The sequence below is a fragment of the Bradyrhizobium sp. SUTN9-2 genome (genome assembly GCF_003122645.1).
In the GTDB taxonomy this organism is placed as follows: domain Bacteria; phylum Pseudomonadota; class Alphaproteobacteria; order Rhizobiales; family Xanthobacteraceae; genus Bradyrhizobium; species Bradyrhizobium yuanmingense.
On sequence record NZ_LAXE01000001.1, the window covers coordinates 4,880,869 to 4,937,584 of the forward strand.

47 protein-coding genes and 2 pseudogenes are annotated in these 56,716 nt (G+C 65.5%); 26 read left to right on the forward strand and 23 right to left on the reverse strand.

All coding sequences use genetic code 11. The annotated features are described in order from the left end of the window. Both XF30_RS39445 and XF30_RS22605 read left to right on the forward strand, forming a co-directional pair. Positions 1-324: pseudogene (locus XF30_RS39445) on the forward strand (DEAD/DEAH box helicase); the annotation flags it as partial. Between the two features lie 164 nt (positions 325-488). Next, a complete protein-coding gene (locus tag XF30_RS22605; RefSeq protein WP_109143895.1) occupies positions 489-1,556 on the forward strand; it encodes a GGDEF domain-containing protein in 1,068 nt (355 codons plus the stop codon). 88 nt (positions 1,557-1,644) lie between these two features. On the opposite strand, the gene XF30_RS22610 is transcribed toward XF30_RS22605, so the two are convergent. The 9 genes from XF30_RS22610 to XF30_RS22650 all read right to left on the reverse strand — a co-directional run bounded on the left by XF30_RS22610 (position 1,645) and on the right by XF30_RS22650 (position 10,499). Next, positions 1,645-2,067: a TfoX/Sxy family protein gene (locus XF30_RS22610; RefSeq protein ID WP_109143896.1), complete on the reverse strand. Its 423-nt coding sequence runs from the start codon at positions 2,065-2,067 to the stop codon at positions 1,645-1,647. A 165-nt stretch (positions 2,068-2,232) separates the two neighbouring features. After that, positions 2,233-2,643, reverse strand: coding sequence for a HesB/IscA family protein (locus XF30_RS22615; protein ID WP_074447904.1), 411 nt, complete (start codon positions 2,641-2,643; stop codon positions 2,233-2,235). A gap of 49 nt (positions 2,644-2,692) precedes the next feature. Next, positions 2,693-3,064 (reverse strand): SUF system Fe-S cluster assembly protein, encoded by a 372-nt coding sequence (locus XF30_RS22620; RefSeq protein ID WP_018641712.1) that lies wholly within the window; start codon positions 3,062-3,064, stop codon positions 2,693-2,695. Beyond that, positions 3,061-4,308: a cysteine desulfurase gene (locus XF30_RS22625; RefSeq protein ID WP_036022923.1), complete on the reverse strand. Its 1,248-nt coding sequence runs from the start codon at positions 4,306-4,308 to the stop codon at positions 3,061-3,063. The genes XF30_RS22620 and XF30_RS22625 overlap by 4 nt, the downstream gene beginning before the upstream one ends. After that, positions 4,305-5,609: a Fe-S cluster assembly protein SufD gene (sufD, locus tag XF30_RS22630; protein ID WP_109143897.1), complete on the reverse strand. Its 1,305-nt coding sequence runs from the start codon at positions 5,607-5,609 to the stop codon at positions 4,305-4,307. The genes XF30_RS22625 and sufD overlap by 4 nt, the downstream gene beginning before the upstream one ends. Before the next feature lie 12 nt (positions 5,610-5,621). Beyond that, positions 5,622-6,374 carry a Fe-S cluster assembly ATPase SufC gene (sufC, locus tag XF30_RS22635; RefSeq protein ID WP_035999976.1) on the reverse strand — a complete coding sequence of 251 codons (753 nt, stop codon included), beginning with the start codon at positions 6,372-6,374 and terminating at the stop codon, positions 5,622-5,624. Positions 6,375-6,506: 132 nt separating this feature from the next. Beyond that, entirely contained in the window at positions 6,507-8,003 is a 1,497-nt protein-coding gene (gene sufB / locus XF30_RS22640; RefSeq protein WP_036022921.1) for a Fe-S cluster assembly protein SufB, read from the reverse strand. Positions 8,004-8,116: 113 nt separating this feature from the next. Further along, entirely contained in the window at positions 8,117-9,256 is a 1,140-nt protein-coding gene (locus XF30_RS22645) for a cysteine desulfurase family protein (RefSeq protein WP_109143898.1), read from the reverse strand. 52 nt (positions 9,257-9,308) lie between these two features. Continuing rightward, on the reverse strand, positions 9,309-10,499 hold the full coding sequence (locus XF30_RS22650; RefSeq protein WP_109143899.1) for an acyltransferase family protein: 1,191 nt from the start codon (positions 10,497-10,499) through the stop codon (positions 9,309-9,311). Here XF30_RS22650 and XF30_RS22655 point away from each other — a divergent pair. After that, a complete protein-coding gene (locus XF30_RS22655) occupies positions 10,476-11,528 on the forward strand; it encodes a LytTR family DNA-binding domain-containing protein (protein ID WP_244609004.1) in 1,053 nt (350 codons plus the stop codon). The two genes, XF30_RS22650 and XF30_RS22655, sit on opposite strands and share 24 nt — an antisense overlap. Positions 11,529-11,876: 348 nt before the next feature. Continuing rightward, positions 11,877-12,524: an alpha/beta hydrolase gene (locus tag XF30_RS22660; RefSeq protein WP_035999994.1), complete on the forward strand. Its 648-nt coding sequence runs from the start codon at positions 11,877-11,879 to the stop codon at positions 12,522-12,524. Positions 12,525-12,631: 107 nt separating this feature from the next. Here the strand turns inward: XF30_RS22660 and XF30_RS22665 are convergent, their stop codons facing one another. The 3 genes from XF30_RS22665 to XF30_RS22675 all read right to left on the reverse strand — a co-directional run bounded on the left by XF30_RS22665 (position 12,632) and on the right by XF30_RS22675 (position 14,877). Continuing rightward, positions 12,632-12,955: a DMT family transporter gene (locus tag XF30_RS22665; protein ID WP_036033580.1), complete on the reverse strand. Its 324-nt coding sequence runs from the start codon at positions 12,953-12,955 to the stop codon at positions 12,632-12,634. 10 nt (positions 12,956-12,965) lie between these two features. Beyond that, entirely contained in the window at positions 12,966-13,661 is a 696-nt protein-coding gene (locus XF30_RS22670; RefSeq protein WP_109145818.1) for a glutathione S-transferase family protein, read from the reverse strand. Between the two features lie 112 nt (positions 13,662-13,773). Then, positions 13,774-14,877 carry an anhydro-N-acetylmuramic acid kinase gene (locus XF30_RS22675; RefSeq protein WP_109143901.1) on the reverse strand — a complete coding sequence of 368 codons (1,104 nt, stop codon included), beginning with the start codon at positions 14,875-14,877 and terminating at the stop codon, positions 13,774-13,776. 166 nt (positions 14,878-15,043) lie between these two features. On the opposite strand from XF30_RS22675, the gene tyrS reads away from it, so the two are divergent. From tyrS to XF30_RS22695, 4 genes are all read left to right on the forward strand, one after another. Beyond that, positions 15,044-16,297: a tyrosine--tRNA ligase gene (tyrS, locus tag XF30_RS22680; RefSeq protein ID WP_109143902.1), complete on the forward strand. Its 1,254-nt coding sequence runs from the start codon at positions 15,044-15,046 to the stop codon at positions 16,295-16,297. A 56-nt stretch (positions 16,298-16,353) separates the two neighbouring features. Beyond that, positions 16,354-17,637 carry an MFS transporter gene (locus XF30_RS22685; protein ID WP_109143903.1) on the forward strand — a complete coding sequence of 428 codons (1,284 nt, stop codon included), beginning with the start codon at positions 16,354-16,356 and terminating at the stop codon, positions 17,635-17,637. A gap of 229 nt (positions 17,638-17,866) precedes the next feature. Next, on the forward strand, positions 17,867-18,277 hold the full coding sequence (locus XF30_RS22690; protein WP_036033588.1) for a DoxX family protein: 411 nt from the start codon (positions 17,867-17,869) through the stop codon (positions 18,275-18,277). 379 nt (positions 18,278-18,656) lie between these two features. Then, complete coding sequence (locus tag XF30_RS22695; protein WP_036022904.1) at positions 18,657-20,351, forward strand: methyl-accepting chemotaxis protein; 1,695 nt, start codon at positions 18,657-18,659, stop codon at positions 20,349-20,351. A gap of 152 nt (positions 20,352-20,503) precedes the next feature. Here XF30_RS22695 and XF30_RS22700 read toward each other — a convergent pair whose 3' ends face one another. After that, positions 20,504-24,310: a YhdP family protein gene (locus XF30_RS22700; RefSeq protein WP_192893222.1), complete on the reverse strand. Its 3,807-nt coding sequence runs from the start codon at positions 24,308-24,310 to the stop codon at positions 20,504-20,506. A gap of 195 nt (positions 24,311-24,505) precedes the next feature. Between XF30_RS22700 and XF30_RS22705 the strand changes: the two genes are divergently transcribed. Further along, positions 24,506-25,207 carry a peroxiredoxin gene (locus XF30_RS22705; RefSeq protein ID WP_109143905.1) on the forward strand — a complete coding sequence of 234 codons (702 nt, stop codon included), beginning with the start codon at positions 24,506-24,508 and terminating at the stop codon, positions 25,205-25,207. 111 nt (positions 25,208-25,318) lie between these two features. Continuing rightward, on the forward strand, positions 25,319-26,674 hold the full coding sequence (locus tag XF30_RS22710; RefSeq protein WP_192893223.1) for a M23 family metallopeptidase: 1,356 nt from the start codon (positions 25,319-25,321) through the stop codon (positions 26,672-26,674). Here XF30_RS22710 and XF30_RS22715 read toward each other — a convergent pair. The 5 genes from XF30_RS22715 to XF30_RS22735 all read right to left on the reverse strand — a co-directional run bounded on the left by XF30_RS22715 (position 26,661) and on the right by XF30_RS22735 (position 33,926). Further along, a complete protein-coding gene (locus XF30_RS22715) occupies positions 26,661-27,644 on the reverse strand; it encodes a DMT family transporter (protein WP_109143906.1) in 984 nt (327 codons plus the stop codon). The two genes, XF30_RS22710 and XF30_RS22715, sit on opposite strands and share 14 nt — an antisense overlap. A 134-nt stretch (positions 27,645-27,778) precedes the next feature. Further along, positions 27,779-28,660: an NAD(P)-dependent oxidoreductase gene (locus tag XF30_RS22720; protein ID WP_109143907.1), complete on the reverse strand. Its 882-nt coding sequence runs from the start codon at positions 28,658-28,660 to the stop codon at positions 27,779-27,781. A 2-nt stretch (positions 28,661-28,662) separates the two neighbouring features. Continuing rightward, positions 28,663-29,794 (reverse strand): peptide chain release factor 2 gene (gene prfB, locus XF30_RS22725; RefSeq protein ID WP_109143908.1). Its coding sequence is split into 2 segments (ribosomal slippage): positions 28,663-29,724 and positions 29,726-29,794, totalling 1,131 coding nucleotides; the frame shifts between segments, so codons are not numbered across the junction. Positions 29,795-29,901: 107 nt separating this feature from the next. Next, positions 29,902-32,403 (reverse strand): penicillin-binding protein 1A, encoded by a 2,502-nt coding sequence (locus XF30_RS22730; RefSeq protein ID WP_109143909.1) that lies wholly within the window; start codon positions 32,401-32,403, stop codon positions 29,902-29,904. Positions 32,404-32,630: 227 nt separating this feature from the next. Further along, positions 32,631-33,926 (reverse strand): N-acetylmuramoyl-L-alanine amidase, encoded by a 1,296-nt coding sequence (locus XF30_RS22735; protein WP_109143910.1) that lies wholly within the window; start codon positions 33,924-33,926, stop codon positions 32,631-32,633. 705 nt (positions 33,927-34,631) lie between these two features. On the opposite strand from XF30_RS22735, the gene XF30_RS22740 reads away from it, so the two are divergent. Together XF30_RS22740 and XF30_RS22745 are read left to right on the forward strand one after the other, a co-directional pair. Beyond that, a complete protein-coding gene (locus XF30_RS22740) occupies positions 34,632-37,739 on the forward strand; it encodes an Rne/Rng family ribonuclease (RefSeq protein WP_109143911.1) in 3,108 nt (1,035 codons plus the stop codon). A gap of 66 nt (positions 37,740-37,805) precedes the next feature. After that, a complete protein-coding gene (locus XF30_RS22745) occupies positions 37,806-39,038 on the forward strand; it encodes an NAD(P)/FAD-dependent oxidoreductase (RefSeq protein ID WP_109143912.1) in 1,233 nt (410 codons plus the stop codon). Positions 39,039-39,048: 10 nt separating this feature from the next. Here XF30_RS22745 and XF30_RS22750 read toward each other — a convergent pair whose 3' ends face one another. Together XF30_RS22750 and XF30_RS22755 are read right to left on the reverse strand one after the other, a co-directional pair. After that, the gene (locus tag XF30_RS22750) at positions 39,049-39,606 is read right to left on the reverse strand and encodes a biotin transporter BioY (protein WP_109143913.1); all 558 of its coding nucleotides are present in this window, start codon (positions 39,604-39,606) and stop codon (positions 39,049-39,051) included. 92 nt (positions 39,607-39,698) lie between these two features. After that, complete coding sequence (locus XF30_RS22755; RefSeq protein ID WP_109143914.1) at positions 39,699-40,886, reverse strand: pyridoxal phosphate-dependent aminotransferase; 1,188 nt, start codon at positions 40,884-40,886, stop codon at positions 39,699-39,701. Between the two features lie 205 nt (positions 40,887-41,091). On the opposite strand from XF30_RS22755, the gene XF30_RS22760 reads away from it, so the two are divergent. From XF30_RS22760 to aat, 10 genes are all read left to right on the forward strand, one after another. Then, entirely contained in the window at positions 41,092-42,492 is a 1,401-nt protein-coding gene (locus XF30_RS22760) for a M48 family metalloprotease (RefSeq protein WP_036022887.1), read from the forward strand. A 97-nt stretch (positions 42,493-42,589) separates the two neighbouring features. After that, positions 42,590-43,357 (forward strand): DsbA family protein, encoded by a 768-nt coding sequence (locus tag XF30_RS22765; RefSeq protein WP_036000050.1) that lies wholly within the window; start codon positions 42,590-42,592, stop codon positions 43,355-43,357. Between the two features lie 209 nt (positions 43,358-43,566). Beyond that, complete coding sequence (locus XF30_RS22770) at positions 43,567-44,442, forward strand: DUF1236 domain-containing protein (RefSeq protein WP_109143915.1); 876 nt, start codon at positions 43,567-43,569, stop codon at positions 44,440-44,442. Positions 44,443-44,668: 226 nt separating this feature from the next. Further along, positions 44,669-45,136 carry a type II 3-dehydroquinate dehydratase gene (gene aroQ, locus XF30_RS22775; protein WP_036022884.1) on the forward strand — a complete coding sequence of 156 codons (468 nt, stop codon included), beginning with the start codon at positions 44,669-44,671 and terminating at the stop codon, positions 45,134-45,136. Positions 45,137-45,171: 35 nt separating this feature from the next. Further along, the gene (gene accB / locus XF30_RS22780; protein ID WP_036022883.1) at positions 45,172-45,660 is read left to right on the forward strand and encodes an acetyl-CoA carboxylase biotin carboxyl carrier protein; all 489 of its coding nucleotides are present in this window, start codon (positions 45,172-45,174) and stop codon (positions 45,658-45,660) included. A gap of 82 nt (positions 45,661-45,742) precedes the next feature. After that, on the forward strand, positions 45,743-47,101 hold the full coding sequence (gene accC, locus XF30_RS22785; protein WP_036022882.1) for an acetyl-CoA carboxylase biotin carboxylase subunit: 1,359 nt from the start codon (positions 45,743-45,745) through the stop codon (positions 47,099-47,101). A 108-nt stretch (positions 47,102-47,209) separates the two neighbouring features. Further along, positions 47,210-48,736: a sensor histidine kinase gene (locus tag XF30_RS22790; protein WP_109143916.1), complete on the forward strand. Its 1,527-nt coding sequence runs from the start codon at positions 47,210-47,212 to the stop codon at positions 48,734-48,736. Continuing rightward, the gene (locus XF30_RS22795; RefSeq protein WP_036000093.1) at positions 48,733-49,173 is read left to right on the forward strand and encodes a response regulator; all 441 of its coding nucleotides are present in this window, start codon (positions 48,733-48,735) and stop codon (positions 49,171-49,173) included. The genes XF30_RS22790 and XF30_RS22795 overlap by 4 nt, the downstream gene beginning before the upstream one ends. Continuing rightward, positions 49,170-50,285 carry a sensor histidine kinase gene (locus XF30_RS22800; RefSeq protein ID WP_036022880.1) on the forward strand — a complete coding sequence of 372 codons (1,116 nt, stop codon included), beginning with the start codon at positions 49,170-49,172 and terminating at the stop codon, positions 50,283-50,285. Before XF30_RS22795 ends, XF30_RS22800 begins: the two co-directional genes overlap by 4 nt. Before the next feature lie 55 nt (positions 50,286-50,340). Then, complete coding sequence (aat, locus tag XF30_RS22805; RefSeq protein ID WP_057029056.1) at positions 50,341-51,021, forward strand: leucyl/phenylalanyl-tRNA--protein transferase; 681 nt, start codon at positions 50,341-50,343, stop codon at positions 51,019-51,021. A 12-nt stretch (positions 51,022-51,033) separates the two neighbouring features. Here aat and XF30_RS22810 read toward each other — a convergent pair whose 3' ends face one another. Then, positions 51,034-52,062 (reverse strand): DUF2155 domain-containing protein, encoded by a 1,029-nt coding sequence (locus tag XF30_RS22810; protein ID WP_192893224.1) that lies wholly within the window; start codon positions 52,060-52,062, stop codon positions 51,034-51,036. Positions 52,063-52,266: 204 nt separating this feature from the next. On the opposite strand from XF30_RS22810, the gene XF30_RS22815 reads away from it, so the two are divergent. Further along, on the forward strand, positions 52,267-53,313 hold the full coding sequence (locus tag XF30_RS22815) for a Na+-dependent transporter (protein WP_109143918.1): 1,047 nt from the start codon (positions 52,267-52,269) through the stop codon (positions 53,311-53,313). Between the two features lie 38 nt (positions 53,314-53,351). Further along, positions 53,352-53,606 (forward strand): PepSY domain-containing protein, encoded by a 255-nt coding sequence (locus XF30_RS22820; protein ID WP_036000102.1) that lies wholly within the window; start codon positions 53,352-53,354, stop codon positions 53,604-53,606. Between the two features lie 76 nt (positions 53,607-53,682). On the opposite strand, the gene XF30_RS22825 is transcribed toward XF30_RS22820, so the two are convergent. Further along, entirely contained in the window at positions 53,683-54,621 is a 939-nt protein-coding gene (locus XF30_RS22825) for a GlxA family transcriptional regulator (protein ID WP_109143919.1), read from the reverse strand. Positions 54,622-54,725: 104 nt separating this feature from the next. On the opposite strand from XF30_RS22825, the gene XF30_RS22830 reads away from it, so the two are divergent. Then, positions 54,726-55,412 carry a DJ-1/PfpI family protein gene (locus XF30_RS22830; protein ID WP_109143920.1) on the forward strand — a complete coding sequence of 229 codons (687 nt, stop codon included), beginning with the start codon at positions 54,726-54,728 and terminating at the stop codon, positions 55,410-55,412. A 422-nt stretch (positions 55,413-55,834) separates the two neighbouring features. Here the strand turns inward: XF30_RS22830 and XF30_RS22835 are convergent, their stop codons facing one another. Continuing rightward, positions 55,835-56,242 (reverse strand): NADH:ubiquinone oxidoreductase subunit NDUFA12, encoded by a 408-nt coding sequence (locus XF30_RS22835; RefSeq protein WP_036022873.1) that lies wholly within the window; start codon positions 56,240-56,242, stop codon positions 55,835-55,837. Positions 56,243-56,481: 239 nt separating this feature from the next. On the opposite strand from XF30_RS22835, the pseudogene XF30_RS38210 reads away from it, so the two are divergent. Then, positions 56,482-56,716: pseudogene (locus tag XF30_RS38210) on the forward strand (BA14K family protein); the annotation flags it as partial.

Below are 56,716 nucleotides of genomic sequence, written 5' to 3' on the forward strand. Positions count from 1 at the left end.
CGTTCACGCGGCGGACGCGGCAAGCCGCAGCGCGGCGAGCGGCGCGGTCATGACCGCGAACGCAGCCACGAGCCGCGCGAGGCGCGTGGCGAGGCAGGGGCGGCTCCCGAGGCGAGGCCGGCACGCGAGGCACGGCCTCCGCGCGAAGCCAGGCCATCATCCGAGCCGCGCAATGGTGCGCGCCCGCAAGCGAATTCGTCGCATGTGCCCTCGATCGGCCGTCCCGAGCCGCGCCGCCAGCGCGAGATCGACAGCGAGCCGGGCGATCACTCGCATCTGCCGGCGTTTCTTCTGCGGCCGGTGCGCTCCCCCGCCGGCGCCTGAAGGGCGCTGGCGCGCCAGATTTCGGTTGAAAATCCTCGATCTGCAATTTTCTGGATGCCTCGTAAACGTATATTTACGGGGCGTTCACGATCGTCCGTTAGCCTACGAACATAATTTAAGGATTGCTGCGGTCGATGGCGCGTCGGCCGCTGTGGGGATGTTCAGTGATCAAGGTACTCGACGAACACGAACGCACGCTGGCGTTCGCCGAGGTGGCGCTCGGTCAGATCCGATCGCTTCGACAGACGGCCATTCCCCGCAATTACGAGATCTGGTACGTCTACGCCACCGGCTACAACGCACCACTCAACAAGATCATCAATGAGACGTTGGCGCGCAGCGGCAAGCTGACCGAGGCCGATCTCGAGCAGATCTACGAGACCTATCTCTCCCACATCAAGACCACCGACCGCATCGACAAGGTCGGCGCGCGCGTCGTCGGCGAGATCGACGACGTGGTGAAGGTGTTGGGCGAGGCGCTCGGCATGACCGGGGCCTACGATACCAGTCTGTCGGATGCGACCGAGAAACTGTCGTCGGCCGAGAACCGCGACCAGGTCAAGGCGATCGTCGAGGCGCTGCTGCGCTCCACCAGCGAGATGCGCGAGACCAACAAGGCGCTGGAAGACCGGCTGACGCTGTCGAAGAACGAGATCAGCAATCTCCAGCAGAGCCTGGAGGCGATCCGCGCCGAAAGCCTGACCGATCCGCTTACGGGCCTGGGAAATCGCAAATATTTCGACCGCATGATCGGCATGGCGGTGCAGAGCGCGCTCGTCTCGGGCGAGCCGCTGTCGCTGCTGCTGTTCGACATCGATCACTTCAAGTCGTTCAACGATTCCTACGGCCATCTCACCGGCGACCAGGTGCTGCGGCTCGTCGGCCTTTCGCTGAAGCAGACCATCAAGGGCCAGGACATCACGGCGCGCTACGGCGGCGAGGAATTCGCGGTCGTTCTCCCCAACACCGCGATGCGCCAGGCACTGACGGTGGCCGATCACATTCGCCGCGCCGTGATGGCGAAGGAATTGAAGAAGAAATCGACCGGCGAGCTCCTCGGCCGCGTCACCATCTCCGTCGGCGTCTCCATGCTCAGGGAGGGCGACGACACCGACGCGCTGATCGAGCGTGCCGACGCCTGCCTCTACGCCGCCAAGCGCAACGGCCGCAACCGCGTGATCTGCGAAGCCGATCCGGAATTCGCGATCGAGAGCCACAGCCGGGTGGCGTGACGTTCATCCTCGCATCTGTAGGGTGGGTTAGCGCAACGTAACCCACCTCTTGTCTATCAAGGTGTATGAAGTGGTGGGCTACGCTGCGCTAACCCACCCTACGCATCGCCTTCCCGGCAACCTTCTTCGCCACACCCTTCTTCGGCGCAACCTTCTTCTTCGCCGCCGCCTTCTTCGCCTTCGGTCGCTTCTTCACGTTGGCGCGCTGGGCGGCAGTGAGCGCCGCCCTCGCCCATTGCGCAAGCTCCTGGGAATCGTCGAACAGGCGCGCCGGCAGCTCCCAGTAGGAATTCACAACCACGGTCTTGGCGCGGGTCGAATACTGGAACGGCTTCGAGCCTTCGGCTTCGAAGTCGGGAATGGTCGTCTCGTCGGCGCGAAAGAACAGGCCGGCGCGCAGTGACAGCGCGAAATTGACGCCGTCGGCCGAGATGCCGTAGCCGGAGAACATTTTCCGGATGGTGACCGGGCCGAAATCGGCGAACAGGTCGATCAGGAATTCGCGGTCCATGGAGGCTTCCCTGCGCAAGCAAGTGGGCCTTCATAGCATTTCCGTCATTGCGAGCGAAGCGAAGCAATCCAGACTTCCGCCGCGGAGGCAGGTTGGATTGTGTTGTCGCCAGCGCAAAATTGCTCGCAATTTTGTCGCGGGCTCCTCGCAGTGACGCTGGAGGGTCTACCCGTCGATCTTTGCCGGCCGCAACTCGACCGACTCGCCGCAACCGCAGGCGGAGACCTGGTTGGGATTGTTGAAGACGAACTGGGCCTGCATCTTATCCGCCTTGTAGTCCATCTCGGTGCCGAGCAGGAACAGCACGGCCTTGGGATCGACCAGGATCTTGACGCCCTTGTCCTCGACGACCTCGTCGGTCGGGCGGATGTCGTGGGCGTATTCGACCGTGTAGGACTGGCCGGCGCAGCCGCCGTTCTTCACGCCGACGCGCAAGCCCACGATCTCCGAGTCGGCACGCTGGGTCAGCTCGGTGATGCGCTGGGCGGCGGCATCCGTCAGCCGCATCACCTGCGGGCGCGGGCGCCGCGGCTTCGGAGTGGATGCTGGTGTCGAGCCTGACGAAATCTGGGTCATGTTGTCTATGTGGTCCGTTGCGGAGCGAATTCAATGCGGGCCGAGACCGTCACCACATGTTCAGCACGAGGCGGGCCTCGTCGCTCATGCGTTCCGGCGACCACGGCGGCTCCCAGACGACCTTGACGTCGACCACGCCGACGCCGGGCACGCTCGCGACCGCGTTCTCGACCATGGTTGGCAGCTCGCCGGCGGCCGGACAGTTCGGCGTCGTCAGCGTCATCTGCACGTCCACGGAACGGTCGTCCTTGATCTCGACCTTGTAGATCAGGCCGAGCTCGTAGATGTCGGCGGGGATTTCCGGGTCGAACACGGTCTTGAGCCCGGCGATGATCTCGCGGGTCAGCCGCTCGGTCTCCTCCGGCGGCAATGCCGAATGGGTCTCCATCGGATTGGCTTTGATTTCGGCCGTGTCACTCATGCAAACAAATCCCGCGCCTTCAGCAGCGCCTGTGCCAGATGATCGACTTCTTCCCGCGTATTATACATGCCGAACGAGGCCCGGCATGTCGCCGTCACGTTGAACCGCTCTAAAAGCGGCATGACGCAATGGGTGCCGGCGCGCACCGCGATGCCCTGGCGGTCGATCACGGTGGCGACATCGTGGGCGTGCGCGCCCTTGAGCTCGAAGGAGATCACGGGGCCCTTGCCCCGCGCCGTGCCGATCAGCCGCAGCGAGTTGATCTCGCGCAGGCGCTCCTGGGCGTAGGCGGTGAGGTCCGCCTCGTAGGCGGCGATGCGTTCCTTGCCGATCGAGTTGACGTAGTCGATGGCGGCGCCAAGGCCGACGGCCTCGACGATCGCCGGCGTGCCCGCCTCGAACTTGTGCGGGGGATCGCCGTAGGTGACGACGTCGCGCGAGACCTCGCGGATCATCTCGCCGCCGCCGTTGAAGGGGCGCATCGCGACGAGGTGGTCGTACTTGGCCCAGAGCACGCCGATGCCGGTCGGACCATAGACCTTGTGACCGGTGAAGACGTAGAAGTCGCAGCCGATATCCTGGACGTCGACCGGCAGATGCACCGCGCCCTGGCTGCCGTCGACCAGCACCGGAATGCCGCGGGCATGGGCGATCCTGACGACGTCCTTGACCGGCACGATGGTGCCGAGCGCGTTCGACATCTGCGTGATCGCGACCAGCTTGGTCTTCGACGTCAGCAGCTTCTCGAATTCGTCGATGAGGAAATTACCCTCATCGTCGACCGGTGCCCATTTGATCACGGCACCCTGGCGTTCCCTCAGGAAATGCCAGGGCACGATGTTGGAATGGTGCTCCATGATGGAGATGACGATCTCGTCGCCTTCCCCGATATTCGGGGCGCCCCACGAAGACGCGACCAGGTTGATCGCCTCGGTCGCGTTGCGGGTGAAGATGACTTCCTCGGTGCGCGCAGCGTTGATGAACTGCGCCACCTTGGTGCGGCCGCCCTCATAGGCTTCGGTCGCGGCATTGGCGAGGTAGTGCAGGCCGCGATGCACGTTGGCGTATTCGGATGTATAGGCCTGCGTCATGCGGTCGAGCACAGCACTCGGCTTCTGCGCCGAGGCGGCGTTGTCGAGATAGACGAGCGGCTTGCCGTAGACCTGCATGGCGAGCGCCGGAAAATCCTGGCGCACGCGCGTAACGTCATAGGCGCCGTTCTTGACCGCCGGATGCGTGCTCATGACCGCCGCTCCAGCCAGCGCTCGGCGATGCCGATCACGTGCTCGCGCAAAGTATCATCGGCGATCTGCTCGATCGCCTCGCCGACAAAGGCCTGGATCAGCAGCGCCTGGGCCTGCTTCTCCGGCAGGCCACGGGCCTTCAGGTAGAACAGCAGGCTATCGTCGAGCGCGCCGGCGGTGGCGCCGTGGCCGCAAGAGACGTCGTCGGCAAAGATTTCCAGCTCTGGCTTGTTGTCGGCTTCGGCCTCGTCCGAGAGCAGCAGCGCGCGCGTCATCATCTTGCCGTCGGTCTTCTGTGCGTCGGGACGGACGATGATGCGGCCCTGGAACACCGAATGGGCGCGGTCGTCGATCACCGCACGGAAGATCTCGCGGCTGACGCAGTTCGGCACGGCATGGTCGACCACCAGTGTGGTGTCGCCGTGCTCGGTCTTCTTCAGGAGGTTGACGCCGTTGACCGAGAGCTCGCTGCCCTCGCCCGCCAGCGTAATGAAGCCCTGCAAGCGGCTGACCGCAGCGCCGCTGGTCATGTTGAAGACGTTCAGCTTGGTGTTAGCGCCGACGGTAACGAACTGCGAGGTGATGTTCACCGCATCGGCCGCATCGTCCATCAGGCGGATATGCGCGACGTCGGCGTCATCGCCGACCGAGATGATAACGGCGTCGTTGACCTGGTAGGCCGCAGCGCCGGCGGCGACGAAGCTCTCGATGATGGTGGCGCGGGCGCCCTTCCCGATCGCCACCTGCGAGCGGGTGAAAGCCGAGGCCGATGCGGCGGTCGCAACATGGATGATCTGGACCGGCGCAGAGAGCTGCGTTCCATCCGCGATCGACAGCACCACGCCGTCGGTCGCCAGCGCCGCGTTGACCGCGATCACGGCATCGGTGGACGCGGTCTTGAGGAGACCGGCATCCTTATCCAGCGTCTCGCGCAGAGTCTTGAAGCCGACCTCGGACGCAAGCGCCTTCACGTCTGAAAGCTCAGCCGCGAACACGCCGTCGACCAGGACCAGCTTGCGGGCGCCCGCGATGGCATGCGCCTTGACCGCGTCCGCGGCGCGCTTCAGCGCGGTCGCATCGGGCACGGCCGCCAGCGGCAGCACCTCGCCGACCAGCGCGCGCAGATCGGTGTATTTCCATTCCTCGATCCGGCGGTGCGGCAGACCGAGACGCTCATAGGTCTCGAACGCCTCGCGGCGCGCCGCCATCACGTCAGGCGAACCCGGCAGGCGGCCTTCGGCGCTGGCGAAGAGATCGCTCACCGCGCGGCCGCTCCCGGTCTTTGCCACAGCAACGTTCATCTTAGAAATTCCTTACGCGGCATCCTCGAATTGGGCATAGCCGGAGGCTTCCAGCTCCAGCGCCAGCTCCTTGCCGCCGCTCTTCACGACACGCCCCCTGGACATCACGTGCACGACGTCGGGCACGATGTAGTTCAGCAGCCGCTGATAGTGGGTGATGACGACCATCGCGCGCCCCGGCGAGCGCAGTGCGTTGACGCCGTCGGCCGCGATCCGCAGCGCGTCGATGTCGAGGCCGGAATCCATCTCGTCGAGGATGCACAGGCTCGGCTCGAACAGCGCCATCTGCAGCACCTCGTTGCGCTTCTTCTCACCGCCGGAGAAGCCGACATTGACGCCGCGCTTGAGCATGTCCTGCGGGATGTTCAGCGACTTCGAGACTTCGCGGACCTTCTTCAGGAAGTCCGGCACCATCAGCTCGCTCTCGCCGCGCGCCTTGCGCTGCGCGTTCAGCGCCGTGCGCAGGAAATTCATGGTGGTGACGCCGGGGATCTCGACCGGATATTGGAACGCCAGGAACACGCCCTTGGCGGCGCGCTCGTCGGGATCCATCTCCAGCAGGTCCTCGCCCCTGAACAGGATCTGGCCGTCGGTGACCTCGTAGCCGGGCTTGCCGGCGATGACGTGCGAGAGCGTCGACTTGCCGGAGCCGTTCGGCCCCATGATCGCGTGCACCTCGCCCTCGTTCACGGTCAGCGTCAGCCCGTGGAGGATCTCACGCTCCTCGACACGAACCTTGAGGTCTTTCACTTCAAGCAAAGCCATAATGTTTTTCCATCTATCCCCTCCTCCCAGGGAGCGCCGCAGGCGCGTCTCGAAGGATTGAGGCCACCAATCTTTCCGGTATCCATCCTTCGAGGCGGCCGCTTGCGCGGCCTCTTCAGGACGAGGTCCGAGCTAGCCGACCGACCCTTCGAGCGAGATCGAGATCAGCTTCTGCGCTTCCACCGCGAACTCCATCGGCAGCTGCTGCAGCACGTCCTTGACGAAGCCGTTGACGACGAGGCCGACCGCTTCTTCCTGGCTGAGCCCGCGCTGGATGCAGTAGAACAGCACGTCCTCGGAGATCTTCGAGGTCGTCGCCTCGTGCTCGAAAGTCGCCGAGGAGTTCTTGGCCTCGATGTATGGCACCGTGTGCGCGCCGCATTTGTCACCGATCAGCAGCGAGTCGCAGGCGGTGAAGTTGCGCGCGCCGGTCGCTTTCCGGTGCGCGGTGACGAGACCGCGATAGGTGTTCTGCGACTTGCCGGCGGCGATGCCCTTGGAGATGATCCGGCTCGACGTGTTCTTGCCGAGATGGATCATCTTGGTGCCGCTATCGACCTGCTGATAGCCGTTCGAGATCGCGATCGAGTAGAATTCACCACGGGAATTGTCGCCGCGCAGAATGCAGCTCGGGTATTTCCAGGTGATCGCCGAACCCGTCTCGACCTGGGTCCAGGAAATCTTCGAGTTGGCGCCCCGGCAGTCGCCACGCTTGGTGACGAAATTGTAGATGCCGCCCTTGCCTTCGGAATTGCCGGGATACCAGTTCTGCACCGTCGAATATTTGATCTCGGCGTCGTCGAGGGCGACGAGCTCGACCACGGCGGCATGCAGCTGGTTCTCGTCGCGCTGCGGCGCGGTGCAGCCTTCGAGATAGGAAACGTAGGAGCCCTTGTCGGCGATGATCAGCGTACGCTCGAACTGGCCGGTGTTGCGCTCATTGATGCGGAAATAGGTCGACAGCTCCATCGGGCAGCGCACGCCCGGCGGCACGTAGACAAACGAGCCGTCGGAGAACACCGCCGAGTTCAGCGTCGCATAGAAATTGTCCGAGGTCGGAACCACCGAGCCCAGATATTTCTGCACCAGCTCGGGGTGCTCTCGTATGGCTTCCGAGATCGGCATGAAGATCACGCCGGCCTTCTTCAGCTCAGCCTTGAACGTGGTCGCAACCGAGACCGAATCGAAGACAGCATCGACCGCGATCTTGCGGCGGGCCGGATCTTCCTCGCCGGGCTTGGGCTCGACGCCTTCGAGCATGGCGACTTCCCGCAAGGGGATGCCGAGCTTCTCGTAGGTCTTCAGGATCTCCGGATCGATCTCATCCAGCGAGGAGACCGTCTTCTTCGGCTTCGGCGCCGCGTAGTAATAGAGGTCCTGGAAGTCGATCTTGGGATAGTCGACGCGGGCCCAGGTCGGCTCCTGCATGGTCAGCCAGCGCCGATAGGCTTCGAGCCGCCACTGGAGCATCCAGTCGGGCTCGTTCTTCTTCTGCGAGATGTATTTGACGATCTCTTCCGACAGCCCCTTGGGGGCCTTCTCGGATTCGATCAGGGTCTCAAACCCATAACGATACTGGTCGACGTCGATGCGCTTCACGCGCTCGACCGTCTCTTGTACGGCTGGCATTCCATCCTCCGCTCGCGGTTTCAAGGACCGCGGTGGATCAAACTCGGACGAGTATTACGATATTTCTCTGCGGAAAGCACGGGCTTAGAACCGTTCAAGCCGTGTTTCATCGCTCAACCCTTAAGTAGGGTATTACCAAGCTTTCGCCAAGCCTCTAACGCCCTATTGATGTCCGCCGGTTCCGTGGACCAGCCCAGACTGAGACGCACCGCTCCCTGGGACACCGCGGGATCATAGCCCATCGCGGACAGGACATGAGACGGCTGGACCTTTCCGGAGGAACAGGCGGAGCCGGAGGAGACCGCGATGCCTTCCAGATCGAAGCCGATCACGGCGGTTTCGGCCTTCAAGCCGAGTGCGGTGAAAAGGACGGTATTAGGCAACCGCGCCACGTCTTTCGCAAAAACGGTCGTCCCGGGAACCTCGCGAAGGCCATTTTCCAAGCGATCTCTGAGACTTGCCATATGCTTCACATCCTCCGGCAGAGCCTGAAGCGCAGCCTTCACCGCGGCCCCAAAGGCGGCGATCCCGACTACGTTCTCGGTTCCGGCCCGGCGGTTGAGCTCCTGCCCGCCGCCCCGCAGCACCGGCTCCAGCCCGCCGATTCCTTCGCTCATCACCAATGCGCCGACCCCCTTGGGCCCGCCAATCTTGTGCGCAGAAAAGGTGGCAAGGTCGGCGCCTACCGTGTTGATATCAAATGGCATTTTGCCCAGCGCCTGGATCGCATCGACATGCAGCAAGCCGACGGCCTCGTGGACGATCCTTGCAGCCTCCGTGACGGGCTGAAGGGCGCCGGTCTCGTTGTTGGCGACCATGATCGAGACCAGGGCCGGCGGGCCGCCCTTCAGCAGCGCCTTCAAATGATCGAGGTCGACCAAGCCGGAGCGCGTGACCTGGATCAGCCCGATCTTGTCCGCCGGGAACCGGCCGCCGGCCAGCACCGAGGCGTGCTCGACCGCCGAGACCAACAGCCGCTCGACAGGTGCGCCGGAGGGGCCCCGCAAACCCGGCGAGAGCGCCAGCGCATTGGCCTCGGTTCCAGCAGAGGTGAAGATGATGTTGCGCGGCTGCGCTCCGACCGCGGCCGCAAGTGTCGCGCGCGCCTCTTCGACCAATCGCCGCGCCTCCCGCCCCTCGGCATGGACGGAGGATGGATTGCCGACCAGGTCGAAGGCTGCGACCATCGCCGCTCGCGCCTCGGGGCGCAGCGGCGTCGTCGCATTCCAGTCGAGATAGACACGGTTCGGCATCTGGCCCTCTTAGCACCTTTTGTCGTTCGGCCAATCGGAGGGCGTGCGCTCGTCAGGCCAGCTGTTGCTCCGTCCTCGCAACACTTCGGGGCACCGCCCGCAACCCGAACAGCGGCCGAAGCCAGGCAACGCGCCGGACGATCTCATAGCTCGCCACACATGTGAGCGCGGTCCCGGCGATGACAATGGACGCTTCGATCCCAGCCGACAGACCGCTGCCATGCAATTGATGCGCGATCACGATGATCGCGGTCTGATGCACTATGTAGTACGGGAAGATCGCGTCGGTCAGATAGCGCCGCGCCGGGCTGTCGGCTGTGAGATAGCGCCGGGCAAAGCCCAGCACGACGGCGATCGCGAGCCATTGATAACAGCCGTAGGCCGAGGCGGCGAACCACTTCAGCATGGGCGACGGCGCAAACAGGCCGGCGCGTACCAGGATGAAGCCAGCGAAGCAGGCGGCGGCCGCCAGCAGGGCCGCCCAGCGCAGGCGTTCGAGTTCGCGCCAGATCCCCTCTTGCTTGGCCAGCAGGAAACCGATCAGGAAGGCCGTGGCGTGGTCCGCGTGGTTGTACCAATCGCCAAACAGCGCGTGTGTCGACGGGAAAGCCGGGAACAGCACCAGGCGCCAGGCCGCATACAGCAGGCAGGGCGCGATCAGGAGCCATGGGCCGGTAAGCGCACGAGCCAGCTTTCGGCCAAGCCAGTCAGCGCCGGCCGGCCATAACGCGAGCACGCCGATCAACGCCATGGTGTAGACCCACAGATAGACCACGAACCAGAGGTGGTTCCAGGTCGGCAACACGATGCACGGCTTCGGACAGAACTGCGCACCAAAGGCAAAGTAGTGCCTGGCGTAGAAATCGAAGAAGCCGGCGGGATAGCCGAGGCTTTCGACGATCTGGAGATAGGCCTGCGGCGGCACGATCACGAGCATGCCGAAAATGAGCGGGATCAGGAGCCGCGCCGATCGCGCACCGGCAAGCGAGGCGAGGCTGGACTTGCCGAGCATGAAGCGGGTGGCAACCCCAGACACCAGGAACAGAAGCGACAGCCGCCATGGGTTGAGGAAGAGCATCACCGGTTCCAGCCACGTCAGCCGGTGCGTGCTCTTGATGTGAAATCCCCAGGACACGTAGAGCATGCCGACGTGGTAGAAGATGAGCAGCGCGAAGGCTAAAATCCGCACCCAGTCCAGGTCGATACGCCTTTCAGAGCTTTGGGATTGCTGTGGTGTTGTCATGGTATTCTGCTCCTTGACGGGACGACAAACGCGGTTTCGGGGCCAGGACTGACGAAGATGGCTGACACCGAAAATGCTCCGCCTGCGGCGCGCGTCGAGCCGGTTTGGGATCAGAATCGGACACGAGGGGATGAGCCGCCGGCAGCTGGGACGAGTCGCGGCTATTTCGGGATCAGCAGCGGCGATCGGATGATGTTGGCAGCGATTGCGGCCGTCGCGCTCGTGATCGGAATCGTCAATGCGTTTTCGTTCGCCCAGGACGCGGCCTGGCGCGGCGACAGCTACGACATCGGCCGGCGGTTGTTCTGGGAGATGTCGAGCATCGCCGTCATCCTGCTGTTGCTGCCGATCCTGGTTTTGGCGGTCCGCCGCATGCGCCGGACAGCCGGCCTCGCCGCCCAGGCGGCCATCGGGGCGATCGCCCTGCTCGGCTTCTCCACCCTCCACATCACCGGCATGGTCTGGGTGCGGAAGCTCGCGCTCTGGCTCGCCGGCGGCGCCTACGATTTCCGTTTCTCGCTCGCGACGGTCCTGTATGAATTCCGCAAAGACGCCGTGGCCTTTGTTCTGATCGCCGCCACGATCTGGCTGCTCGAAAGCCGGCGTGAGCTGAAGAGCGCGGCAGTCGCATCGTCGGCGCCGCCCACCCCGAAGCAGCCATCGTCCCCCGATCTGATCTGGCTGCGCGACGGCACCAGCCGCATTCGCGTGGTGCCGCGCGATATCCTCTGGGTCGCGTCAGCCGGCAATTACATCGAATATAGCCTCGCCGACGGCACCCAGCACCTCATACGGGGCACGCTGGCAGCGGCGGAAAGCGAGCTGGCGCGCTTTTCCATCGTTCGCGTCCACCGGACCAAGCTCGCCAATCTCGACCGGGTGCGCGGCGTGGACCTCAAGCCATCAGGGGATTTCGAGCTCGCCTTCGACAACGGCCAGACGCTCGGCGGCAGCCGGCGCTACCGGCCGGCGGTCGCATCGCTGGGAAGCCGAACCGCGCCAGCGGGAATCGCCCCAGGCGCCCCCTAAACAATCGTGATTTCAATAAGTTGGATAGCACCCTTCGGCAGGACGGCCGGCTCTTGCCGTGCTTCGGTTGATTCAGGCAGGTCCAGGTCGCGGCAGGCAAGCCAGAGATGACAATGCAATGACTGGCTAAGCTCTTGAGCTGATTGAGAGATGTCGAAGAAGCTTGCTTTTTGACCCTGGCCTTGTGTTAGAAGCGCGCGTCAGTTCACCTGCGCGCCACTCGAGCATCATCCGAGGGCGCGCCTCTCCACCCTTCATCCGTGCTCTCGTCGGCGGCAGCGCTGCGAGAGCCACAATCGGACGATTGCGCAGGGATCACCTCCAAGGGACTTAGATCAGAGATCATCGATGCCTGAAGTCATTTTCACCGGCCCCGCCGGCCGCCTCGAGGGCCGCTATCACCCGGCCAAGCAGAAGAATGCGCCGATCGCGATGATCCTGCATCCGCATCCGCAGTTCCACGGCACGATGAACCATCAGATCGTGTACCAGTGCTACTACGCCTTCGCCCATCGCGGCTTCTCGGTGCTGCGCTTCAATTTCCGCGGCGTCGGCCGCAGCCAGGGCGCGTTCGACCACGGCACCGGCGAATTGTCCGACGCGGCCGCCGCGCTCGATTGGGCGCAGACCATCAATCCCGAGGCGCGCGCCTGCTGGGTTGCTGGCTTCTCCTTCGGCGCCTGGATCGGCATGCAGCTCTTGATGCGCCGCCCCGAGGTCGAGGGCTTCATCTCGATCGCGCCGCCGGCCAACCTCTACGACTTCTCGTTCCTCGCGCCCTGCCCGTCCTCAGGTCTGATCGTGCATGGCGAGAAGGATGCGGTGGTGCCGCCCAAGGACGTCAACACGCTGGTCGAGAAGCTGAAGACCCAGAAAGGCATCGTGATCGACCAGCAGATCATCCCCGGCGCCAACCACTTCTTCGACTCCAAGCTCGAGCCGCTGATGGAAACCATCACGGCCTATCTCGACATGCGCCTCGCCAACGTGCGGTGAAAACTCTGTAGCCCGGATGGAGCGACGCGAAATCCGGGAGACTCTATCCACGGAAGAAGACCCGGATTGCGCTTCGCTCCATCCGGGCTACGGGCTGAGTTCGCGGCTCAAGCCAGCTTGAGCGCGACGATCCCCATCAAGACGAGCGCGATGCCGGCAAGCTTCATCGCGCTCAAGCTCTCGCCGAACAGCACCACGCCCATCAGGAACGTGCCAGCCGCGCCAATGCCGGTCCACACCGAATAGGCGACGCCGACCTCGAGCACCTTCAAGGCGCGCCCGAGCAGGAATACGAAGGCGGCGAGCAGCACGAGCGAGGCGATGCTCCAGCCGGCGCGCGTGTAGCCTTCGGCATATTTCATGGTGATCGCCCAGCCGACGTCGAGCAGGCCCGCGATCACCAGCATGAGCCAAGCAAGGGATTGCGACATCGGACGGGGCTCACGCCGCGAGCTTGAGCAGATGCGCGTCGTGGCGAATGAGGAAGGCGCGCAACAATTGCGGATAATCCGCCCCGACCGCGCTGCGCACGCTCGGGCGCTTTGCGAGCTCGGCGCGCCAGGCGCGCACCTTCGGCACGTCGTTGAAAATGCCGTGCTCGGTCAGTTCGTCGAACAGATCGAAGTAACGGAAGACAGGTGCGAACACCGCATCGACCAGACTGAACGCCTCGCCGGCGAAGTACGGGCCCGCGCCGAGCGCGGCCTCGACCCGCGCGAATTTTGCGGCGAGTGCCTGGCGCTTGCTCTCGAAGATCGCCGGATCGGTCGTGGTTTCCAAGCCCCAGAGGTCGCCGAGGATCGCCGAGCCGAACTCCATCCAGGCGCGGTGCTCGGCCCGCTTCAGCGCGTCGACCAGATGCAGCTTCGCGCCGCCTTGGGTTTCCTCGATGTATTCGCAAATCACGTTGCTCTCGAACAGCGCGACCTCGCCCTGCTCCGTCGTCACCACCAGCACCGGCACCTTGCCGAGCGGCGAGAGCTTCAAGAACCAGTCCGGCTTGTTGGCGAGATCGATGTCGATCCGCTCGAACGGCACGCCCTTCTCCTTCAGCGCGATCACCGCGCGCTGAACATAGGGACAAAGCTTGTGGCTGATCAGTTTCAGTGAAGCGGGCGTATTAAGCGAAGATGTCATGGCAACGATCCCGGCGGTTAGATGCAATTGCATCCAATATAGATGCATCTGCATTCACTCGTCAAGATCAATGCATTCGCATCAACCGAGCGTGATCCTCAGGCAGTCATCTTCAGGGCCTGGCGATCACCCCGCCGGTCATCGGCATCGGCACGCCCGTGGTCGCGGGATAGGACAGCGGCAGGCCCTTCATGCCGCGGACCGCGAGAAAGCCGAAGGCCTGGGCCTCGATGGCGTCCGAGGCCCAGCCGAGCGTTTCGGCCGCCTCGACCGTGGCCGAGCCCACCCGCTCCCGCAGCATCCGCAGCATGGTGAGGTTGCGGGCACCGCCGCCGCAGACGATCCAGCTGCGCGGCCGCCGCGGCAACAGCGGAATGATGCGGGCGATCGCGGCCGCGGTGAAGGCAGTCAGCGTCGCCGCGCCGTCGGCAGGCAGCACGTCGCCAAGCCGCAGAGCTGCAAAATCGTTGCGGTCGAGCGATTTCGGCGGCGGACTTGCGAAGAACGGCAGCTCCAGCGCCCGCGCGATCCAGGCTTCGTCCACCTTGCCGAGCGCGGCGAACTTTCCTTCGGCATCGAACGACTGGTTCATGGTGCGGTACATGAAATCGTCCAGCAACGCGTTACCGGGGCCGGTGTCGCAGGCGATCAACGCATCGTTGCCGTCGATATAGGTGATGTTGGAGACGCCGCCGATATTGACCACGACGGTCGGCCCTTCGCGCTCCAGCGAATGGGCGAGCGCGCGGTGGTAAACCGGCACGAGCGGGGCGCCCTGCCCGCCAGCCTCGACGTCGGCGGCGCGGAAGTCGTGCATCACGGGAATATGGATGGCCCTTGCGAGCGCCGGCGCGTCGCCGATCTGCACCGTTAGCCGCCTCTCGGGCCGGTGCAGCACGGTCTGGCCGTGGAAGCCGACAATGTCGACGTCCTCCGCCCTCATCCGATTCTGGGCGAGGAAGGCCGCGACCGCTTCGGCATGGGCCTGCGTCACCGCACGCTCGGCATCGCCCAGACTGCCCGGGCGGGCGTCGCGTTGCTGCAGATGCACGGCCTCGCTCAGCGCCTGGCGCAGCAGGTTGCGCTCGGCCGGGCCGTAGGGCCGGTAACCGGACGGCCCGAACGCCTTCACCTGCTTTCCGTCGGTCTCGATCAGCGCGACATCCACCCCGTCCAGCGAGGTGCCGCTCATCAAACCGAGTGCCGTCAACATCATGGACCAGCATCCTCAAGAGACCCGCGCTGGCATGCCGATCTTGTGCCAGAGGGGCACATCTTATAATGCCAACGCGCCAAGTGGCGGGCGGCCAACCGGGTTCCCGCGGAAGACCCTTAAATTGCCCCCAAAACGGTAAACCAAGAATTGTCAGGCACGCCGACAGATGACTGCATTTAAATCGGATTTCCTCAACACCCTGCAGGAACGTGGATTCATCCACCAGTGCTCCGATTTCGAGGGGCTGGACGCGCTCGCCGCCAAGGGCGAGGCGACGGCCTATGTCGGCTACGATTGCACCGCCCGCTCCCTGCACATCGGCAACTACCTGACCATGATGATGCTGCATTGGCTGCAGCAGTCCGGCAATAAGCCGATCACGCTGATGGGCGGCGGCACCACCATGGTGGGCGATCCCTCCGGCAAGGACGAGACGCGCGCGATGCGCACCATCGCCGAGATCGAGGCCAACAAGGAATCGATCCGCGGCGTGTTCGCCAAGGTGCTGCGCTACGGCGAGGGCAAGAGCGACGCGGTCATGCTCGACAATGCGGAATGGCTGACCAAGCTGAACTGGATCGAGATGCTGCGCGACGTCGGCCGGCACTTTTCGGTCAATCGCATGCTGACCATGGATTCCGTGCGGCTGCGCCTCGAGCGCGAGCAGGAGATGAGCTTCATCGAATTCAATTACATGGTTTGCCAGGCCTACGACTTCGTCGAGCTGGCCAAGCGCACCGGCTGCCGCCTCCAGATGGGCGGCTCGGACCAGTGGGGCAACATCATCATGGGCGTCGATCTCGGCCGCCGCATGGGCACCCACCAGCTGTTCGCGCTGACGACGCCGCTGCTGACGACCGCCTCGGGCGCCAAGATGGGCAAGACCGCGCAAGGCGCGGTGTGGCTCAACGCCGACCAGTTCAGCCCTTACGACTTCTGGCAATACTGGCGCAACACCGAGGACGCCGACGTCGGCAAGTTCCTGAAACTGTTCACGACACTGCCGATGGCCGAGATCAGAAGGCTCGAGGCGCTCGGCGGCTCGGAGATCAACGAGGCCAAGAAGGTGCTCGCAACCGAAGCGACCGCGCTGCTGCACGGCCGCGACGCCGCGAACGAAGCCGCCGAGACCGCGCGCCGCACCTTCGAGGAAGGCGCGCTTGCCGAGAGCCTGCCGACCGTGGAAATTCCGCGCGGCGAACTCGACGCCGGCCTCGGCGTGCTCAACGCCTTCGTCAAGGCGGGCCTCGTCGGCTCCAACGGGGAAGCGAGGCGCCAGATCAAAGGAGGCGGCCTGCGCGTCAACGACGCGCCCGTCACCGACGAGAAGATGGCGCTGTCGGCAGGCCACCTGACGCCGGAAGGCGTGATCAAGCTGTCCTTTGGCAAGAAGAAGCACGTGCTCATCAGGCCTGCATAGGCGTATGAGCTTTTCACTGCTTGTCAGGGCGCACGGATGCGCGCTCCCTGACGGCAATGAAACAGGACAGGCCCAAGGAAACGAAAGCGGAAACGACAGCAGAAACGGGCAAGGAAAGGGTCGGAGGCGCCCGGCGGGACGCGGTGCGCACCGCACTCGTCGTGCTCGGCCTCTGCTTCACGCTGGCTGTTCTTGGCCGGGGCTTGAGCGAGAGCTTCACGGTCTTCCTCAAGCCGATCTCCGAAAGCCTCGGCTGGGATCGCGCCCAGGCCGTCTCGATCTACTCCCTCACCTGGCTCGTCAGCGGGCTGACCGCACCCTTGGTCGGGCGCCTGTTCGATCATTCCGGGCCACGGCTCGTCTATGCGCTCGGCTTGCTCCTGCTCGGTTCGGCCTTTCTGATCGCGAGCCAGGCGCAAGCGCTCTGGCAATTCCAGCTTTCGATCGGCATCTGCGTCGGCATCGGCGTTGCCTTCATCGGCAATGTGCCCAATTCGATCCTGCTCGGCCGCTGGTTCGGACCAAAGCTGCCGACCGCCATGGCGGTGGTCTATTCGGCGATGGGCGGCGGCGTGCTGGCCTTGCTGCCGGCCTCGCAGCTCCTGATCGATCATCTCGGCTGGCGCGAGACCTACCAGCTGTTCGGCTTTGCAGCGCTCGGGCTGCTGGCGCCGCTGCTGCTGCTGCCCTGGCGCATGTTCGCGGCCGGCTCGCCGCACGTCGCCAAGAAGAGCGATCCTGACTTCGTCGACAGCGGCTGGACGCTTGCGAGCGCGATGCGCCACCACGCATTCTGGGCGCTGTTCTCGACCTTCTTCTTCACCGCGGTCGGCATGTATGCGATCGCGGCGCAGATCGTGGCCTATCTGATCGACGCCGGCTTTCCGCCGCTCCAGGCTGCGACCGCCTGGGGCTTCTCCGGAATCGTGCTGGTGTTCGGCATGCTCGGCGTCTCCGCGCTCGACGGCCTGATCGGACGGCGGCCGTCGGTGCTGCTCAGCTACGCGATCTCGATTCTCGGCATCGTTCTGCTCTGGCTGCTGCAGTACTATCCGAACGTCATTCTGCTCACCGGTTTCGTCGTCTGCTTCGGCAGCATGATGGGCTCCCGCGGGCCGCTGATCAGCGCCACCGCCATGAAGATCTTTCGCGGCAAACGCGTCGGCACCATCTTCGGCACGATCTCGATCGGCAGCGGCCTCGGCTCGGCCTTCGGTTCATGGAGCGGCGGCCTGATCCACGATGCCACGCACGGCTACGATCTCCTGCTCGTCTTCGCACTTGCGAGCGTGATCCTCGGAATGATTCCGTTCCTGGTCGTCCCTGCTTTGCGGGAGTAGGTCTCCCCGACGTAACCTGCACACCCTGGTTTCACCGGAATCCTACGGACGAGCGCGAGGCGAACGTGCAAAAAAGAGGGTCGCGTGCAGCTGGTGGCGGCGCCTTGCGGTGTTTTGTCCGACATGACGAAAATGTCAGCGCTGAATTGATGCTGGTGGCTTGCGAGGCGGAAGCGAATGCGGTCCAAGTCGCAGCATTGGGTCCAGCATTGGATGGAGGGCAAAACCAATGGACTTTCCCTATCTTACTCGCTTTCAACCGGTTCTCCTGAGCCTGTTTCGCTTCATCACCGGCCTGCTGCTGTTCCAGTACGGCGTCGCCAAGCTGTTCAAGTTTCCGGCTCTTCCGATGTTCGCCAAAGTCGAGCTGCTGTCGCTTTACGGCGTGGCTGGGACGCTCGAGTTGGTGCTTGGCGGACTGTTGATGATCGGCTTGTTCTCGCGACTGTCGGCCTTCATCTTGTCCGGTGAAATGGCCTTCGCCTACTTCATCGGCCACATGTTCAGGGGCGACACGCCGGTGTTCCTGCCACTGCTCAACCGCGGGACCGAAGCGATCCTGTTCTGCTTCGCCTGCCTCTACCTCGCTGCAGCCGGTGGCGGCCCGGTCAGTGCCGACGCAGCGATGGGCAAGAAATAACCGGCGGCGCATCCGCGCCTCGCTGACACACTTTTCCGCCAAGCACGACGGCACCGGCAGATCTCCGGTGCCGTCTCAGCGCGTCCCCAGCACGTTCCAGATCAGGACGAGCGCCGCAACGAGCAGCAGAGACATGATGGCGCGATGAACGAATCGATTCATTGCGGCTCCAGCGGGCTCTTTAGCTACCGAATTCCAACATCGATTCTCTCCCCCAGACCGGCTCTAGAGCGAGCCAACCAGCCGATTTGCCTTGCACGATTGCGCACGCGCCTGCAAACGCTGTCCGCGCAGCAGGCCGCCGCATGCCTCCATTCATGATTGGTAAGAACTTCATGCTACCGGTGCGAGCAATAACAACCATTCCGTAGGGGCTGTGATGAAACTGCTGAGTCATTTGAAGATCCGCACCAAGCTTGCCAGCATGGTCTGCCTCGCGGCTCTCACGATCACAGCCATCATCGGCGTATCGGCCGTGCTCAGCAAGAGCCGGATGATGGAGGACCGCGTCGAGCAGATGCGGACCGCCGTCGAACTCCTCTACAACTACGCCCAAGCGCTCCAGGACGAAGTGACCGCCGGCAAGCTGACGCCGGCCGAGGCCAAGAGCCTGTTCCACCAGCGCGGCCGCCGCATGAACTTCAACGGCAATCAGGGCTATCCGGTGGTTTACAATCCGGACGGCTCCCTGGTCGTGAACGGCGCCAACCAGCAGCTCGAAGGCAAGATCACCGGCGCCAAGGATTCAAACGGCGTGCTGATTGCCGACGCCATCATCAAGGCCGGCAGCGAGACTGCGCAGGGCGGCGTCACCTCCTATCTCTACCCCCGTCCCGGCCAGACCGAGCCGGTCCGCAAGACCGTGTTCGCGCGCAAGTTCGCGCCCTGGAACGTCATCATCAGCTACGGCCTCTATGTCGACGACATCGACGCCGATGTGCGCGCCTTGACGCTGGAGCTTGGCGCCATCGGCATCGGCCTGATGCTGCTGATGGCGGCGCTGTCCTGGCTGATCGCCCGCGACGTGCTCGGCGCGCTCGACCGTCAGAAGAACCGCATGCAGGCGATTTCCGAAGGCGCCATCGACAAGCCGGTCGAGGAGACCGACCGCGGCGACGAGATCGGCCGCATGGCCGAGACGCTCGAAATTCTCAGGCAGACCGCGCTCACGGCCCGCACGCTGGAGGCCGAGCAGGTCGCGGCCAAGGCCCGCAGCGAGCAGGAGAAGCGCGAGGCCCTGATCGCCCTTGCCGACCGCTTCGATGCCTCCGTCGGCCAGCTCGTCGGCCTGATGGCCTCCGGCTCCGGTGAATTGGAGACCACGGCCAAGTCGATGTCGTCGACCGCCGAAGGCACCAATCGCCGCGCCGCCGTGGTCGGCTCGGCCGCCAATGAGGCCAGCCAGCGCGTCCAGACCGTCGCCTCCGCCGCCGAGGAGCTCTCCTCCTCCATCACCGAGATCAGCCGCCAGGTCGCGCAATCGGCCGAGGTCACGGGACGTGCGGTGGACAGCGCCCGCCGCACCGACACCATCGTGCGCGCACTCTCGGACGGCGCCCAGCAGATCGAGCATGTCGCCGAGCTGATCTCCAACATCGCGGCGCAGACCAACCTGCTCGCGCTCAACGCCACCATCGAGGCCGCCCGCGCCGGCGAAGCCGGCCGCGGCTTTGCCGTGGTCGCTTCCGAGGTGAAGTCGCTGGCGAGCCAGACCGCGGAAGCCACCCGCGAGATCGGCGACAAGATCGCCCAAATCCAGGGCGCCACCAAGGAAGCTGTCGATGCGATCGGCGGCATCACCGCCACCATCGAGGAGGTCAGCCGCATCGCCACCTCGATCGGCGCGGCCATCGAGGAGCAAGGCGCCGCCACCGCCGAGATCGCCCGCAGCGTCTCGCAGACCGCGGAGGCGACCAAGGAGGTCACCACCAATATCGGCGGCGTGTCCACCGCAGCCAACGAGACCGGCAACGCTGCCGGCATGGTGCTCGCAGCAGCCAGCAACCTCTCCAAGCAGGCCGAGCAGCTCTCCGGCGAAGTCGGAACGTTCCTGAAGGGCGTGCGCGCGGCGTAAGCCTTCACGCGCGAATATCTCCACTTCCGTCATGGCCGGGCTTGTCCCGGCCATCCACGTTTTCAGACACTGCGAAGGGAAGAACGTGGATGCCCGGGACAAGCCCGGGCATGACGATCGTCTGCTACTCTTCGTGAGAAAAAGGCCCGCCCCTACCGCCGCGCGAGGGTGCAACCGCTCGACAGCTGGCGCGTCGATCCGGTCGAGCCGTCGTTCGAATGCGAGGGGAATTCCTCGAACGGCGAGTTCTGCTTGCCGGTGTTGAACTCGAAGATCTTGCGGAACAGGCCCGGCGCCATCGCCGAGATCGGATTGACGCGCATCACGGGCGCGGCTGGCGTGCCGACGACCTCGTAGGTCACGCCGATCAGCCCCTCATTGTTGCCGCCACCGAGGAAGATGCCGAACAGCGGGATCTGGCCGAAGATGTTGTTGACGCCGTACATCGGCACGAAGGTGCCGCTCATGCAAACCTGGTTGCCGGGATAATCGATCGAGCCTTCGATGGTGGCACCGATCATCGGCCCCTTGACCACGCCGTCGCGGACCGTGAGCGCACCGTTCTGCCGCGTGAACTCGGCGCGAAGTGCGCTGAAGGACACGCCATTCCCGGTCCCGTTCGGCGCGCCGGCGGCAACGCGTTCGAGCTGCGCCTCGCCCTTCACGGTGAAGTCGCGAACATTGATCAGGCCCTCGCGCGCGGCGTTCGGCTCGGAAGACGGCGGCTCCATCGCCACCACCATCTGGCCGCCGACCGCCTTGGTGTAGGTGTCGGTGAAGCGCAGCAGCGCGCCGGCGTCGTTGGTCTGCAGGTAGATCACCTCGCGGTTGCCCTGGGCACGGCCGCCGCGCAGGTCGGCAGCGACAGGCGTGTCGCGGCCGATCTTGCCGCTCAGCGTGAACGCCTTGATAGCCCCATTGCGCTTCGACATCTTGGCATCGAGGCTGCGCATGGCCTCGCCGTTGAAGCCGGCGACGGCACCGAGCTTCACGTCGATGTCGAAATCGACGTTCTTCAGCTTGTTCTTGTCGTCCTTGGAATTGCCTGAGATCGCCGACTTCAGGAAGCCGCGGCCGTCGAACACGTCGCCACGCATGGTGCCGCGCAGCACACCGTCCTGGCTGCGCTCCACCCTGAGCGAGGCCTTGTCGCCGTCGGACGGCGCGTAGGTCGGGAAGTTCGCGTTCACGAGATCGCTGTTCGCGTCGAGCTCGAGCGAGCCCTTGATCGAGGCGCCGCCGCCTTCGATGACGATGTCCTCGAAACGCGTCGATTGCGCCGTCGGCACCACCTTGAAGCTGGCCTTGCCGGACTTGCCCGGCAGCTTGACCCAGCCAGGCAGGATGTTGTCGAGCCTGACCGCGGTCAGGTCCGCCTCGACGCCGAGCTTCGTCGTCTGATCCGCGCCGCTCGCGATCTTGCCCGACAGCTTGATCGGCAACGATCCGATGACGGCGGGGCTGAGATCGAAGCCGAGCCGCGCGCGGCTGGCATCGTCCAGCGTCGCCTGCAGCCTGACATCCGCGTCGCCCTCGGCCGGCTTGCGATAATCGAGCGAGGCCGCCTGGCCGTTGATCTTGACGTCGCCCTTGACCTGGTAGCCCTGGTTGTTGGCTGATATCTTGAGGTTGTTGGCTTCCAGCTTCTGGTTCATCACCAGCTTGTCGGCGGCAAAACCGTTGAGATCGGCGGTGACGGCATAGGTGGTGTCGGCCTTGGTCAGCTCGCCCTTGACCGGCATGCCGAGCTGGATGTTCGCCGAGAACGTTCCCTTGCTGGTGTTGGGATCGACGACGGTCGCCGACAGGTCGCTCAGCCGATCATTGGCGAGCATTTCAGCGGCCGCGGGCACCGGCCCTTCCACACGGAATCTGCTCCGCGACGGCGACGGCTTCGGCGCCATGTCGGGCACCTCGAAGACGAAATCGGAGATCGTGACCTTGCGGCCCGCGGGGGTATCGGCAATGCCCTGCCCGATGTTGACGGTCGCGGTGCGTCCGGTCACGCGCGCCTTCAGATCGGCATCGCGCACCACCGGCATGCCGTCCACGGGCCGGACCGCAACGCCGCTCGCCACGATGTTGACCGACAGGCCGTCGTCCGGAATGGGCGGACCCTTGCGCGGCAGGTTCCTGGTCGGCGAGTTGACGCCGATCTCGATGCGCTGGAGCGTGCCGCGCTCGATCCGTTCTATCACCCATTCACGCAATTCGGGGACGATCAGCGTCGGCCACATCCGCTTCAAGGCGGAGGCCGACATCGGCGTGCCCGCAAAACCGAGGGTGAGCCGCGGCTCGCCCGAATAGTCGAGGGCGCCGGTGCCGGCGACGCCGATCTCGCCGTTGGAGACGTCGGCCTGTGTCAGCAGGATGCGCTTGTGGTCGGCGTCGAAGCGGAAGCCGATCGCAATGCGGTTGAAGACGAGCGGCGGCTCGTTGTCGATGCCGCCGAGCAGGATCGACCCGCCGCTGAAGCCGAGCTGCCAGTCGTTGATGTTGCCGTTGGGTGGCTCGAGATGGGCCAGCAGCGTCAGGCGGTTCGCGCCGGAGAGAACCTTGAACGGCGCGACCAGCACCCGCCGGTTCGCATCCCACTCGACGTTGATCTCGGCCGAGTCGATTGCCATCGGGTAGTCGGGCGTGTCGGTATCGATGATATTGCCGGCGCCGGCCGCGATCTTGCCGCGGAAGAAGGTCGGCACGCCGTCGCGGCCGAGCTCGCCCTTGAGCTCGCCCGTCAGCGGCAGGTCGGCGGTGTAGGTGAGGTCCTTCACCCGCAGCGCCAGCAGGATGTTGGAGGTCGAGACCTTGTCGGCCTTGATGTCGACCGAGCGCACGCCGTTCTCGGCCGGTCCGATCGTGGCGCGCAGCAGCCACGGACGCGCGCCCTGCTCGCCGAGGCTGAGCGCGACGCCGCCGCGACTCGGCCGGCGCAGGCTGAGCGTGATGTTCTCGAACGACCATTTGCTGCCGCGCTGCTGATCGTCGACGATCAGGACGCCGTTCTTCAGACCGATCTCGTTGAGGTTCTGACCGTCGAGGCCAGTCATGCTCAGGCTGTCGAGCCAGTCGAGGCCCTGAAGGATGCCGCTCTGCGCGGTCGCCTGCGGTGCAGCCTGCGATGCGTCCGGGCTCGCAGGCGCGGTCGCGAATGGCGGCGGGGGGACACCGCTGCGCGGGAATGTCGGCGGCAGGCCCGCATCCTTCTTGGACGCGACACCGGTCGCGAGCGGCTTTGCGGTGTCGCCGGCGGACACGGTGACGGTGCCATCGGGCGCAATGCGGATGGCGAGCTCGGCATCGACCAGGTTAAGACTCTCGGCACGCAGGTGCCCCATCAGGAGGGCCGCACCCGACAGCCTCACCTCGGCCTTCGGCGCGCTGGCGACGACGGCGTGATCGCGGTCGCGAACGATGATGTCTCGGATGCGGACGGCGACGCGGACCCGGCCGGCCCGCTCGATCTGAGTGCCGCCGACCTCAACGGTGTTGCCGTGGCCGATATTGTCCTCGATCGCGGCTGCGAGCCACGGCGTTGCGATGTCCAGACTGATGGGACCGGCACCGAGCCGCCACCACAGCGCACCGAAACAGCCAATGAAAATGACGATGACGGTGGCGACGGCCACCGCCAGGCGCTTCAGCCAGCGTCCCCCACCCGTCCAGCGGCGCAGCGCGCCAAATCCACCACCGAAGCGAAGAAAGCCCGAACCGGAACGCGCCAGCAACCGGCGTGCGCGATTGCGCGCAGCCGCTTCCTGATCCGGATCCCAGTCGGCGTCGTCCCATTCCTGCGGCTCGAGTTGGCCGCCGCGCCGATCAAAATCCCGGTTGTAGTCCTGGGGCGACGTATTCCTTGCCATTGCCTCTCGATACAGGCGCCCGTCATAGGACTGAGCGCCGCCGGGACCGCAGCCGTTCGCGGGAAGTGATGCTCCCTGCGCCGGCACTGCCGCCATACCTCGAATATTCCTGCTGTTCGTCATTTCGCCCCGGGAGCGCGTTCAACGAGCAGTGGGGTGGTGCGTGGAATTCCTTGTAACCATACTCCGGCGTCGCCAGACTTGCCCAGCCGAGGGCACGATTCCGGCTCGCCGGACAAGAGCTGCAATACCGCTTCGGTTGACCTGCCGAAAGCGTCGAAAGGAAGGCGTATGTCCAAGAAATCCCGAAAGAAATCGTCCAAAACGCCCTCCGGCAGTCCGACCGCTGCAAAGAAGTCCGCAAAAACGCGGGCATCGACTCAAACAAGATCCGCGAAAACGCAGCGCACACCGGCACGCAAATCAGCTGCAACCATAGCAAAAGCAGGATCACATAAGGCCGCATCGAAACAGTTAAAATCCTCCAAATCCGCCTCCTCTCCGGCTGCCGCCAAGTTGGGCTTGAAGTCCGGCTTGGCCGAGGGCCAAAAGGCCCCGGCCTTCCGCCTGCCGCGCGATGGCGGCGACGTGGTCACGCTCGCCGACTACGCCGGCCGAAAGCTCGTCCTGTTCTTCTACCCCCGCGCCGACACCCCCGGCTGCACGCGGGAGGCGATCGACTTTACGCGCCTGGCGGGCGCCTTCGCGGCCGCCGGCACCGCCGTGCTCGGCATCTCCGCCGATCCGTTAAGGGCCCAGGAGAAGTTTCGCGACAAGCACAAGCTCGGCGTCCCCCTCATCTCGGACGAGACGCATGAGATGCTGGAGGCTTATGGGGCCTGGGGCGAAAAGTCCATGTATGGCAAGAGCTTCCTTGGGATCCTTCGCACCACGGTGCTGGTCGGGACTGACGGTAAAGTGGCGCGGATCTGGCGCAATGTCCGGGTCGATGGCCATGCCGACGAAGTGCTGGAGGCGGCAAGGAGCCTTTAACCAATCCTTTAAATTCGCGCGTTCCCATTTGCGGAAAATTAACCATGCGCGGCCCAGATTGCGGCGGCAATTGAGCCGCAAGGAACCCATCCGACCGGCGCGGGAGTGCCGATGTCGAAAAGTTCTGCCCAATACTCGCAGTACCCCCAACATCATCCTCACGATCACGGACGCGCCTTCCGGCGCCCTCTGGGTGCCCCGGCGGCGGTGACCGCGATTCCCCTGCCCGCCACCGACGATGCCTACACCATCGTGCATGCCGGCAAGCAGGTCCGCTTCGGACCCGTGGTGTTCTGGATCGTGGTCGGCACCGTGGTGCTGCTCGGGCTGTGGTCGGCCGCCACCGCCACCTATTTCGCGTTCCGTGACGACGTCCTGACCCGGCTGATCGCCCGCCAGGCCGAGATGCAATACGCCTATGAGGACCGCATCGCCGAGCTGCGCGCCAAGATCGATCGCACCACCAGCCGTCAATTGCTCGACCAGGAGCAGTTCGACCAAAAGCTCGACCAGATCATGAAGCGCCAGACGGCGCTCGAGTCCCGGGCCACGGCGCTCGGCGCCATGCCCGACGTGACCGGCTCGATTCCCCGCGCCGCTCCGCAGCGCAGCGATGCAAGCCCGACCACGCCAAAACCGTCGCCCATCAGCGACACCGTGATCTTCGTGGCGCCACCGGATCGCGAAGCGCGCCTCGAATCGCGCGCGCCGAGCGTTGCGGCAACACCGACCAGCCAGTTCGCCAAGAACCGCGGTTTCGACAATGTGCTGGTCCGGCTCACGACCTCGCTTGATCAGGTCGAGCGGCGCCAGATGGCGACGCTCAACGCGGTCGAGGAAAGCATGGATTCGCGCATGCGCCGGATGCGCAGCGTGGTCAGCGACCTCGGCCTGAACCTTGCCCATCTCGAAGCCGCCGTGCCGCGCAGTGCGATGGGCGGACCGTTTGTCCCGGTCAAGCTGACGGCGAATGCCGGACCGTTCGAGAAGCAGCTCCACCGCATCCACACCACGCGCGCCGAGATGGACCGTCTCAACCGCACGCTGGCGTTGGTGCCGTATCGCAAGCCCGTCATCGGCGAGGTCGAGTTCACCTCGGGCTTTGGCGTGCGCAGCGATCCTTTCCTGGGTCGGCCCGCGATGCACACCGGCCTTGATTTCCGCGCCGCCAGCGGTGATCCCGTCCGCGTCACCGCCTACGGCAAGGTGGTTTCCGCCGGATGGTCCGGCGGCTACGGCCGCATGGTCGAGGTCGACCACGGCAACGGGCTTTCGACCCGCTACGGCCATCTCTCCGAGATCAACGTCAGGGTCGGCGAAGTCGTGAAGATCGGCCAGGTCATCGGCCTCGTCGGCTCGACCGGCCGCTCCACCGGTCCGCATTTGCACTATGAGACCCGCATCGAAGGCGAAGCGGTCGATCCGCAGAAATTCCTGCGCGCCGGCGTGCGGCTCAGCGCGGGTTAGGTCCGCGCTTTTCAGTTTTGCCGCGCAGAACTTCCCGAGAGCCAGAGCAACGACTGGCGGCCGAGAGCTTGCGCAGTAAGCTGAATGCACGCCCATCAATCACCAGCAGCGCGCTGGCGATGACGATCGAGCCGGCGATCTCGCGGCCGGAGATCGGCTCATCCAGCACCAGCCAGCCCAGCAGGATGGCGGTGACGGGAATGAGCAGCGTCACCAGCATCACGTTGCTCGCACCCGAGCGCCGCACGATCTGGAAGAAGACGATGTAGGCGAGCGCCGTCGACAGCGCGGCGAGGCCGAGCACGGCGAGCCAGGTCGTGAGGCTCGGCATCGGTAACTGCCAAGGCTGCTCCACGACGCCGGCGACGACCGCTATCATCACCGTGGATGACATCAATTGAAACGTCGCCGTCCCCAGCGGCGCTGCGTCCTTCAGCAAGCGCCGCGCAGCCAGCGCCGCAAAGCCGTAGCTCAGTGCCCCGCCGAGGCAGAGCAGAATGCCGAGCCCCTGTCCCGGCCTGGTCTCGAAGCCCCATCCGCGCAGCAGGATCACGCCGACAAAGCCCAACGCCACCCCGGCCAGGCGGCGCATCTGCAAGGCCTCCTGGCCCGCTGCAATCATCACGGCCACCGTGAACATCGGCGTGGTCGCGTTCAGGATCGAGGCCAGCCCACTCGGAATGAAAGTTTGGCCGATCGCGATCAGCGAAAACGGGACGACGTTGTTGAGCAGCCCGATCGCAATGAACGGCGCCCAGCCCGTCCAGCTCCTGGGAAAGCCGATGCCATGTGCGCGCAGCAGCGGCAGCAGCATTGCAGCGCCGAGCGCGACGCGCAAAAACACCAGTGTGAGCGGCGGCAATTCCCGCAAGGCTGCGCCGTTGAAGAAGAACGAGCCGCCCCAGAGGATCGAGAGCAGAGCGAGCAACGACCAGTCGCGTGCATCGATCCGGTGGTCATTGTCGGGCATGGGGTCTTACCTCAGCCCCATGGCCTAGAACGGTGCGATCAATGTCGCCACCCGATTTCTGACGAGGTCCCGGTTTACAAACCGATGCTCGGCGCGAATGGAGTGACTGAGGGGCACCGGTTAGCGCGGTTTGACTAGGATGGCTTCTTCGGCCGCGACACCAGCTCGATCATCCTGCCTTCATCATCGTCCGGCATCACCGCTTTCGCCTGCGCGTACGCCTCGACCGCGGCGCGCGCGACCAGCGGCTTGCCCGCGAGCAGGCTCTCGGCGAGCTTCACGGCGTAGGCGGCATCCTTGTGCCGCAGCGCTGCGGTGAAGGTCGCGCCGCTGAAATCGCGGGCGACCATGCGCTTGGAGTGACGCGCTACCTGCGGGCTTGCCGCGACGCCTGCCTGGATCGATTCCAGCACCAGGTTCATGTCGAGCCCGGCCTGCTCGGCAATCGCAAGGCCCTCGGCGAGGCCGGCGATCTGGATCGCGCCCATGAGATTGTTGATCAGCTTGTAGACCGTGCCGGAGCCGACCGCGCCGAAATGGCGGATGGTCGAGCCGATCGGCGTCAGATAGGGCCGCGCGCGCTCGAGATCGGCCGCGTCGGCGCCAACCAAGAGCGTCAACTTCCCGGCCGCCGCCGCGTCCGGCAATCCCGTCACCGGGCAGTCGATATAGATCAGCCCGCGCGCGTTGAGCTCGCGGCCCATCTCACGCGAATGGTCATAGGAGACGGTGGAGCATTCGATCGCGATGGTGCCGGCCTTCGCCGTCTTGGCGGCGCCGTCAGGCCCGAGCCAGACCGCGCGCGAGGCCTCGTCGTCGGCGACCATGGTCACGACCGCGTCGGCATCGATCGCGGCATCCTCCGGCGAGGTCGCCCAAATCGCGCCGCGCGCGATCAGGTCCTCGGCCTTTGCCTTGCTGCGATTCCAGATCGTTACCGTGAAGCCGGCATCGAGATAGCGGCCGGCCATGCCATGGCCCATCCGCCCAAGCCCGATGAAGGCGATTCGGGACATGGCTAGTCCACGTCCTCGACGTCGCCGGCGGTGGTGCCGAAGGCGCGCTGCGCCAAGGTCGCGGCCATGAACTCGTCGAGCTCGCCATTGAGCACGCCCGATGTGTCGGAAGTCTGCACGCCCGTGCGCAAATCCTTCACCATCTGATAGGGCTGCAGCACGTAGGAGCGGATCTGGTGGCCCCAGCCGATATCGGTCTTGGCGGCCTGGTCGGCGGCGGCTTTCTCCTCGCGCTTCTTCAGCTCGATCTCGTACAGACGCGCGCGCAGCATGTCCCAGGCCTGCGCCCGGTTCTTGTGCTGGGAGCGGCCGGCCTGGCAGACCACGGCGACGCCGGTCGGGATATGCGTCAGGCGCACCGCGGATTCGGTCTTGTTGACGTGCTGGCCGCCGGCACCGCCCGATCGCATCGTGTCGACGCGGACGTCGGATTCCTTGATGTCGATCTTGATGCTGTCGTCGATGACGGGGAACACCTGCACGCTCGAGAACGAGGTGTGCCGCCGCGCGTTGGAATCGAATGGCGAGATGCGCACCAGCCGATGCACGCCGGCTTCAGTCTTCAGCCAGCCGTAGGCGTTGTGACCGGAGACCTGGATGGTCGCCGACTTGATGCCGGCCTCTTCGCCCTCGGACTCTTCGAGATACTCGACCTTGAAGCCGTGGGTTTCGGCCCAGCGCGTGTACATGCGCAGGAGCATCTGCGCCCAGTCCTGGCTCTCGGTGCCGCCGGCGCCGGCATGGACTTCGAGATAGGAATCGAAGCGGTCGGCTTCGCCCGAGAGCAGTGCCTCGAGCTCGCGCCGCGCCACTTCCTTCTTGAGGTTCTTCAGCGCAGCTTCGGCTTCGGCGACGACGCCGTCATCGCCCTCGGCCTCGCCGAGCTCGATCATGCCGATGTCGTCTTCGAGCTCCTGCTCGACCTTGCCGATGCCTGAGAGCGCATCGTCAAGCGAGGTGCGCTCCTGCATCAGCTTCTGGGCTTTCTGAGGGTCGTTCCAGAGATTGGGATCTTCTGCGAGCTTGTTCAGCTCAGCGAGGCGCGCCGTCGATTTCTCGACGTCAAAGATGCCTCCTCAGCAGCCCGACTGACTGCTTGATCTCTTCTACCAACCGTTCGATTTCGGCGCGCATGTTGTTCTCTGTCTTGCGGAATCCCGCGTGCAGTTCGAGAGGGGATGTAGCGGCGGCGGCTGCAAAGCGCAACCGCCCAAACCGTGATCGCCGGCCTTATCCGCGGCCTACCACAACCCGCCAGTGCCCGGCCGGAAGAGGAAGCCGGAATCCGGCTGCTGCTGCTGCACCGGCATGCCGCGCCCGTCGGCGTCGGCAACGCCGATGACCGAATAATTGTCCGGCGGCGCCGTGCCGGGCTTGAAGGCTTCGAGGATGGTTCCGCCGGTCTCGCCGGGGCCGGCGCGCATGCCGGTCTTGGCGACGACGCGAACGAGCTTGATGCCGGCGGGCACCTTGAACGGGACCGCGGGCTTGTCGGCGAGCGCGAGCTTGAGGAAGTCACGCACGATCGGAGCAGCGAGATGACCGCCGGTCGCGGCATTGCCCTTACCGAGCGGACGAGGCTTGTCGTAGCCCATGTAAACTGCGACTGCGATGTCCGGCGAGAAGCCGACGAACCAGGCGTCCTTGGCCTCGTTGGTGGTGCCGGTCTTGCCGGCGACGGGCTTGCCGACCTCCTTGATCACCGTGGCCGTACCGGACTGCACCACACCCTCCATCAGCTCGGTGATCTGATAGGCGGTCATGGAATCCAGCACCTGCTCGCGGCGGTCGATCAGCTGCGGCTCGGGCTGGTTCTTCCAGCCGCCCGGCGCGTCGCAGCCGCGGCATTCGCGCTGGTCGTGCTTGAAGATGGTGCGGCCGTAACGGTCCTGGATGCGGTCGATCAGCGTCGGCTTCACGCGGCGGCCGCCATTGGCGAGCATCGAGTACGCCGTGACCATGCGCATCGCCGTGGTCTCGCCGGCGCCGAGCGCGTAGGAGAGATAGTTCGGCAGTTCGTCATAGACGCCGAAGCGGCGGGAATATTCGCCGATCAGGGGCATGCCGATGTCCTGCGCGAGGCGCACCGTCACGGTGTTGAGCGATTGCCGCAGCGCATTGCGCAGCGTCACCGGTCCCTGGAACTTGCCCGAGGAGAAGTTTTCAGGCCGCCACACGCCGGCGCCCTGCCCCTGGTCGATCTCGATGGGCGCGTCGAGCACGACGGTCGAGGGCGTGTAGCCGTTGTCGAGCGCGGCCGAATAGACGATCGGCTTGAACGACGAACCGGGCTGCCGGTAGGCCTGCGTGGCGCGATTGAACTGGCTCTGGTCGAACGAGAAACCGCCGACCATCGCGAGCACGCGGCCGGTCCAGGGATCCATCGCCACCATCGCGCCGGAGACTTCCGGAATCTGGCGAAGCCGGTACTGGCCCTCGACGGGGTGGCCGTCCTTGTAGAGGGGATCGGCATAGATGACGTCGCCGGGCTGGAGCACCTGCGACACCGCTGTCGGCGTCTTGCCTCTCGTGCCGCCCTGCAGCGCCCGCGCCCAGCGCACGCCGTCGACCGTCACGATGCCGGTCTCGCGCTGCTTGCTCACCGCGCCGCCGAGCTCGCGGCCAGGCTGAAAGCCGATCCGTGCCGACTGATCGCTGGTCTCCAGCACTACCGCCATGCGCCAAGGCGAGATGTCGGACAGCGACTTGATCTCGGCGAGCTTCACGCCCCAGTCGCCCGAGATGTCGAGCTTGCTGATGGCGCCGCGATAACCCTGCTGCTCGTCATAATTCACGAGGCCGGCGACCATGGCCTTGCGCGCCATGACCTGAATCTTCGGATCGAGCGTGGTGCGAACCGACAGGCCACCCTCGTAGAGCTTCTTCTCGCCGTAGCGCTCGAAAATGTCGCGGCGGACTTCCTCGGCGAAATATTCGCCGGCAAAGGTGTGGGCGCCGTTGGAACGGCTGGTGACGGCGAGCGGCTCCTTGCGCGACTTGTCGGCGTCGGCCTGCTTGATCCAACCGTTTTCCACGAGACGGTCGATCACGTAATTGCGGCGCTCGATGGCGCGGTCGCGGTTGCGGACCGGATGCAGCGTCGCCGGCATCTTCGGCAGCGCCGCCAGATAGGACACTTCCGCCACCGTCAGCTCGTTCACCGACTTGTCGAAATAGACCAGCGAGGCCGCCGCGATGCCGTAGGCGCCGAGGCCGAGATAGATCTCGTTGAGATACAGTTCGAGGATTTTGTCCTTCGAATAGGTCTTCTCGATGCGCATCGCCAGCAAGGCTTCCTTGATCTTGCGTGAGAAGGAGACCTCGTTGGTGAGCAGGAAGTTCTTGGCGACCTGCTGCGTGATCGTGGACGCACCCTGCGGACGGCGGTTGGAGCCGTAATTCTGCAGATAGAGCAGGCCTGCGCGCGCCATGCCGGTGTAGTCGATGCCGCCATGCTCGTAGAAATTCTTGTCCTCGGCCGCGAGGAACGCGTTGATCACGAGCTTCGGCACCGCCTGGATCGGCAGATACAGCCGCCGCTCCTTGGCGTATTCGCCGACCAGCGAACCGTCGACCGCGTGCACACGCGTCATCACCGGCGGCTCGTAATCCTGAAGCTGAGAGTAGTCCGGCAAGTCCTTCGAGAAATGCCAGATCAGGCCTGCCACGGCCCCGACGCCAACAAGGAACACCACTGTTCCCGCGGCGAACAGGAAGCCCATGAACCGCACCAGCAAGCGCATTATCTGTTTATCCGTTCAAACTCTGGATCAGCCCAGTATCAGCCCTTTGGCACACAAAACGGTACCAACCTCACGCCGCGAATTCACCGGCTTACGCAATCACATCGAGGCCGGACTTAAGACGCTTGCCGAACAGGTTCTCGCCGATTCCGGAACCCTCTACCGGTTTCTATAAAGCGTCCGCTGTGGCCAAACTAGGGCCTTCGGGCCGGGAGGAACAAACCGGCTCAGTTCGACGTCCCCGCCGTGGCCATCCGCTTGGTCAAAAATCCGTCGATCGCCTGGGCCATCGAGCCCACGGCGCGGGAGCGCCAGCCCTCGGAGACCAGCTGCTCGAGATCGCCCTTGTTGGAGACGTAGCCGATCTCGACCAGCACTGATGGCACGTCGGGCGCCTTCAGAACCCGGAAGCCGGCGGACTTCAGGGGATGCTTGTGCATCCGCACCGTCTGCTTCATTTCGCTCATCAAATGGCGGGCGAAACGGTTTGAAAAGGTGCGGGTTTCGCGCTGTGTGAGGTCGATCAGGATGTCGGCGACGTCGGTCGGCTCCTCCGCGAGGTTGAAGCCGGCGATCGCATCGGCGCGGTTCTCCGCATCCGCCAGCCGCTGGGCCTCGGCGTCGGACGCCTTGTCGGAGAGCGTATAGATGGTCGCGCCCTGCGCATCCCCTTCCGCCCGCGGCAGCGCATCGGCGTGGATCGAGACGAACAAGGCCGCCTTGAGATTGCGGGCGATCTTGGTGCGGTCATTGAGCGGAACGAAGGTGTCGTCGTCCCGCGTCATGACCACGCGGTACTTGCCGGCTTTTTCCAGCTTGTCGCGGAGCGCCAGGCCAAAGGCCAGCACCAGGTTTTTCTCGCTCTCGCCGCTCGACTGCGTCCCGTTGTCGATGCCGCCGTGGCCGGGATCGATCACCACCACCGGTCGAGTATCGGCCTTCTGCTGCGCGCCATCGGGGGCCGCGGCACTGGGAGCCGTGGCAGGCGGCGCTTCAGCGATTGCGGGCCGCAGCTCGGGACGGTTCTCGGGGGCACGTGACGACACGAAGGCGGTGCGCTCGACCTCCTCCAGCTCGAGCACGAGCCGGACCGGTTGGCCGTTGGCCGCCTCCAGCACGTAGGATTTGGCGATCTTCGCCGGTCCGGTCAGGTCGAACACGATTCGCGAGCCGCCGGGCATGACGAGCCCGTAGCGGAAGGCCTTGACCAGCCCCCGCCCCCCGTTTCCGGTTCCGGCGGGCAGCTGAAAATTGACCTGCGGCACGTCCACCACCACGCGGTAGGGGTCGCCCAGCGTGACGGCGCGGAAGGTGACGGTCTGGTCGAGGTCGAGGATGAAGCGGGTCTGCTTGCCGTCGCCGGCCAGGCGGGCGGCCGAGGCGACCGGAAAATTCGCCGCAACGGCAGCAGGTTGCAGCCGGCTCTCGGCGGCGATCAGGCGCGCGGAATCGGCACAGGGCAATGCCGCAGTGCATAGCAACACGCCCCCCAGCAAAATCCGTCGATTTGTGCGGCTCGCCACCGATTCCGTGCCTCCGAGCAGCTCTCTTAACGCAATAGAACCACAGGGTTAATCGATCCTTAATGACGGAAACGCGAAACTCGCCGACTGTGACCGCCGTGCGACGCTCCCTTGCACGGATGGCTCATTCCTCGTATGTACGGAATGCTGACGGCCGATATTTCCGGTTGTGTCGCATTCAGCCTCCCGGTGCAGCGCCGGAACTCTCAAGGTTTGAGAATTCCAGCGTTTTCCACTTCCCTCTATGACCAGCGCGGTGCGCGGCAGCGAGGTGGAGCGGGTCAAGCCCCGGCGGCGGACGGTCTCGGGCTACCACTCATGTTGCCGGGACGGTTCTGACAGCGGCGTAACCCATTACCCGGTCCCTTGACCCCAAGGGGGCGGTTCGTGATCCCCAAGGCGAGCGCGCTCGCGCCGTGCCTGGCCAGCAGCAACTGATTGAAGGGCGGCCTCGCCGCCCAGTGTTTCATACGGGCCGACGCTTGATGCGCCAGACTGTGCCGACGAAATCTGAAGGAGCATTCGCGACGCTGCGGAGTGACAATTCCGTGCGTCGCAATGGTCCTGAAGCTTCCGGTTCGGCAAGGCGCGAGAGACGGCGTTTCGGCCTTCCCCTCACCCCCGAATCAGGTGGACCGTCGCGTCACCCGCCGGCGCGATACGCGCCCACGGCTTATCGCGTCCGCCGCCGCCAAGAGTTAAGACATGCCCAACAAGATGTTGATCGATGCCACCCACCCGGAGGAGACCCGGGTCGTCGTGGTCCGCGGCAATCGTGTCGAAGAGTTTGATTTCGAGACCGCGCAACGCAAGCAACTGCGCGGGAATATTTACCTCGCCAAGGTCACAAGGGTCGAACCCTCGCTCCAGGCTGCTTTCGTCGAATATGGCGGCAATCGCCACGGCTTTCTCGCCTTCAGCGAAATCCATCCCGACTATTACCAGATCCCGGTCGCCGACCGGCAGGCGCTGATCGAGGCCGAGGAACAGGCCCATCGCGAGGCCGAGGAAGAAAGCGAGAACCGCTCGCACGGCCGTCGCCGCTCGCGGCACCGCAACGCCCGCCGCCGCGGTCATGGCGAGCGCGTGCGCAGCGACATCGTCGAAGGTCTCGAAGCCGGCGCCGATCCCGCCGCTCAGCCGGTCGAAGGCGCCGCGCTGCCCGAGCATGCCGAGGGCGAGCATCCGCACGCCGATACGGAGCATCATGGCGAGCACGAAGGCCACGATCCCGATCATGGTGACCATGATCATGACGAACATCGTCATGCCCGCGATGACGAGCACGATCACGCTCACGATGATGCCCACGGCCGCGAGGACGAACGCGATCATCACGATCATGATCACGCCGACGAGACGCCCGCGCCTGTCGCGGCGGTCGGCGCCGAGCCCGCGGTCGAAACCGCTGCCGAGCCGCAGCCGGCGTCAACCTTCGACGTTCCCGCTCCAGAAGCTCATGCCGCGGAAGCGCAGGCGGAGCCTCTGGCCGAAGCCGTGACATCGGCCGCCGAGCCGGCCGAGGCCATCTACACCGCCGGCGAAAGCACGGAAGCCCCGCATGCGGACGCCGGGGAAGCAGCCGAGGAGGACGACGAGGACGAGGACGGCGAGGATGCCGAAGAGGAAGTCGTCGAATCCGTCGGCGGCGACGACGTGCTCGAGGAAGTGCCGGAGCGCACCTTCCGCCCGCGCCGCCAGTACAAGATCCAGGAAGTCATCAAGCGCCGCCAGGTGATGCTGGTTCAGGTCGTCAAGGAAGAGCGCGGCAACAAGGGCGCGGCGCTGACGACCTACCTCTCGCTCGCCGGCCGCTACGCCGTCCTGATGCCGAACACCGCACGCGGCGGCGGCATTAGCCGCAAGATCACCAGCGCGCAGGACCGCTCGCGCCTGAAGGAAGTGGTGCAGGACCTCGACGTGCCCGAGGGCATGGGCATCATCCTGCGTACCGCGGGCGCCGCCCGGACCAAGCCCGAGATCAAGCGCGACTTCGAATATCTGATCCGGATGTGGGAGACGGTGCGCGACCTCACGCTGAAATCGCAGGCCCCGACCCTCGTCTACGAGGAAGGCTCGCTGATCAAGCGCTCGCTGCGCGACCTCTACAACAAGGAGATCGACGAGATCCTGGTCGCCGGCGAAGCCGGCCACCGCGAGGCCCGCGACTTCATGAAGATGCTGATGCCCGCCAATGTTGGCGCGGTGAAGCAATATCGCGACGGCCAGCCGCTGTTCTCGCGCATGGGCGTCGAGAGCCAGCTCGATGCGATGTTCTCGCCGACCGTGCAGCTGCGCTCCGGCGGCTACATCGTCATCAACCAGACCGAGGCGCTGGTCTCGATCGATGTCAACTCGGGACGATCGACGCGCGAGCACCATATCGAGGACACCGCGCTCAAGACCAACATGGAAGCGGCTGAAGAGGTCGCCCGCCAGCTCCGCCTACGCGACCTCGCCGGCCTGATCGTCATCGATTTCATCGACATGGACGAGAAGCGCAACAACCGCGCGGTCGAGCGCAAGCTGTCCGATTGCCTCAGGCAGGATCGCGCGCGCATCCAGGTCGGCCGCATCTCGCATTTCGGCCTGCTCGAGATGTCGCGCCAGCGCATCCGCGCCAGCGTGCTGGAATCCTCGACCGATCCGTGCCCGCATTGCGGCGGCACCGGCCACGTCCGCTCGGTGTCCTCGGTGGCGCTACAGCTCCTGCGCGGCCTCGAAGAGATCCTGATGAAGGGCGCAACCCACAATCTCGTCGTCCGCACCCGCACCGACGTCGCGCTTTATGTGCTGAACCACAAGCGCGGCCATCTGCGCGATCTCGAGAACGGCTTCAAGGTCACGCTGTCGGTGATCGCCGATCCCGGCGTCAGCGGTCCGCAGGCCTATGTGATCGACCGCGGCGAGCAGGTGCATACGCTCGAAGCCGCCAAGGCGCTGCTCGTTGCGCAAGCCGCTGCGAGCCCGCCGCCACCGGCCGAAGAGGCCTATGACGACGAGGACGTCTTCGACCTGGAGACGGAATCCGAGGTCGAAACCGACGAGACCGAAGGCCTTGCCGACGAGCAGGCTGGCGGCGAGGCAGCCTCGGAGCAGGACGGCCAGCGCCGCAAGCGCCGGCGCCGCCGGCGCGGCCGCGGCGGCCAGCGCGAAGGAGAGTTGCGCGAGGATACGGCGCCGACCGTGCCTGAGCCCGCGATGATCGCCGGCGAAAGCGAGGAGGAGACCGAGTCCGAGCAGGACGGTGAGGAAGGCGAGGAACAGGCCGCCCGTGGCGAACAGCAGGGCAGCGGTGATCGCCGGCGTCGGCGTGGCCGCCGCGGCGGTCGCCGCCGTCGCGGTGGCGGCGAGGAAGGTCTTGCCGGCTCCATCAGCGACGAGCTCGGCACCAACGCGCCGCCGGAAGCTGCCGATGCAGTGGCCGATTTCGACGGCCTCGGCAGCCAGGCTTCGCCTTCGATCGCGCAGGCCGAGCCGACCGGCGAGCCGCAATTTGCGGAGCCTGAGCCGCACGCCGAGATCCGAACCGAGGCGCCGGCCCAGCCGGAGCCCGCTCCCGCCGCGACGACCGCAACGCCGGACGAAGAGTCAGCCGGCGACAGGGCCGCGCGGCGCCGCTCCACCGTGCGCGAAAAGGTGAGCTTCCTGGCGAACAGCCAGGCGGAGCCCGCAACGCCGGCGGCGGAGGCGACCGAGCCGGTTGCTGCACCCGCGCCGGCACCTGAGCCCGCGCCGGAGGCGGCAAGCGAAACCCCGGCCGCCCCACGTCGTGCCGGCTGGTGGTCACGCCGTTTCGGCGGCGGCGAGTAAAGGGACAAATGGAATTGAAACCGCCCGGCCCAACCGGGCGGTTTTGATTTGATGAGGTCAGTTGCGATGCAAAGCGCGATCATTCTCGGCGGCGGCATGGTGGGCGTCGGCGCCGCGCTGCATCTGCAGCGGCGCGGCTGGTGGGTGACGCTGATCGATCGCAGGGAGCCGGGCCGCGAGACCAGCTACGGCAACGCGGGGATGATCCAGGCCGAAGCGGTACGCCCCTATCCGATGCCGCGCGACCTCGCTTCGCTTTTGAAGATCGCGACCGGCCGCACCAATGACGTGCGCTACAGCCTCTCCTCGCTGCATCTCCACATCGAGCCCCTGCTCCGCTATTGGTGGCATTCGGCGCCGAAGCGACATCGCGAGGCGATCGAGGCGTGGGCACAGCTGATCGCCTACGCAACGGCCGAGCACGACATCCTGATCCGCGAGGCGCATGCCGACAATCTCATCCGCCGCGCCGGCTACCGAGCGCTGTTTCGCGATGCCGCTTCGTTGGATCTCTCGGTCAAGGCTGCCGAGGAAGATCAGCGCGAATTTGGCGTGAACTACCGCGTGCTGTCGGGCAGCGAGCTTGCCAGGGCCGAGCCGATCCTGCGCGACGATCTCCCGGGAGCGATCCACTGGCTCGACACCTGGACCGTGTCCGATCCCGGCGCGCTGGTCACGGCCTATGCCGAGTTGTTCGCGCGCCTCGGCGGCAGGATCGTGCTCGGTGATGCGCAGTCGCTGCGACAGACCGCGACTGGCTGGTCGGTGGACACCGATCAGGGCCGCATCGACGCTGCCCACGCCGTCGTGACGCTCGGGCCGTGGTCGCCTGATTTATTGTACAAATTCGGCTATCGCATCCCGCTGGTGCGCAAGCGCGGCTACCACATGCATTACAGCGGCGGCGCTTCGCTCGACCTGCCGCTGGTCGACAAGGCCCGTGGCTACGCCATGGGGCCGATGGTCAGGGGAATCCGCATCACCACCGGCGCCGAATTGACCGGCGCGGACGCACTCGCAACACCAGTGCAGCTCGCCAGCGCCGAAGCCTCGGCGCGCGAGCTGATCGACCTCGGCAAACGGGTCGAGCCGGATCCGTGGTTCGGCACGCGGCCCTGCACGCCCGACATGCTGCCGGTGCTCGGCCCCGCCCCGCGCCACCCCGGCCTCTGGATGAATTTCGGCCATGGCCACCAGGGTTTTACGCTGGGACCTGCGACCGGGCGCCTGCTCGCGGAAATGATGAGCGGCGAAACGCCCGCGGTCGATCCCACGCCGTACCGGCCCGAGCGATTTTAGCGAGCGCATCCTATCCGCGACGCTCGACAATCCGGCGCGCCGCCGGCATCAGGGTCGCGCCGAGCGCATTCTTGACCAGCGAGGCCGCGATGAAAGGCACGATGCCGACCTGCCAGGCCTTGGCGGCGCCGAGACCAAGGCCGAATGCCAGCCAGCCGAATCCGGTCGCGAGAATGACGATGTGGCCAACAGCCATCGCCGCAAACAGCAGCACGACGCTGCGATCCCAGCCGCGCTCGGCGAGCCAACCGGTCGCGAACGCAGCCAGCACGAAACCGAACAGATAGCCCGCGGTCGGGCCGACCAGCGGCGCGATCCCACCCACGGGGCCGGCGAACACCGGAAGCCCGATCGCGCCCTCGGCGAGGTAAGCGATCATGGTCGCGCTGCCGAGGCGCCAGCCATAGGCGGCGCCGATCATCAGCACCACCAACGTCTGCAACGTCATGGGCACGTAAGGCAGCGGCAGATTCACCTTGGCCGACAGCGCCATCAACGCCGTGCCGAGCGCGACCAGCACGACGGCACGCAGCGCGCCGACGGATTCGCCCGGCCGCGTCGGCCACATCAAAGCGGCGAGAGAGGAATGTGGCGCAGCGGCGGACGGGACGGAACGGTCTGACAAGCTGAACTCCGGAAGGCTGAAGAAAACTGGCGCAGTTATTTAAGCCACTCAGCAATCCGGTCAACTGCCTCACGCATCTCCCCTGGCGAGCGCGCATAGGAGAAACGAATGAACGAGCGGCCATGGATGGGATCGAAATCAAGGCCGGGCGTTGCCGCCACGCGCGCCTGCTCCAGCATCTGCTTTGCGAATTCGAAACTGTCGGCGGTGAAGTCCGAGACGTCTGCATAGAGATAGAAGGCGCCGTCGGCCGGCAGGAATTTCGTCAGTCCCGCCTTGGGCAAACCATCGATCAGGACGCGCCGGTTTTCCTGGTAGCCGTGCTTGATCGCCTCCATCTCGGCCGTGCCGTCGAAGGCGGCCTCCGCCGCGATCTGCGACAGCGCGGGCACCGAGATCGAGAGGTTCTGCTGCAGCCGCTCGATCGGCCGCACAAGGATCTCGGGCACCACCATCCAGCCGACGCGCCAACCGGTCATACAAAAATACTTCGAGAACGAATTGATCACGAGCGCGTGCTCGGACAGCGCAGCCGCTGTCACGGCCGGAAACGCGTAATCGAGCCCGTGATAGATCTCATCGGAGATGAAGCGGATGCCGGCGTCTTCTGCGGCCGCGATCAGGCCGGCGAGCGCTTCACGGGACATCATCGTGCCCGTCGGATTGGCGGGGCTGCCGACCAGAACACCCTTCAGCGGCGCCTTGCGATGCGCTGCGAGCAGGGCCTCGCCGGTGAGCGCGTGACGCGTTTCGTTCGTGGTCTCGATCAGCACCGGCTCGCAGCCGAGCGCGGTCAGGATGTGTCGATACGGCGGATAGCCCGGCACCGTCACGGCGACACGATCGCCAGGTTCGAACATCGACAGAAAGGCCAAGATGAAGCCGCCGGACGAGCCCGTCGTCACCACGATCCGCTCGGGGCTGACATCGCAGCCATAGGTGTCGCGATAATGGCGCGCGATGCGCGCGCGCAAGGAAGGGATGCCGAGCGCGGACGTATAGTCGATTCGTCCAGCCTCGAGCGCCGCATGGGCGGCCGCGATCGCGGTCCTGGGCGCGCCGGCCGCGGGCTGGCCGACCTCCATGTGGATCACATGACCGCCGGCGGCCTCGATTCGGGCCGCCGCGGCCATGACATCCATCACCATGAACGGGGGAACATCGCTGCGGCGGGAGGGCTCGAGCCACTGCCCCAACCGGTTCCTCAATGTCGCGTCGTGCATCGATTTCTGCTATTGGCTGGCGAACCGGTCCGTCCGGTCCGTAAACGGGGCGCTTGTGCCCCAGACTGGCCGCATTGTACGGCTCATAAGGGCACCGCTCACAAGGGCATATCCCGTATCCGGTCCGCCGCCAATCGCCAAAACCAATCACTGAACTGCTTGACCAAGACCACTTGACCGAGCCCCTTTTGACCAAGACCGCTTGATGTCGCTCCAGATCGCATTGCGCAAGAAGGCCTCCGCCCTCACCGCCCTCGTCACGGCCACGGCGATCGCGCTGACGCCGTTCTCGGCCGCGCGCGCGCAGGCCAAGGGGCCGCCGGTCCTGCGCGACACCGAGACCGAGCAGCTGCTGCGCGAATACACGCGTCCGATCCTGCGCGTTGCGGGTCTGGAGAAGCACAACATCCAGATGGTGATCATCAACGACGGCTCGTTCAACGCCTTCGTCGCGGATGGCCGCCGCATCTTCGTCAATTGGGGCGCGATCCTGCAATCGGAGACGCCGAACCAGATCATCGGCGTGCTCGCGCACGAGACCGGACACCTGGCGGGCGGCCATCTGTCCAAGCTGCGCGAGCAGCTCGCCGCCGCCCAGACCCAGATGATCATCGCGATGCTGCTCGGCGCCGGCGCGATTGCGGCCGGCAGCACGCAGCGCAGCAGCGTAGGCAACAACGGGCTCGCCAATGCTGGCGCGGCCGCCATCGCCGCTCCGCAGGAGGTGATCCGCCGCACGCTGCTGTCCTACCAGCGCCAGCAGGAGGAGAATGCCGACCGCGCCGGCGTGAAATTCCTGGCTGCGACCCAGCAATCGCCCAAGGGCATGTACGAGACGTTCAAGCGCTTCACCAGCGAGAGCCTGTTCGCCGCGCGCGGCGCCGATCCCTATCTGCAGTCGCATCCGATGCCGGCCGAGCGCGTCGCCGCACTACAGGAGTTCGCAAGCTCCAGCCCCTACTGGAACAAGAAGGACGATCCCGCGCTCCAGCTTCGGCATGACATGGTCCGCGCCAAGATCTCCGCCTTCATGGAGCGGCCGGAGACGGTGTACCGCCGCTATCCCCAGACCAACGACAGCCTGCCGGCGCGCTATGCCCGCGCCATCAGCACCTATCTGCACGGTGATCTGCGCAGCGCGCTCGCCCAGATCGACGCGCTGATCCAGGTGCAGCCGAACAACCCGTATTTCTACGAGGTGCGCGGCCAGGCGCTCCTGGAAAGCGGCAAGGCGGCCGAAGCGATCGCTCCCTTGCGTAAGGCCGTCGCCCTCTCGAACAACGCCCCCCTCATCGAGATGTTACTTGGGCAGGCTCTGGTCGGAACCGATAATAAGGCCTACACCGACGATGCCGTTCGGATTCTCCGCGCCGCGGTGGCCCGGGAGCCCGAGGCGGCGCTCGGTTATACCCAGCTCGCGATGGCCTATGGCCGGAAGGGAGATTATGCGGAGGCAGATCTCGCCTCGGCCCAGGCCGCATATTTGCGCGGCGACAACAAAACCGCCCGCGAGCTTGCCACGCGCGCGAAAACACGTTTCGCCGTCGGCACCCCCGGATGGGTCAAGGCCGACGACATCGTGGCGGCGAAGCCGCCGCGCAACTGACGCAAACTCGAACGACGCCCGACCACGACGTCACGACACCGGGCTTGAATCCGCCGGGACGTTTCTCGAAACCTGCTTTGGATAAGAGGATTTGACTATGCCTTCGCTGCGCCTGTTCGCTCCTGCCTTGTTCGCGCTCGCCATGTTCGGCGCAGCCGTGCCCGCCTCGGCCGACAGTTTCTCCGACAGCCAGCGCACCGAGATCGAGAAGATCATCAAGAACTATCTCGTCAGCCATCCCGAGGTGCTCGAGGAGGCCATGGCCGAGCTCAGCAAGCGCCAGGCCGCGGCCGAAACGCAGAAGCACCAAGCCAGCATCGCGCAGAACGCCGAGGCGATCTTCAACTCGCCACGCCAGGTCGTGCTCGGCAACAGGGACGGCGACGTCACCTTCGTCGAGTTCTTCGACTACAATTGCGGCTATTGCAAGCGCGCGATGGACGACATGCTGACCATCATGAAGGGCGATCCGAAGCTGAAGGTGGTGCTGAAGGAATTTCCGGTGCTGAGCCAGGGCTCGGTGGAAGCGGCGCAGGTCGGGGTCGCCGTGCGCATGCAGGATCCCTCCGGCAAGAAATATCTCGACTTCCATCAGAAACTGCTCAGCGGCCGCGGCGCCGCCGACAAGGCCCGCGCGATGCAAGCCGCCAAGGAAGCCGGTCTCGACACGGCTCGCATCGAGAAGGACATCGCCAGCCCCGAGGTGCGCGCCACCCTCGAGGAGAATTTCAAGCTTGCCGAAGCGATGGGCATGAACGGTACGCCGAGCTACGTGATCGGCAAGCAGATCGTGATCGGTGCCGTCGGTGTTGAAAGCCTGAAGGAGAAGATCGGCATTGCCCGTTGCGGCAAGGCGACCTGCTGATCACAGTTTTACGATAGCGAGAACACAAAAAGGCCGGCAGACATGCCGGCCTTTTTTCTTGCGCTGAACGTTGGCGCCTTCGTGCAAAGTCATTCATCTGGCGTTCAACAAACAAAAGCCGCGGAACAGTCGAAGTTCCGGAACAACTCAAATCCCCTTTCGTTGTCGGCGCGGGCAATGACGCGAATGAACACGTGAGGAGAATTTCGATGTTGAACCGCTTTATGATTTCGGTTGCCGCAGTCGCGCTCGTCGCGGGCACTGGCCTCGCGAACGCGCAAGGCAACATGGGCCGCGATAGCGGCGGCGGCGCCGGTGGCGCGCAGATGCAGCATTCGCAGCCTTCCGGCGGCGCGGCTGAGCGCGGTGGCTCGATGAGCCAGGACAAGGGGACCGTTGGCCAGGCCGGCGGCTCCGGGACGATGAAGTCCGAAGACAAGTCCGGCGCGATGAAGGACGAGCGCTCCTCGGGCGGCGCGATGAACAAGAACGCGGCCGAGGACAAGTCTGGTACCACCAAGGGCCAGCGCACCGATGATCGCGCGCAGGGCCAGATGGACAAGTCCCAGCAGGACAAGTCCAAGAGCATGAGCCAGGACACCAGCAAGTCCGGTGCTAAGGACCAGAAGGACATGAAGGCTGAGGGCAGCAAGAGCGGCACCTCGACCACCGAGACCCGACAGGGCACCGGCACGAGCACCAACCAGAATGCTCAGGGCCAGACCGGCACCAGCACCAACCAGAACGTGCAGGGTCAGACTGGCACCAGCTCGACCCAGAACGCGCAGGGCCAGAGCTCGACCACGGTCGGCCAGGCCGGCGCCGCTGCCAAGCTTTCGACTGAGCAGCGCACGCAGATCACGTCCGTGATCCGCGAGCAGCGCGTGGCTCCGGTGACCAACGTGAACTTCTCGATCTCGGTCGGCACCCGCATTCCGCGGGAGGGCATCACCCTTCACGCCCTGCCGTCTCGGGTCGTGTCGATCTATCCGGAATGGCGGAGCTACAAGTATGTCCTGGTCCGGGAAGAGATCGTCATCATCGATCCGGACACCTACGAGATCGTGGCTGTGCTGAACGTCTAAGGCGGACACGGGCAATCTCAGGGGCGGGCAGCGATGCCCGCCCCTTTGCATGCGCCCGGCAGCCATGCTTCGGACTGGTTAACAAGCAATTTCCGTGGTTTCCGCACAGGTTTTTGCGCACTGGATGAGGTGCTTGAACCCAACCTCAAGGCCCTTCAAGGCTTCCCCTCACGCGCTTTGTTACCTATAACCCCCGCCACGCCGAAACACCTCTTCCGGGATTGGAATGGCCGAACCTGCAACCGACACGATCCTCGTCCTGAACGGGCCGAACCTCAACATGCTGGGGACCCGCGAGCCCGACAAGTATGGCCATGCGACGCTGGCCGACGTCGAGGCGCTGTGCCGGGACACGGCCGCGACGTTCGGCCTGAAGGCGGACTGCCGGCAATCCAACCGCGAAGGCGAGTTGATCGATTTCATCCACGAGGCGCATGCGCGCAAGATGAAGGGCATCATCATCAATGCCGGCGGCTATTCCCACACCTCGATCGCACTGCACGATGCGCTGCTCGCGGTGCAGATTCCGACCGTCGAGGTGCACGTGACCAACATCCACGCCCGTGAGAGCTTTCGTCACCATTCCTACACCGCGCGCGCGGCTTTCGCCTCGCTCTGCGGTTTCGGCATCGAGGGCTACCGCCTCGCCATCCAGGGCCTTGCCGCCAAGCTCGGCATCAAGCCCAACGCCTGACGCTCCCTTCCAACAGAACATTCGGATCAAACAACATGGCGCGCCAGCCAGACGACAAAGCAGCCGCAAAGTTTTCCAGCGAGGATTCCGCGCTCGTCCGCGAGCTGGCACTTCTGCTCGATGAGACCAGCCTCACCGAGATCGAGATCGAGCGAGCGGGTCTGCGACTGCGCGTTGCCCGCAACATCAGCGTTGCCGCGACCATGCCGATGCAGGTGACGGCTCCTCCGGCCGCCCTGCCGGTGGCAGCAAGCCCCGCGGCCCCTGCCGCGGCCGATCTGTCGAAGCATCCCGGCGCCGTGACCTCGCCGATGGTCGGCACCGCCTATTGGGCGCCGGAGCCGGGCGCAAAGCCGTTCATCGACGTCGGCACCAAGGTCTCAGTCGGCCAGACCCTGCTGATCATCGAAGCCATGAAGACGATGAACCAGATCCCCTCGCCGCGCGCCGGCACGGTGACGCAGATCCTGGTCGAGGACGGCCAGCCGGTCGAGTACGGCGAGCCGCTGGTGATCATTGAGTGACGCGAATGGGGAATAGCGAATAGCGAATGGCGTCAGCCTTCCCTACTCGCCATTCGCCACTCGCCATTCGCTGCAGGACAACATGTTCGACAAGATCCTCATAGCCAACCGCGGCGAGATCGCCCTTCGCATCCTCAGGGCCTGCAAGGAGCTCGGGATCGCCACCGTCGCCGTGCACTCCACTGCCGACGCCGATGCCATGCATGTGCGGCTGTCGGACGAGAGCGTCTGCATCGGGCCGCCGGCGTCCAAGGACAGCTATCTCAACGTGCCCGCCCTGCTCGCGGCCTGCGAGATCACGGGCGCCGACGCGGTGCATCCCGGTTACGGCTTCCTCTCCGAGAACGCGCGCTTTGCGGAAATCCTCGCCGAGCACAATCTGCACTTCATCGGCCCCAAGGCCGAGCACATCCGCCTGATGGGCGACAAGATCGAGGCCAAGAAGACCGCCAAGCGCCTCGGCATCCCCGTGGTGCCCGGCTCGGACGGCGCCGTCGGTCCCGACGACGATGCGATGGCGATCGCGAGGAAAATCGGCTTCCCCGTGCTGGTGAAGGCGGCGGCGGGCGGCGGCGGCCGCGGCATGAAAGTCGCGCACAGCGAGGCCGACCTCCAGGTCGCCTTATCGACGGCGGCCAACGAGGCCAAATCCGCCTTTGGCGATGCTTCCGTCTATCTGGAAAAATACCTGCAGAAGCCGCGCCACATCGAGATCCAAATCCTCGGCGACGGCCGCGGCGGCGCGATCCATCTCGGCGAGCGCGACTGCTCGCTGCAGCGCCGCCACCAGAAGGTCTGGGAGGAAGGCCCCTCGCCCGTGCTCGCTGCCGCCGCGCGCGCCAAGATCGGCGAGACCTGCGCGAAAGCGATGCGCGAGATGAAATATCTCGGCGTCGGCACCATCGAATTCCTGTTCGAGGACGGCGAGTTCTACTTCATCGAGATGAACACCCGCATCCAGGTGGAGCATCCCGTCACCGAGAGCATCACCGACATCGACCTCGTGCTGGAGCAGATCCGCATCGCCGCCGGCGGCGACCTGCCGGCCAGGCAGGACGAGGTCCAGGTCATCGGCCATGCGATCGAGTGCCGCATCAACGCCGAGAATCCGCAGACCTTCCGCCCCTCGCCCGGCCGGATCCTGCAATATCATCCGCCCGGCGGCCTCGGGGTGCGGATCGATTCCGCCGTCTACCAGGGCTACACGATCCCGCCCTATTACGACTCCCTCGTTGGCAAGCTGATTGTGCACGGCAAGACCCGCGCCGAATGCCTGATGCGGCTGCGCCGCGCCTTGGACGAGATGGTGGTCGAGGGCATCGAGACCACGCTGCCGCTGTTCCGCGCGCTGGTGCGCGAAGCCGACATCATCAACGGCGACTACCACATCCACTGGCTGGAGCAGTACCTGGCCGGCAAGGTGGAACCAGCGCCACGATAATCACGCCCTCTCATGGAACCCCTTGCCTCCAATCGCGTTCTGGAGGGTTGGGGCCAGTTCCAAGGGGGGCGTTTTGAACTCCATTGCCTGCAGACAAGGTGAACCGTCGTGACGGCTGAAGGCCAGCGACGGCGCGCATTCTGGCAGATCCTGCTGTTCGCGGCGGGCCTTTTGGTGCTGACCGTGATCAGCGCCGGTTCCGTCTATCTCGTCAACAAGGCGCGGGAGGACAGCAAATGGGTGGTTCACACCATCGAGGTGGAGAACCAGATCAATGCCCTGCTGCTGGAGATCCGACGTGCAGAGAGCGGCGCTCGTGGCTACCTGTTGACCGGGGAAGACAACTTCAGGACTGACCATGAAAAGGCCGTGGCCGCCATCATCCCGGCCCTCGACAAGCTCACCCGCCAGAGCGTCGACAATCCGGGGCAACGCGAGAATGTCGAGAAGCTGAGCGCGGCGATCGAAACCCGGCTCAACCAGTTCGCGCAGGAAATGGCCTTCATTCGGCAAGGCCAGCCGGACAAGGCCACGGCACTGGTGCGTGAGCTGGCAGCCCAGGACGCCACGGCGAGGATCGCCAGCGTCGCCAACACGATGATGCGGGAGGAGGAGCGGCTGTTCCGCCTCCGCACGGCCAACTCCGACCGCAGCCAGACCCTGGCCGCCTCGATGACCGGTATCGGATCCGGCCTGGTTGTGGTGCTGGCGCTGATCTCGATCTGGCTGGTGCGGCGTTCGACACGCGAACGCGATGCGGCCGAAGCGCGCCTGCGCGAGGCCTACGCCAACCTCGAGACCGTCGTCGACGAGCGCACGGCGGATCTGCGCGAAGCCAACGACGAGATCCAGCGCTTTGCCTATATCGTCAGCCACGATCTGCGCTCGCCGCTCGTTAACATCATGGGCTTCACGAGCGAGCTCGATGAGCTCGGCGGCGACATCTTCCGCCGCATCGGCAGCCTCTCGCACGCCCCTGCGGAAGGAGCGCCGCTCGCGCCCGCCGCGCCGGGCGAGATCGCGCTCGAAGACGCCGACAAGCAGCTCCAGGAGGATTTCTCCGAAGCGCTCGGCTTCATCAAATCGTCGATCGCCAAGATGGACCGGCTGATCTCGGCCATCCTCAACCTCACCCGCGAGGGCCGGCGCGAATTCCAGCCGGTGAAGATCGACACGCGCGAGCTGATCGAGGCCATCGTGACGACGCTGGCGCACCAGGCCGCCGAGGCGCAGGCCGAGATTCACGTCGAGCCCCTGCCGGACCTCGTGAGCGACCGTCTCGCCCTCGAGCAGATCTTCTCCAACCTGATCGACAATGCCATCAAATATCTCAAGCCCGGCGTGCCCGGCGAGATCAGAATCCGCGGGCGGACCAAGCTCGGCTACGCTATCTTCGAGGTCAGCGACAACGGCCGCGGCATCGATCCCAAGGACCACCAGCGGATATTCGACCTGTTCCGCCGCGCGGGAACCCAGGACAAGCCCGGCCAGGGCATTGGTCTTGCCCATGTGCGTGCACTTGTGCGTCGCCTCGGCGGCACCATGTCGGTATCATCGGAACTCAACACGGGCAGCACCTTCACGATCACGCTGCCGATCGCCTGGAACGTGAGCAACCGGAACAGAGATCGATGACCCAGCCTGTCACCATCATCATGGTCGAGGACGACGAGGGCCATGCCCGTCTGATCGAGCGCAATATCCGCCGCTCGGGCGTCAACAACGAGATCGTCTCCTTCACCACCGGGACCGACGCCATGCGGCACCTGTTCGGCGCCGACGGCTCCGGGCTGGTGCAGAAGGGCAACGCGCTCCTGATCCTGCTCGACCTCAACCTCCCCGACATGACCGGGATCGACATCCTGAAGCAGATCAAGGAGAACAAGTACCTGAAGGCCTCGCCCGTGGTGGTGCTGACCACCACCGACGATTCCCAGGAGATCAAGCGCTGCTACGAGCTCGGCTGCAACGTCTACATCACCAAGCCCGTCAACTACGAGAATTTCGCCAACGCCATCCGGCAGCTCGGTCTGTTCTTCTCGGTCATCCAGGTCCCGCCCGCCGCCACATGAACCAGCGCACGCCGACACTGCTCTACATTGACGACGACGGGGCGCTGGCGCGCCTGGTCGATCGCGGCCTGACGCGGCGCGGCTTCCGGGTCGTCCATGCCGCGAGCGGCGAGGAAGGTCTCGAGCACATCCGCCGCGCCGCCGCCCAGAACAGCACCGTAGGCGGCATCGACGTCGTCGCGCTCGACCAGTACATGCCGGGCCTCGACGGGCTCGAGACGCTCGAGCAGATCATGGCGATCCCGGACGCGCCGCCCGTCGTGTTCGTGACCGCCTCGCAGGATTCCAGCATCGCGGTGACGGCGCTCAAGGCGGGAGCGGCCGACTATCTGGTCAAGGACGTCCAGGGCGACTTCATCCCGCTCCTCCACGTCGCCGCCGAAGGCGCGCTACGCCAGGCCGAGCTGCAACGGGCTCGCGAGGAAGCCGAGGCCGAGATCCACGCCTCGCGCGACCGCTACGCGGCGCTCGCCGCCGAACGCGAGCTCCTGCTGCGCGAGGTCAATCACCGCGTCGGCAACTCGCTTCAGATCATCGCTTCGCTGCTGCACCTGCAGGCAAGCTCCGCCGCGCAGGACGAGGTCAAGGCGGCGCTGACCAACGCGATGGGCCGCGTCGCCGCGGTGGCGCAGGTGCACCGCCGCCTCTATACCTCGCAGGACCTCAAGAGCGTTGTCCTCAATCAGTATCTGGACTCGCTGCTCGAGGATCTCAGGCGGTCGGCCGAAGGCAACCGCATGTCGCGCCTGACGCTGAAGGCCGAGCCGATCGAGATCGATCCGGACCGTGCGGTCGCCGTCGGCATCATCGTCAACGAGCTGGTGATGAACGCGGTGAAATACGCCTATCCCGACGGCGCCGGCCCGATCCATGTCGAGCTGATCTCGCAAGGCGACGACCTCCTGCTCTCGATCACCGACGACGGCGTCGGCGACAACGCCAAGGCCGATCCGCGCTCCACCGGCATGGGCCAGCGCATCGTCGCAGCCATGGCCACCAAGCTCGACGCCACGGTCGAGCGCGATCCCACGCATTCCGGAACCCGGGTCGTGCTGAAGTTCGGCCGCATGCCCGCAAGCGTCGGCAAGACCAGCACCGCTGCCACGGGCTGAGCGGTTCGGCCGCACCCATCGCAACTGCATTGCGATCCTGCTATGATGGCAAGCCATGACTTCGCGCGACTCCGCCCCGTCTGAAATCACGCCGGCCGTGCTGCTGCGCGCTTATGCCTGCGGCATCTTTCCGATGGCCGAAAGCGCCGACGATCCGACCCTGTTCTGGGTCGAGCCGGAGCTGCGCGGCGTCATCCCGCTCGACGGCTTCCGCGTCGCCTCGCGCCTCGCGCGCACCGTGCGCTCGGATCAGTTTCGCGTCACCGTCAACACCGCATTCAAGGCGACCATCGCCGGCTGCGCGGCGCCGCAAGTGGGCCGCGAGGACACCTGGATCAACAAGCGCATCCGCGACCTCTATGGCGGGCTGTTCGAGCTCGGCCATTGCCACAGCGTCGAAGCCTGGCAGGGCGACGAGCTCGTCGGCGGTCTCTACGGCGTCAGCCTGGGGCGGGCCTTCTTCGGCGAGAGCATGTTCCACAATGTGCGCGATGCCTCGAAGGTCGCGCTGGTGCATCTGGTCGCGCGGCTCATTCACGGCGGCTTCGAGCTGCTCGACACCCAATATGTCACCGAGCACCTGAAGAGCTTCGGCGCCGTCGAGATCTCGCGGCGACGCTATACCGCGCTGCTCGACAAGGCGCTGGCGGGCGAGCCCGGCGATTTCCTGAAGCTCTCCGCCGGCGAAGCGATCCCGGGCGCAAGCGCCCTCGAGATCATCGCTTCGCGGCAATAACAAACAGCTCGGTTAGCGGCCAAACCCGGGAATGCCGAACAGGCCTGGGCGCTGCTCCGGTGGTGGCGGCGGTGGCGGCGCCGGTTGCTGCTGCTGGATCGGCGGCAGCGGCTGCGGCGGGCGCTGCTGCACCTGCTTGGGCGCGGCCTTCTTCTGCGCGGGCGGCGGTGGCGGCGGCTTGGCCGCGGCCGGATCCGGTGCCGCCGTCGCCACGGTCTGCTGCGGCTCTTTGCAGTCGGTCAGCCAGATGTCGTAGATCGGATGCTCGACGCCGTGCAGGCCGGGGCTCGCCGCGTACATCCAGCCCGAGAAGATCCGCTTCACCTCGCCCTGCAAGGTGATCTCGTCGACCTCGACGAAGGCGTCGGTGTTGGCCGCTTCAGTCGCCGGACGCGTGTAGCAGGCGTTGGTCTTGACGCGGAGCGCACCGAACTGGACGGTCTCGCCGATCTCCTCGTCGAAATTGATGATGCGCCCGGTGATCTTGTCGAGGCCGGAGAACGTCGCCTTCTTGTTCACGATCTTCTGGGCCGGCGGCTCCGTCACGACCTCGTCGCCCGGCTGGAGGCTGGCCGGCGTCTGCGGCACGCCGCCCTTCTGCTGGGGCTGGCGCTGACCGGGCGCTCCGGGAGCGCCTTGCGGACCCGGCGGAGTGATCGCGGCCGAGGGCGGCTGGTTCGGCGGCGCGAGGGTCGAGCCCGGCGGCGGTGCTAGGGGCTGGGTCTCGACCGGCCCGGGCATCACGTTGCCCTGCCGGCCCGGAGGCGGCGGCATCGGGCGCGACGGCAGCACCCGGCCCTGCGGCGGCAGCTCCGGCACCTCTTCGTCGTCCTCGGGCATCTGCTGCGGCTGGGGCTGGCCGCGCGGAATGCTGCCGGGCGGCCGCAGCGGCGGCGGATCGGAGAAGATCGTGCCGATCTGCGCACTTGCCGGCGTCGCAGCCGTCAGTGCGGTGGCGGCCAAAAGCGCCGCAAGACCGGTCAGGGAAAAGGTTTTGAACATTTCGCGCGGCTTCAACAGCGAATCGGGCTCGTTGGACATTCTACAGGGGATACCGCCGCTCGCAGGCCTTCCGGTTAACACGCCGAATACGGCGGGGGAAGGGCGGCATCCCTGCCCTTCCCGGCCCGGTCTGGCCAGGCCGGCTCCCGGATGGGATAGTCCTGAGCCCCTCGCCGGGGCACCCCCATGGCCGAAGGCGAGCATGCCCTCCAAAGCGCTACGCAGCCGATAATACCGACAGAAATGCCCTCCCTCCTCCGAGCCGTCCTCGCCCTTCCCCTGCGTGCCCTCGGCTGGCTTGGCGGCCAGGGCACGCGCGCGGTGGCGGCGATTGCCTTCATCGCGGTCGCGGTGCCGCCGCTCGGCGCGCTGCTGCGCCCCTACGTCACCGAGGCGATCTTCCTTCTGCTCTGCATCTCCTTCATGCGCGTCGATCTCGGCGCGCTGTACGGACATCTGCGCCGGCCGGCGCTGGTCGCGGCCGCCACCGCCTGGACCACGATCGGTGTGCCGCTAATCTTCGCCCTCGCTGCCCACGCGACGGGGCTCTCCACGAGCTCTCCAGGCCTTGCTCTCGCGCTGATGCTCCAGGGCATGGCCTCGCCGATGATGGCGGCGCCAGCGCTTGCCGCGCTGATGGGCCTCGATGCCGCGCTGGTGCTGGTCACGCTGGTGACCTCGACCGCGCTCGTGCCATTCACCGCCTCGCTGTACGCGAGCCTGTTTCTCGGCGGCATGCTCAGCATCTCTCCGATGACGCTCGGCTTGAAGCTGCTCGGCATCCTCGCCGCATCACTGGTGACCGCCACGATCAACCGCCGTCTGGTGGGCAGTGATGCAATCCAGCGCCACAAGCGGCCGATCGACGGCCTCAACATCATCATACTCTTGGTGTTCGCCTCCGCAGTGATGGGCGACGTCGCAACCGAGTTTCTCGCCGATCCGCTGTTCACGATCGCCGTCGCGCTGCTCGCTTTTGCGGTCTACTTCACCCTCCTCGCCGCAACCACGCTGATCTTCCGACGTGCCGGCACCGAGCGCGCGTTCGCGCTCGGCCTGATGGTGTCACAGCGCAATCTGGGCCTGATGCTGGCGGCCACCGCCGGCGCGCTGCCGGCGACGACCTGGCTCTATTTCGCGCTGACGCAGTTTCCGATTCACTTTGCGCCGTACATGCTGATGCCGATCGCAAGGCGCCTGACGGCACGCACGAATGGGTCCAGCGAGGCAAAAAAGGCCGAAGTTCACTCGTTTGTGTCACAGGAGCGCCGTGAAGGAACAACAATCTAAGGTGGCCGTTCAAGGTCTGTTACCCAAAGGAGGTCGCGATGAGGTTTGCCGTGATTTTGGTTCTCGGCTCGCTCGCGCTGGGCTCGGCCGCGAGAGCCGATCGACCCGGCCCCGACTGGATGCCGATGCAACAAGTGATAGCCAAGATCCTGGAGGCGGGCTATTCCGAGGTCACCAAGCTTGAAGCCGACGATGGCCGGTGGGAGGGCGAAGGCATCAAGAACGGCCAGAAGATGGAATTCCGTGCCGATCCCAAAACCGGCGCCATCGTGAGCGAGAAGCCGGACAAGTGAGCATCGCCGAAGTCCGCTTCTGAGCAACGCCCGACTTCGCCGTTCCGCAGGGCTCGCCAAGGTCAAGAGAAACGTCCTACCCCGCCCGCGCCGCGCGCCGCAGCGCCTGCGGCGGCTGGCCATAGGCGCGGATGAAGGCACGCCGCATGCGCTCGGGGTCGCGGAAGCCGGTCACCTCCGCCACGCGCTCGATCGCCTCGCGCGAGGACTGCACGCGCTCGCGCGCGACTTCGAGCCTGAGCCGCTCGATCGCCTTGGACGGTGTCGTGCCGGTCTCGGCGGCAAAGGCGCGGGCAAAATGCCGCGCGCTCATGCCGGCGCGATCGGCGAGATCCTCCACCGTCAGCGGCGCGTCGAGATTTTCGCGTGCCCAGGATAGCAGTGCGCCGAAACGACCGTTCGGCGCCTTCAATTCCAGCAGCGACGAGAATTGCGACTGCCCGCCGCTGCGGCGGTGATAGAGCACGAGCTGCCGCGCGGTCGCCTGCGCGATCTCCTCACCGTGGTCCTCGGTGACCATCGCGAGCGCGAGGTCGATCCCTGCGGTGATACCTGCGGATGTCCACACATTACCGTCGCGGGTAAAAATCTGATCCGGCTCGAACTTAACCTTGGGAAAGCGCGCGACGAACTCGCGCGTCCGCCCCCAATGCGTGGTGGCGCGGCGGCCGTCGAGAAGCCCCGCCTCGGCCAGCACAAAGGCGCCCGAGCAGACGCTCGCGACCCGCACGCCGCGCCTTGCAAGCCGCTGCACGAAGGCCCGCGTGATCTGACAGCGCCCAGCTTCCGCGACGCCCATGCCGCCGGCGACGACGAGCGTCGTGATCGCGTTCGCGGTCTTGAAGTCGCGCGCCATCATCTCGACGCCTGACGAGCTGCGCACCAGCCCCGGCTTGGCGGCCAGCACGCGGATGGCTGGCGCCTTGCCGAGGCAGCGCGCTGCGATCTCGAACGCCGAGATCGGACCTGCCGCATCGAGCAGCTGGAAGTCCGGGAAGATCAGGATGCCGATCATGGGCCAAGCCGTAACGTATGTCCGAAACCGAGGGAATTATGCCATTTCGGACAGAAGGGCACCATGCCATTCTGCCGGCGTCAAGCGCATTATCGGAGGCTCCCATGTCGTCACCGCTCCAGATCGGAATCCTGGTATTTCCGCGCGTCACCCAGCTCGATTTCACCGGCCCCTTGCAGGTGTTCGCCATGGTCCCGGACGCAAAGCTGCACCTGATCTGGAAGCGGATCGAGCCGGTGCCGAGCGATTCCGTGCTGACGCTGACGCCGACTACGACCTTTGCGGATTGCCCCCAGCTCGATGTCATCTGCGTGCCGGGCGGCCAGGGCACCAACGACCTTCTCAACGACGAGGACGTGCTCGAATTCCTGCGCAAGCAGGCGGCAGGCGCCAAGTACGTCACCTCGGTGTGCACGGGATCGCTGGCCCTCGGCGCCGCCGGCCTCTTGAAGGGGTATCGCGCCGCCACCCATTGGAGCGCAATGGAGATGCTCGCGCAGTTCGGCGCGACACCGACGAAGACCCGCGTCTGCGTCGATCGCAACCGCATCACCGGCGGCGGCGTCACCGCAGGCATCGACTTCGCGCTGACGCTGGTCTCGATCATGGTCAATCGCACCACCGCCGAAGCGATCCAGCTCCAGATGGAATATAATCCAGCCCCGCCGTTCAATGCGGGCTCGCCCGACACGGCGCCCGCCGAAGTGCTGGCGCTGCTGAGGGAGCGCGGCGCGCAGAACCATGCACGGCGGCTCGAGGCGGTGCAGCGCGCGGCCGTGCGGGTGGCGTAAAGGATCGGGCTTGCTCTTGTGCCCCGGACGCAGCGCAGCGTTTCACGCTGCAGCGCGTCCGGGACACGCGAGGCGAACAACGACAGAAAAAGGCCGCTCGGTTTCCCAAGCGGCCTTTCCTGTCTCACGGTGGCTGCACATTCACATCGGGCGATGTCGGAGCTTCCAGACCGGGGGCCTATCTCCCGATCGAGTCCTTCCTCGGCGGCCGCTGCATCTCGGGACAGTCGCGAACTGTTGCCCGAACCGAACGCGATGGTCTCCCATCTCCGTAAGATGGGATCATTGAGCCGCATCGCCCGCCTCGCGGCAACACCTGCGCAGGCGGCATCCCCGCTGTTCCCGTTGTCCACAGCGGCGCGGCGCGGATGCATGTGCATCCGCTTTGGACGATGGTGATTCGTGGGTCGGCCGAAAGGGGCTTAGCCGGGCGTCCAGGGCTGATAGTCGCCGGTCGCCTTGGGACGCCTGCCGCTGGCGAGCGTCGAGCCGGAGGGCCGATAGGCCTTCGCTGTGCCGGTGAGATTCGGCTGGTGCGGCTTCTCCCACTCGCGCGGCTGATAATCGATCTCGGTCGGCGGCTTGTCGACGACGTGGTGAATCCAGCCATGCCAGGACGGTGGAATCCGGCTCGCTTCCGCGTAGCCGTTATAGATCACCCAGCGCCGCTCGAAGCCGAGCGCCGGATCGATCGCCCCGCCCCGCGTGCGGTAGTAACGGTTGCCCTGCTCGTCCTCCCCGACCAGCTCGCCATACCGCTTGGTCCAGAGCTGGGTGCCAAAGGTCTGGCCATTCCACCAGGTGAAGAACTTGAGGAAGAATTGTTTCATGCGGCAAGGGCCCTGCTTCGTGGGGTCCTGATGCCATCCGGGGGCCGAAATGTCCAGTTCGGCAGGCGCGTCGGCGCCCCGCAAATCCGCCTGCCGCGCACGCCCCTGCCGCAAAGCCGACGCGATTCATTCATGCCCGGTACAGCGGCGGGACCTGAGGCTCCATGCGCGCGCAAACCGGCGTGATCCCAGGAACCCCCGCGCTTTCTCAGGGTTGCTTTCCGGGAAAGGAGTTTACCATGAACAGTCTGAAATTGTTGAGTGCCGCTGCGACGGTGGCGTTGGTTCTTCCCTTGGCGAGCCCGAGCTTTGCGCAGCAGAGTCGTGCCGCCGCGGTCGGAGCGGGCGGTGGTGCGGCGATCGGTGGCGGAGGTGCCGCGGTCGGTGGCGGAGGCGGCGGCTTCGGTGGCGGCGCCCGCATGGGCGGCGGCGGCGCCGCGTTCCAGGGCGGTGGCGGCGGTTTCGGGGGCGGAG

Excerpts from the sequence above, each read along its gene's own strand:
- aroQ (WP_036022884.1), top strand. The coding sequence starts at position 44,669 with ATGGCCGAACCTGCAACCGACACGATCCTCGTCCTGAACGGGCCGAAC.
- XF30_RS22670 (WP_109145818.1), bottom strand. The coding sequence starts at position 13,661 with ATGACATCTTCGCTTAATACGCCCGCTTCACTGAAACTGATCAGCCAC.
- XF30_RS22660 (WP_035999994.1), top strand. The coding sequence starts at position 11,877 with ATGCCTGAAGTCATTTTCACCGGCCCCGCCGGCCGCCTCGAGGGCCGC.
- XF30_RS22830 (WP_109143920.1), top strand. The coding sequence starts at position 54,726 with ATGTCGTCACCGCTCCAGATCGGAATCCTGGTATTTCCGCGCGTCACC.
- accC (WP_036022882.1), top strand. The coding sequence starts at position 45,743 with ATGTTCGACAAGATCCTCATAGCCAACCGCGGCGAGATCGCCCTTCGC.
- XF30_RS22740 (WP_109143911.1), top strand. The coding sequence starts at position 34,632 with ATGCCCAACAAGATGTTGATCGATGCCACCCACCCGGAGGAGACCCGG.
- XF30_RS22720 (WP_109143907.1), bottom strand. The coding sequence starts at position 28,660 with ATGTCCCGAATCGCCTTCATCGGGCTTGGGCGGATGGGCCATGGCATG.
- XF30_RS22750 (WP_109143913.1), bottom strand. The coding sequence starts at position 39,606 with ATGTGGCCGACGCGGCCGGGCGAATCCGTCGGCGCGCTGCGTGCCGTC.
- XF30_RS22810 (WP_192893224.1), bottom strand. The coding sequence starts at position 52,062 with ATGTCCAACGAGCCCGATTCGCTGTTGAAGCCGCGCGAAATGTTCAAA.
- XF30_RS22695 (WP_036022904.1), top strand. The coding sequence starts at position 18,657 with ATGAAACTGCTGAGTCATTTGAAGATCCGCACCAAGCTTGCCAGCATG.
- XF30_RS22625 (WP_036022923.1), bottom strand. The coding sequence starts at position 4,308 with ATGAGCACGCATCCGGCGGTCAAGAACGGCGCCTATGACGTTACGCGC.
- sufC (WP_035999976.1), bottom strand. The coding sequence starts at position 6,374 with ATGGCTTTGCTTGAAGTGAAAGACCTCAAGGTTCGTGTCGAGGAGCGT.
- XF30_RS22620 (WP_018641712.1), bottom strand. The coding sequence starts at position 3,064 with ATGAGTGACACGGCCGAAATCAAAGCCAATCCGATGGAGACCCATTCG.
- XF30_RS22700 (WP_192893222.1), bottom strand. The coding sequence starts at position 24,310 with ATGGCGGCAGTGCCGGCGCAGGGAGCATCACTTCCCGCGAACGGCTGC.
- XF30_RS22770 (WP_109143915.1), top strand. The coding sequence starts at position 43,567 with ATGTTGAACCGCTTTATGATTTCGGTTGCCGCAGTCGCGCTCGTCGCG.
- XF30_RS22755 (WP_109143914.1), bottom strand. The coding sequence starts at position 40,886 with ATGCACGACGCGACATTGAGGAACCGGTTGGGGCAGTGGCTCGAGCCC.
- sufD (WP_109143897.1), bottom strand. The coding sequence starts at position 5,609 with ATGAACGTTGCTGTGGCAAAGACCGGGAGCGGCCGCGCGGTGAGCGAT.
- XF30_RS22690 (WP_036033588.1), top strand. The coding sequence starts at position 17,867 with ATGGACTTTCCCTATCTTACTCGCTTTCAACCGGTTCTCCTGAGCCTG.
- XF30_RS22675 (WP_109143901.1), bottom strand. The coding sequence starts at position 14,877 with ATGATGTTGACGGCACTCGGTTTGATGAGCGGCACCTCGCTGGACGGG.
- XF30_RS22765 (WP_036000050.1), top strand. The coding sequence starts at position 42,590 with ATGCCTTCGCTGCGCCTGTTCGCTCCTGCCTTGTTCGCGCTCGCCATG.
- XF30_RS22825 (WP_109143919.1), bottom strand. The coding sequence starts at position 54,621 with ATGATCGGCATCCTGATCTTCCCGGACTTCCAGCTGCTCGATGCGGCA.
- XF30_RS22705 (WP_109143905.1), top strand. The coding sequence starts at position 24,506 with ATGTCCAAGAAATCCCGAAAGAAATCGTCCAAAACGCCCTCCGGCAGT.
- aat (WP_057029056.1), top strand. The coding sequence starts at position 50,341 with ATGACTTCGCGCGACTCCGCCCCGTCTGAAATCACGCCGGCCGTGCTG.
- XF30_RS22820 (WP_036000102.1), top strand. The coding sequence starts at position 53,352 with ATGAGGTTTGCCGTGATTTTGGTTCTCGGCTCGCTCGCGCTGGGCTCG.
- XF30_RS22715 (WP_109143906.1), bottom strand. The coding sequence starts at position 27,644 with ATGCCCGACAATGACCACCGGATCGATGCACGCGACTGGTCGTTGCTC.
- XF30_RS22645 (WP_109143898.1), bottom strand. The coding sequence starts at position 9,256 with ATGCCGAACCGTGTCTATCTCGACTGGAATGCGACGACGCCGCTGCGC.
- XF30_RS22795 (WP_036000093.1), top strand. The coding sequence starts at position 48,733 with ATGACCCAGCCTGTCACCATCATCATGGTCGAGGACGACGAGGGCCAT.
- XF30_RS22730 (WP_109143909.1), bottom strand. The coding sequence starts at position 32,403 with ATGCGCTTGCTGGTGCGGTTCATGGGCTTCCTGTTCGCCGCGGGAACA.
- XF30_RS22665 (WP_036033580.1), bottom strand. The coding sequence starts at position 12,955 with ATGTCGCAATCCCTTGCTTGGCTCATGCTGGTGATCGCGGGCCTGCTC.
- XF30_RS22815 (WP_109143918.1), top strand. The coding sequence starts at position 52,267 with ATGCCCTCCCTCCTCCGAGCCGTCCTCGCCCTTCCCCTGCGTGCCCTC.
- XF30_RS22650 (WP_109143899.1), bottom strand. The coding sequence starts at position 10,499 with ATGACAACACCACAGCAATCCCAAAGCTCTGAAAGGCGTATCGACCTG.
- XF30_RS22615 (WP_074447904.1), bottom strand. The coding sequence starts at position 2,643 with ATGACCCAGATTTCGTCAGGCTCGACACCAGCATCCACTCCGAAGCCG.
- XF30_RS22800 (WP_036022880.1), top strand. The coding sequence starts at position 49,170 with ATGAACCAGCGCACGCCGACACTGCTCTACATTGACGACGACGGGGCG.
- accB (WP_036022883.1), top strand. The coding sequence starts at position 45,172 with ATGGCGCGCCAGCCAGACGACAAAGCAGCCGCAAAGTTTTCCAGCGAG.
- XF30_RS22610 (WP_109143896.1), bottom strand. The coding sequence starts at position 2,067 with ATGGACCGCGAATTCCTGATCGACCTGTTCGCCGATTTCGGCCCGGTC.
- tyrS (WP_109143902.1), top strand. The coding sequence starts at position 15,044 with ATGACTGCATTTAAATCGGATTTCCTCAACACCCTGCAGGAACGTGGA.
- XF30_RS22685 (WP_109143903.1), top strand. The coding sequence starts at position 16,354 with ATGAAACAGGACAGGCCCAAGGAAACGAAAGCGGAAACGACAGCAGAA.
- sufB (WP_036022921.1), bottom strand. The coding sequence starts at position 8,003 with ATGCCAGCCGTACAAGAGACGGTCGAGCGCGTGAAGCGCATCGACGTC.
- XF30_RS22745 (WP_109143912.1), top strand. The coding sequence starts at position 37,806 with ATGCAAAGCGCGATCATTCTCGGCGGCGGCATGGTGGGCGTCGGCGCC.
- XF30_RS22835 (WP_036022873.1), bottom strand. The coding sequence starts at position 56,242 with ATGAAACAATTCTTCCTCAAGTTCTTCACCTGGTGGAATGGCCAGACC.
- XF30_RS22760 (WP_036022887.1), top strand. The coding sequence starts at position 41,092 with ATGTCGCTCCAGATCGCATTGCGCAAGAAGGCCTCCGCCCTCACCGCC.
- XF30_RS22710 (WP_192893223.1), top strand. The coding sequence starts at position 25,319 with ATGTCGAAAAGTTCTGCCCAATACTCGCAGTACCCCCAACATCATCCT.